Here is a 57,671-nt window from a genome sequence, read left to right on the forward strand (position 1 = left end):
TCGCGCGGGTGGAGCTCGGCAGCCAGGACTATTCCGTTTCCGCCTATCTGGACAATGCGGTGGCGACGGCGATCCCGATCTACCAGCGGCCGGGCTCCAACGCGCTGGCCACCGCCGAGGCGGTGCGCCACACCATGGAGGAGCTGTCGCATTCCTTCCCGCCCGGCATCACCTATGGCGTGGTCTATGACACCACGCGCTTCATCGAGCAGTCGATGGAGGCGGTGGTGCATACCTTCGGCGAGGCGGTGCTGCTGGTCGTGGTCGTGGTGGTGCTGTTCCTGCAGTCCTGGCGGGCGGCACTGATCCCGCTCCTGGCCATCCCCGTCTCGATCATCGGCACCTTCGCCGCCATGGCGGCGCTGGGCCTGTCGCTGAACACGCTCTCCATGTTCGGGCTGATCCTGGCCATCGGCATCGTGGTGGATGACGCCATCGTGGTGGTGGAGAACGTGGAGCGGCATCTGGCGCAGGGCGCCACGCCGCGCGACGCCGCCCGCCGCACCATGGACGAGGTGGGCATGGCGCTGGTCGCCATCGCCCTGGTGCTCTGCGCCGTCTTCGTGCCGACCGCCTTCATCTCGGGCATCGCCGGCGCCTTCTACGGCCAGTTCGCGGTGACCATCGCGGTGGCGACGCTGCTCTCGGCGCTGGTCTCGCTGACCCTCTCCCCCGCCCTGGCGGCACTGCTGCTGCGCCCGCACACGCATGAGGCACCGCGTGGACGGTTGTCCTGGATCGGGGCACCCTTCCGCTGGTTCTTCCAGGGGTTCAACCGGGTCTTCGACGCGCTGTCGATGGGCTATGGCGGGCTGACGCGGCGGCTGGTGCGGCTGCCGGTGATCCTGCTGCTGCTCTATGCCGGGCTGCTGCTGGCGACGGGGCAGATGGTGCGGACGACGCCGACCGGGCTGATCCCGCCGCTCGACCGCGGCTACCTGATCGCCGCCTTCCAGCTTCCGCCCGGCGCGGCGCTGGCACGCACCGACGCGGTGATCCGCCGCGCCTCGGAGACGGTGCTGTCCGTGCCGGGGGTGGAGCATGCCATCGCCTTCACCGGCTTCGACGGCGCCACCTTCACCAACGCGCCGAACACGGGCGTGATCTTCGTCGGGCTGAAGTCCTTCGAGGAGCGGGCAAAGGAGGGCGTCTCCTACGGCGCCCTCATCGGCCAGATCCAGGCGAAGCTGGCGCAGGACCGGGAGGCGCTGGCGCTGGTGATCCCGCCGCCCTCGGTGCCCGGCATCGGCACCGGCGGCGGGTTCAAGCTCTATGTGCAGGACCGGGCCGGGCGCGGGCCGAGGGCGCTGGAACAGGCGACCCAGGCGGTGCTGGCGGCAGCGCGGAAGCATGGCGAGGTCGGCTTCGCCTTCTCGCTCTTCAAAACCGCCACGCCCACCCTGCGCGCCGAGGTGGACCGCACCAAGGCGGAGATGCTGGGCGTGCCGCTGGACAAGGTGTCGGAGACGCTGTCGGTCTATCTCGGCTCGGCCTTCGTGAACGACTTCAACATCCTGGGCCGCACCTACCGCGTCACCGCCCAGGCCGAGGAGGCGCAGCGCCGCACGCCGCGCGACGTGGCGCTGCTGCGCACCCGCAACGCCGACGGGCAGATGGTGCCGATCGGCGCGCTGGCGAGCTTCCGGGACGACAGCGCGGCCTATCGCGTGCCGCGCTACAACCTCTATCCGGCGGCGGAGATCCAGGGCACGCCCGCGCCCGGCGCCTCCACCGGCCAGGCCATCGCCGCGATGCAGGCGGCGCTGGAGGAAGCCCTGCCGGACGGATTCTCCTACGAATGGACGGAGCTGGCCCTGCAGGAGACGACGCAGGGCAACACCGCGCCGCTCGCCTTCGGGCTGGCCGTGGTCTTCGTCTTCCTGCTGCTGGCCGCCCTCTACGAAAGCTGGCTGCTGCCGCTGGCGGTGGTGCTGATCGCGCCGATGTCGGTGCTGGCGGCGCTGCTCGGCGTGGTCTGGCGCGGGCTGGACAACAACGTGCTGGTGCAGGTCGGGCTGGTGGTGCTGGTCGGTCTGGCGGCCAAGAACGCCATCCTGATCGTGGAATTCGCCCGGGCCGCCGAACGCGACGGCATGAGCCGCTGGCAGGCCGCGGAGGCGGCGGCGCGCACGCGGCTGCGGCCGATCCTGATGACATCGCTGGCCTTCATACTGGGCGTGCTGCCGCTGGCGGTGGCGACCGGCGCGGGTGCGGAGATCCGCCAGAGCCTGGGCACCGCGGTCTTCGCCGGCATGTTGGGGGTGACGCTGTTCGGCCTGCTCTTCACCCCGGTCTTCTATGTCGTCGCCAGCGCCATGGCGCGGCGCCAGGAGCGACGGGCGGCCGGCGCCGTGGCTCCGGCGGAATGACCCGCTTCCGGCAGGCCCCTCCCCAGGAGCCTGCCGGAAATCGTGATCGCCCTCCCCCCCGGCGACCGTCTGGCGCAACACCGCCCCGCATGGGCAATGTCACGGAACGTGGCTGGAGCGTGACGATGCTGAGACGGATTCTGGCGGTCCTCCCCGTCCTGTTCCTCTGCTCCGGCCCGATGCGGGCGGAGGCGGCGGTGCTGGACGGGGTGACCTTTCCCGACACCCAGACGGTGGCCGGGCGCAGGCTGGTGCTGAACGGCACCGCGCTCCGCACCTATTCCATCCTGCGCGTGCATATCTACGTGGCTGCCCTCTATCTGGAGCGGCCTTCCTCCAACGCCTCGCAGATCCTGGGATCGGACCAGATGAAGATGGTCCAGTTCGTCTTCTCCCGGAACATCGACGCCCCCGATGCCCGCAAATCCTGGGAGGAAGGGCTGGCCGCCAACTGCCGCGCCCCCTGCCGGTTGCAGCCGCAGGATGTGACCCGCTTCCTCGACGCTGTCCCGGCCGTGCACCAGGGGGAAAGCGGTTCCCTGCTCTTCACCCCGGACGGGCTGGACGTCTTCACGGATGGCCGCTTCATCGGCCGGATCACCGACCCGACCTTCTCGCGCGTCGTGCTGTCCACCTTCATCGGGCCGCAGAGCCTGTTGCCGGACGTCCGCAGCGGGCTGCTCGGGCAGCACTGACCTGCGCCGGTCCTGCCGGGAGGTTTCAGCCGGCCACCGGAATGTCATCCGATCGTCATCCGAGTATCACGGGCGCGTCGTGCAGGGCGATTAAGCCGCCCGCCGAACACGTTCGGATCGGCTCATGGCGTCTCAGCGTAACGTCCTTCTCATCGTGGTGGACCAGTGGCGGGCGGATTTCATGCCCGTGCTGGGCGCGGATTTCCTGCGCACGCCGAATCTCGACCGGCTGTGCCGTGAGGGTGTCACCTTCCGCAACCATGTGACCACTGCCGTGCCCTGCGGCCCGGCCCGCGCCAGCCTGCTGACCGGCCTGTACCTGATGAACCACCGGGCAGTGCAGAACACCGTGCCGCTCGACGCGCGCCACATGAACCTGGGCAAGGCGCTGCGCGGTGTGGGCTACGACCCGGCGCTGATCGGCTACACCACCACCACGCCGGACCCGCGCGGCACCAGCCGCAACGACCCGCGCTTCTCCCTGCTGGGCGACCTGATGGAAGGCTTCCGCAGCGTCGGTGCCTTCGAGCCCTCGATGGACGGGTATTTCGGCTGGCTGGCGCAGAAGGGCTATGACCTGCCGCCGAACCGCGAGGATATCTGGCTGCCGGAAGGTATGGACGACGTGCCGGGGGCCACCGACCGTCCCAGCCGCATCCCGACCGAGCTCTCCGACACCGCCTATTTCACCGAGCGCGCCCTGACCTACATCAAGGGCCGCGGCGAGAAGCCCTGGTTCCTGCATCTCGGCTACTGGCGTCCGCACCCACCCTTCATCGCGCCGGAACCCTACAACCGCATGTACACGGCCGCGCAGATGCCGGCCCCGGTGCGCATGCCGCACTGGCGGGAGGAAGCGGCGCAGCACCCGCTGCTCGACTTCTATCTGCGCGGCGTGCAGCGGGGGTCCTTCTTCCACGGCGCCGGCGGCGCGGCGAACGAGATGGCCGAGGCGGAGATCCGCCAGATGCGCGCCACCTATGCCGGGCTGATCTCCGAGGTCGATGCCGCGCTGGGCGAGGTCTTCGCCCATCTCGACGCCACGGACCAGTGGAAGGACACGCTGATCATCTTCACCTCCGACCATGGCGAGCAGCTCGGCGACCACTACCTGCTCGGCAAGATCGGCTTCCATGACGAGAGCTTCCGCATTCCCCTGGTGGTGGTAGACCCGGATGCGCCGGAACAGGCCGGCCGGATCGAGAGCGCCTTCACCGAAAGCGTGGACGTGCTGCCCAGCATCATCGACTGGCTGGGCGGCGAGGTGCCGCGCGCCTGCGACGGGCGCTCGCTCCTGCCTCTGCTGCGCGGCCGCCGGCCGGCCGACTGGCGCGAGCACCTCTTCTACGAATACGACTTCCGCGACGTGTACTACTCGCACCCCGAGGCGCCGCTGGGCCTCGGCATGGACGACTGCTCGCTCTGCGTCGTCCAGGACGAGCAGTGGAAATACGTGCATTTCGCGGCGCTCCCGCCCCTCCTCTTCAACCTGGAGGAGGATCCGAACCAGTTCGTGAACCTGGCCGACGACCCGGCCCATGCCGGCATCGTGGCGGACTACGCGCAGCGCGCCCTGTCGCACCGCATGCGCCATGCCGAGCGCACCCTGACGCATTACCGATCCACGCCCCAGGGCCTGGAGGAGAGAAGCCGATGATCCTGTCCCGCCGTTCCACGCTCCTCGGCGCCGCCGGCTTTGGCGCGGCCAGCCTGCCGCGCTTCGCGATCGCCCAATCCACCAGCACGGGCGACACGCGGCGCAGCATCGACATCGCCGTGCAGAAGATCAGCAACTCCAACACGCTGGAGGTGCTGCGCGAGCAGTCCAATGTCGGCGAGCGGATCTTCTTCTCCTCGATCTGGGAAGGGCTGATCGGCCGCGACTGGCTGGGCGAGCTGCGCGCCGTGCCGTTGCTGGCCACCGAATGGAAGCGGCTGAGTGACAGCGCGGTGGAGCTGAAGCTGCGCCCCGGCGTGCGCTTCCACAACGGCGACGAGATGACGGCCGAGGACGTCGCCTTCTCCTTCGGTCCCGAGCGCATGTTCGGCGACACGCCGGCCACGGCGCAGGGCCGCACCATCGCGGTGAAGGGCGAGGGCATCCCGACCCGCGCCGGCCGCGAGCTGCCGCCCGAGGTGCCCGCCGTCGCGCGCCGCGCCTGGCCGGCGCTGGAGCGTGTCGAGGTGGTGGACCGGTACACGGTCCGCTTCCACAACGCCTCGCCGGACGTGACGCTGGAGGGCCGCCTCGCCCGCTACGGCAGCGAGATCATCTCCCGCCGCGCCTATGTCGAGGCGCCGAGCTGGTTCGACTGGGCGCGCAAGCCCGTCACCACCGGCCCCTACATGGTGGCCGACTTCAAGCCGGACCAGTCGCTGACGCTGGTGGCGCATGACGCCTACTGGGGCGGCCGCCCGCCGCTGAAGCAGATCCGCTTCCTGGAGGTGCCGGAAGTCTCCGCCCGCATCAACGCGCTGCGCTCCGGCGAGGTGCAGTTCGCCTGCGACATCCCGCCCGACCAGATCCCGGGCATCGAGAGCAACGCGGCCTATGAGGTGCAGGGCGGCACCATCCTGAACCACCGCCTGACCGTCTTCGACAAGAACTTCCCGGCGCTCCAGGATGCCCGCGTCCGCCGCGCCTTCACCCATGCGATCGACCGTCAGGCGATCGTGGACAGCCTCTGGAGCGGCCGCACCGTGGTGCCGCGCGGGCTGCAGTGGGACTATTACGGCGACATGTTCATCGCCGACTGGTCGGTGCCGAAATACGACCCGGCCGAGGCGAAGCGCCTGCTGAAGGAGGCGGGCTACAAGGGCGAGCCGATCCCCTACCGCCTGCTGAACAACTACTACACCAACCAGACCCCGACGGCGCAGGTGCTGGTGGAGATGTGGAACCAGGTCGGCCTGAACGTCCAGATCGAGATGAAGGAGAACTGGACCCAGATCTTGGAGCGCAGCCCGTCCCGCGCCGTGCGCGACTGGTCCAATTCCGCGCCCTTCAACGACCCGGTCTCCTCGCTGGTCGCGCAGCATGGGCCGAACGGGCAGCAGCAGCAGGTGGGCGAGTACAGCAACGAGGAGCTGAACCGGCTCTGCGTGGAGCTGGAGACCAGCACCGACCGTCCCCGCCGCAAGCAGGTCTTCCGCCGCCTGCTGGAGATCGCCGAGCGCGAGGACCCGGCCTATACGGTGCTGCACCAGAACGCGACCTTCACCGCCAAGCGGAAGGACATCCGGTGGAAGGCCGCGCCGGCCTTCGCCATGGAGTTCCGCGCCAACAACTGGTCGGCCTGAGGGAACCATGTCCGGCCTGACCCGTCGCGCTGCGCTGGCCTCGGCCGGCGCGGCGCTCTGCTTGCCGCGCCTCGCCATCGCCCAGGGCGCGCGCCCCGCCATCACCGTGGCGGTGCAGAAGATCAGCAACAGCAACTCGCTGGAGATGCTGCGCGAGCAGTCGAATGTGGGCGGCCGGATCTTCTACTCCTATGCCGAGCCGCTGATCGACACGGACTGGACCGGCGACCTGTCGCTGCGCCCGGGGCTCGCCACCTCCTGGCGCCGCCTGGACGCGCAGCGGCTGGAGCTCACGCTGCGCGAGGGCGTGCGCTTCCACGACGGGCGCCCGATGACGGCGGAGGATGTCGTCCATTCCTTGGGCCCGCGCATGTGGGGCGCCGAGGGCAGCCCGCGCAACCCGCCGCCCGAGGCGGTGGCCGTGGCACGTCGCTCCTTTCCCGGCTTCGAGCGGGTGGAGATCGTCGATGCCCGCACGGTGCGCTTCGTCAACCGCACCCCCGACGTGACGCTGGAGGGCAAGCTCAGCCGCTCACTGGCCACCATCCATTCCGCCGCCGCCTATGAGGCGGTCGCGGACTGGCCGCAATGGTCGCGCCGGCCCGTGGGCACCGGTCCCTACCGCGTCGTGGAGTTCCGCCCGGACCACCATCTGATTCTGGAAGCCTTCGACGACTACTGGGGCGGCCGCCCGCCGCTTTCGCGCATCCGCTTCCTGGAGGTTCCGGAGGTCGCCGCCCGCATCGCCATGCTGCAATCCGGCGAGGCGGATTTCGCCTGCGACATCCCGCCCGACCAGATCGCCGAGGTCGAGCGCAGCCCGCGCCACGAGGTGGTGGGTGGGTTGATCGGCAACCACCGCATGCTGGTCTTCGACAAGCACCATGCCGCGCTCGCCGATCCGCTGGTCCGGCGCGCCCTGACGCATGCGATCGACCGCGAGGCCATCGTGCAGGCGCTGTGGTCCGGCCGCACCCGCGTGCCGCCCGGCCTGCAGTTCGAGTTCTTCGGCGACATGCTGGTGCGCGACTGGACCGTGCCGAAATACGATCTGGCCGAGGCCCGGCGCCTGCTGAAGCAGTCCGGCTATCGGGGCGAGCCGATCCCCTATCGCGTGCTGAACAACTACTACACCGCGCAGACCTCGACGGCACAGATCCTGGTCGAGGGCTGGCGCGAGGCCGGGGTGAACGTGCGCATCGAGATGCGGGAGAACTGGTCCCAGATCACCGAGCCAGGGCCGGACCGCGCCATTCGCGACTGGTCCAACGGCGCCTCCTTCGGCGATCCGGTGTCGCAGACCCCGCCGAATTTCGGCCGGCAGGGTTCGGCCTGGGTCGGCGGCGAATGGCGCAACGAGGAGTTCGGCGATCTCGCCGCAGTGCTGGAGAACGCCACCGACGCAGCGCAGCGCCGGCGCGCCTGGGCCCGCATGCTGGAGATCGCCGAGCGTGAGGATCCGGCCTGGACGGTGCTGCACCAGACCGCGAACTTCACCGGCAAGCGCCGCGACATCCGCTGGAAGCCGGCCCAGGCCTTCGTGATGGATTTCCGCGCGGGGAACTGGGGCGCCTGATGCAGATGACCGAAGCACCATCCCATCGCACGCCGCTCGTCGAGATCCGCAACCTCGCCGTCAGCTTCGACGGCACGCCTGCCCTGCGCGGCGTGGACCTCACCATCGGACGTGGCGAATCCCTGGCCCTGGTGGGCGAATCCGGCTGCGGCAAGTCCGTCACCTGGCTGGCCGCCCTGGGCCTGCTGCCGCCCAAGGCGCGCGTCACCGGCAGCGTGCGTCTCGATGGCCAGGAGCTCCTGGGCGCCGCGCCAGAGGTGCTGGACCGCGTGCGCGGCGGCCGCGTCGCCATGATCTTCCAGGACCCGGCGAGCAGCCTGAACCCGGTCCACCGGATCGGCCGGCAGATCACCGAGGCTCTGTCGCTGCATCGTGGCATGACGGGCGCGGCGGCGCGGGCCGAGGCGAAGCGGCTGCTCGACCAGGTCGGCATGCCCGATGCGCGGCGGCGCCTGGATGCCTATCCGCACGAACTGTCGGGCGGGCAGAACCAGCGCGTGATGATCGCCATGGCGCTCGCCGGCCAGCCGGAGCTGCTGGTGGCGGACGAGCCGACCACGGCACTCGACGTCACCATCCAGGCGCAGATCCTGGAGCTTCTCACCGAGATCCGCCGCGACACCGGCATGGCGCTGGTGCTGATCAGCCACGACCTCGGCGTGGTGGGGGAGACCTGCGAGCGGGTTTGCGTCCTCTATGCGGGGCGGGTGATCGAGGAGGCCGCCACGGAGCGCCTGCTCAAGGCCCCGCTGCATCCCTATGCGGACGGGCTGCTCGCCGCCCTGCCGCCGATCAGCGGGCCGCGCCGCCCGCTCGCCGCCATTCCCGGCGCCGTGCCGGAGCCCTGGGCCATGCCCCCCGGCTGTCCCTTCGGGCCGCGCTGCCCCCGCCATGTGGCCGCCTGCGACGCTGCCCTGCCGCGCCTGACCACCGTGGAGCCCGGCCATCGCGCCGCCTGCTTCCGCCCGGTGCCGCCGCGCGGCATCCCGCCGCTGCCCATCCCCCGGCAGCAGGAGATGCACTCGGCATGAGCCTACTCCTGCAGGCGCAGGGCCTCGTGCGCCGCTACGCCATGCGACGCGGCCTGCTGGGCCGGGTCACCGAGGTCCGTGCCGTGGACGGCGTGTCGCTGGAGCTGCGGCCGGGCGAGACGCTCGGGCTGGTGGGCGAATCCGGCTGCGGCAAGTCCACCACCGGCCGCCTCGTGCTGGGGCTGGAAAGCCCGGACGAGGGCGTGGTCCGCTTTGAGGGCGCGCCGATGCCGGTGCCGGGCAGCCCGGCCTGGCGCCGCCAGCGGGCCCGGATGCAGATGGTGTTCCAGGACCCGCTGGGCGCGCTCGACCGCCGGCTGACGGTCGCCGCGCAGATCGCCGAGCCGCTGGAGATCCACGGCCTCGGCGGCGCCTCCGAGCGGGCGGCGAAGGCCGAGGCGCTGCTGCGCGCCGTGGGGCTGCGCCCCGACCAGGGCGCGCGCTATCCGCACGAGCTCTCCGGCGGGCAGCGGCAGCGCGCCGTGCTGGCCCGCGCCCTGGCCACTGACCCCGCCCTGCTGGTCTGCGACGAGCCGATCAGCGCGCTGGACGTCTCGATCCAGGCGCAGGTGATGAACCTGCTCTGCGAGGTGCAGGAGCGCACCGGGATCGCCATGCTCTTCGTCAGCCACGACCTGCGGGCGGTGCGCCAGGTCAGCCGCCGGGTGGCGGTGATGTATCTCGGCCGCATCGTGGAGGAAGGCGATCCCGACGCGGTGCTGCACGACCCCGTCCATCCCTATGCGCGCGCCCTGGTTTCCGCCATCCCGCAACCCGGGCGGCGCGGTGACCGCATCGTGCTGCGCGGCGATCCGCCCAATCCCGCGGCGCGGCCCACCGGCTGCGCCTTCCACCCCCGCTGCCCCGTGGCGGGCCCGCTCTGCCGGCGGGAGGCGCCGGCGCTGAAGCTGCGTGGCGACGGCCGCCTCGTCGCCTGCCACGTGGCACAGGGCGACATGCCCGCCGGCACCGGCCTGTCGGACACACCCGTGCTGGAAGCCGCCTGAATGCTCCGTTTCCTCGGCATCCGCCTGTTCCGCGCGCTGCTGACCCTGCTGCTCGTGGTCAGCTTCGCCTTCATCGTGCTGCGCCTGTCCGGCGACCCGGCGCTGCTGATCATGAGCGCCGATGCGCCGCCCGAGGCCATCGCCGCCTTCCGCCGCGCCTGGGGCCTCGATGACCCGCTCTGGGTGCAGTACCTGCGCTATTTCGGCGCCATCCTGCACGGCGATCTCGGCCAGTCGATGCGCGACGGCCGTTCCGCCATCGAGCTGGTGGCGGAACGTGTGCCGGCCACGCTGGCCCTCACCATTCCCGCGCTGCTGATCAAGCTCTGCCTCGGCATTCCGGCCGGCGTCTATGCCGCCCTGCACCGCAACTCCTGGATCGATCGCGGCGTGATGTTCCTGGCTGTCGCCGGCTTCACCGTACCCTCCTTCGTGCTGGGCCTGGTGCTGGTGCTGGTCTTCGCGGTGCAACTCGGCTGGCTGCCCTCCGGCGGGCAGGATAGCTGGCGCCATGCCGTCCTGCCGGTGATCACCCTGGGCCTGGGCGGGGCCGCCGTGCTGGCGCGCTTCACCCGCTCCGCCATGCTGGAGGTGCTGGGCCAGCCCTATATGCGCACCGCCCTCGCCAAGGGGGTACCCTGGCATGTCGCCGTGCGCCGCCATGCGTTGCCCAACGCCGCCATCCCCACCGTGACCATCGTGGGCTTCATGGTGGGCAGCCTGCTGGCAGGCGCGGTGGTGGTGGAAAGCGTCTTCTCCTGGCCCGGCGTCGGCCGCCTGCTGGTGGTGGCGGTGGCGAACCGGGATCTCGCGGTGGTGCAGTGCATCCTGCTGCTGGTGGCCGCCACCATGGTGGCCGCGAACCTCGCCGTGGACCTGCTCTACGGCACGCTCGACCCGCGTCTGCGGGCCGGCACCGCCAGCGCGCATTGAGGCCCCGCCGCATGTCCGACCTCGCCCTCCCCGCCGCCACCCCTGCCACCCCAGCCCCGCCCGCACCCAGGCGTGTCCCCGTCCCGCTGCCCGTGCTGCTCGGCCTGGGCTGGGTGGCGCTGATGCTGGCGGTGGCCCTCGCGGCGGACTGGATCAGCCCCTTCCCCATCACCGCGCTCGACCTGCGCGCCCGTCTTGCCCCGCCGGTCGGGCTGGGCGGCACCTGGCTGCACCCACTGGGCACGGACGAGCTGGGCCGTGACGTGCTGAGCCGGCTCATCGCCTCGATCCGCATGAGCCTGCTGATCGCCTTCGGCGCCACCGCCATCTCGGCGGTGCTGGGCACGCTGCTGGGCTTCCTGGCGGCGCATTTCCGCGGGCTGGTGGAACAGGCGGTGATGGCGCTGGTGGATTTCCAGGCGGCCATGCCCTTCCTGATCCTGGCCCTCGCGGTGCTGGCCTTTTTCGGCAACAGCCTGCCGCTCTTCATCTGCCTGCTCGGCCTCAACGGCTGGGAACGCTATGCCCGCATCGCCCGCGGCCTCGCCATCAGCGCTGGCTCACAGGGCTATGCGGCGGCGGTGCGGCAGCTCGGCGCCTCGCCCTGGCGCATCTATGGCCGGCACGTGCTGCCCAACATCGCCTCCACCCTGATCGTGTCGATGACGCTGGCCTTCCCGGAGATCATCCTGCTGGAAAGCGGGCTCTCCTTCCTTGGCCTGGGCGTGCAGCCGCCGATGACCTCGCTCGGCAACATGGTGGGCTATGGGCGCGAGTACCTGACCCGCGCGCCGTGGATCCTGCTCGCCCCCTCCGCCGTGATCGTGCTGACCACCCTCTCGGTCAGCCTGGCGGGCGACTGGCTGCGCGACCGGCTGGACCCGACGCTGCGGTAGCCATCGGGCATCCCAAGGAGACATCCCAGGGGGCTGACCGGGGCACCGTCCCTGGGTCTCTCCCTGGGTCTCCCCCTGGGATGACCTCGCTTGCCCCGCCTCGAACGGCGGCAGATCCGCCCGGCCCACTCCAATTTTCGCTTGCGAACATTTTTTCTTCGCTTATCTTCCTTTTGCGGGTGTTAAGCCCCGTAATGCCGCCCGGCCTTCGCGAAGGCGGCAGGAAGAGGAGCGAGGAACTTGGCCAGCCAGGCGGATTACGATCTTCTCGTCGTTGGTGGCGGCATCAATGGTGCCGGCATCGCTCGCGACGCCGCCGGGCGGGGGCTGAAGGTCCTGCTGGTCGAGCAGGACGACTTCGCCCGCCACACCTCCTCCGCCAGCACCAAGCTGATTCATGGCGGGCTGCGCTATCTCGAATACTACGAGTTCCGCCTGGTGCGGGAGGCGCTGATCGAGCGCGAGCGCCTGCTGGCCGCGGCGCCGCACATCATCTGGCCCCTGCGCTTCGTGCTGCCGCACCGGAACGATGTCCGCCCAGCCTGGATGGTCCGGCTCGGCCTGTTCCTTTACGACCATCTGGGCGGCCGCAAGCGCCTGCCGGGCTCGGAAGGTGTTCGTTTCCGAACCTCGCCGCTCGGTTCCGCGCTCAAGCCCGGGGTGGAACGCGGCTTCGTCTATTCCGACTGCTGGGTGCAGGACAGCCGCCTCGTCGTGCTGAACGCCCGCGACGCGGCGGAGAAGGGGGCGGAACTGCACACCCGCACCCGCTTCCTCGGCGCGCAGCGCGAGGGTGGCATCTGGCATGCGGAGATCGAGGACCTGCGCGGTGGCGGACGGCGTCCGGTCACGGCTCGCATCCTGGTCAACGCTGCCGGCCCCTGGGTGAGCGAGTTGCTGACCCGTCGCCTCAAGATCAACGACGCGGACAAGGTCCGGCTGGTCAAGGGCAGCCACATCGTGGTGCCGCGCCTCTACGAGGGCGACCACTGCTACATCCTGCAGAATCCCGATCGCCGCATCGTCTTCGCCATCCCCTACGAGGGCGACTTCACGCTGGTCGGCACCACGGACGTGCCCTGGAACGAGGCACCCGGCCCCGTCTCGATCAGCGCGGAGGAAACGCGGTATCTCTGCGACACGGTCAACCGCTACTTCAAGCGGGAGGTCGCCCCGGAGAACGTGGTCTGGAGCTATGCCGGCGTGCGGCCGCTCTATGACGACGCCGCGAAGAACGCCTCGGCGGTCACGCGCGACTATGTGCTGAAGGTGGACGCACCGGAGGGAGAGGCGCCGCTGCTCTCCGTCTTCGGCGGCAAGATCACCACCTATCGCAAGCTGGCGGAACATGCGCTGGAGAAGCTGGAGCCGCACCTGCCGGGGCTGAAGCCCGCCTGGACGGCGGTCGCGCCCTTGCCCGGCGGCGACATGCCGGATGCGGATTTCGACCGCTTCCTGGCCGGGCTACGGCAACGCTTTCCCTTCCTGCCGGAAGCCCTGGCCTATCGCCTTGCCCGTGCCTATGGCACGCGCGCCGACCGGCTGCTGGGCAAGGCGCGCAGCATGGAGGATCTGGGCGAGGATTTCGGCGCCGGCCTGACACAGGCCGAGGTCGATTACCTGATCCATGAGGAATGGGCGGTGACGGCGGAGGACATTCTCTGGCGCCGCTCCAAGCTCGGCCTGCACGTGCCAGCCGGCACGGCCGAGCGGCTGGAAGCCTATCTCGCGCGGCAGAAGCAGTCGCAGGAGATCGCCGCCGGCTAAGCGTGCAATGCGTCCAGCAAGACGTGGAGAGAAACATCCATGAACGAGAAGCGGCAGTTTCTCGGGGAACTTGTCTCCGAAGCCGTGGCCGTCGCCATCATCATCACCTTCGGTTGCTCCGTGGCGGCCATGTACGTGCTCTACGACCCCAGCCCCTATAAACTCGCCTATTGGGGCGTCTGCATCACCTGGGGCCTTGGCGTGACCGTGGCCATCTATGTGACCGGCGCGGTCTCCGGCACCCATGCCAACCCGGCCGTGACCCTCGCCCTGGCCCTCTACCGGGGTTTCCCCTGGCGCAAGGTCCTGCCCTTCTGGGTGGCGCAGGTGCTGGGCGGCATGGTGGGTGCCGCGATCGTGCTGAGCCTCTACGGCCCGGTCATCGACCACTTCAACGCCGCACAGGGCCTGACCCGCGAGGCGGGCGGCGCGGCCGGCGTCTTCTTCACCGCGCCCGGCCTGGCGGTGACGCCGATGCACGCGCTCTGGAACGAGATCGTCCTGACCGCGCTGCTGCTCTTCGGCATCTTCGCCATCACCGAGGAATTCAACACCATGGCGCCGCAGGCCAATTTCGGCGCGCTGGTCATCGGCCTCCTCGTCGCGATCATCGGTGCCTCGGCCGGCTATCTGGAGGCCTGGGCGCTGAACCCGGCCCGCGACTTCGGACCGCGCCTCTTCGCCTATTTCGCGGGGTGGGGGCCGGCTGCCCTGCCGGCGGCGCAGAACTACTGGTGGGTGCCGATCGTGGGGCCGCTGATCGGCGGTGTCGTGGGCGGCGGAGCCTACCAGTGCCTGATCCGGCCCTTCCTGCCCTCGCGCCGCCAGCAGCCCCAGGCCCAGCAGCCCCAAGCCGCGCAACTGCGGGAAGCACCCGACCTGTCGATCCGCCAGATCGGTGCCGACTGAGCCCCTCCCGACCAACGAACGCTACAGAACGTCCCAAGGAACATCCATGAGCCAAGCCCGCTACGTCCTGTCCATCGACCAGGGCACGACCTCGACCCGCTGCATCGTCTTCGACGACAAGGCCCAGCAGATCTCCCTGGCGCGGCGGGAATTCGCCCAGCACTACCCGGATGACGGCTGGGTCGAGCACGACCCGGAGGATATCTGGCGCGACGTGGTGGACACGGTGCGCGAGGCGCTCGGCGAGGCCGGGCTCACGGACGGGGCCGGGGTGGCCGCGATCGGCATCACCAACCAGCGCGAAACGGTGGTGCTGTGGGAGCGGGAGACCGGCAGGCCCGTGTACCGCGCCATCGTCTGGCAGGACCGCCGCACCGCCGCCCTCTGCGCGAAGCTGAAGCAGGAAGGGGCGGAAGACCTGGTGCGCACCCGCACCGGCCTGCTGCTGGACCCCTATTTCTCCGCCACCAAGCTGGCCTGGCTGCTGGACAACCTCCCGGGCGTGCGGGAGCGGGCGGAGCGCGGCGAACTCGCCTTCGGCACGATCGACAGCTTCCTCCTCTGGCGCCTGACCGGCGGCAAGGTGCATGCGACGGATGCCACCAATGCCTCGCGCACCCTGCTGTTCGACATCCACCGGCAGGTCTGGGACGAGGACCTGCTGAAGCTGTTCCGCATTCCCGCCGCTGTCCTGCCGGAGGTGCGGGACAACAGCACCGTCTTCGGCGAAAGCGATCCTGCGCTCTTCGGCCGCGCCATTCCCATCGCCGGCATGGCGGGGGACCAGCAGGCGGCGGTGATCGGCCAGGCCTGCTTCGCGCCGGGCATGGCCAAGTCCACCTACGGCACCGGCTGCTTCATGCTGCTGAACACCGGCGAGAAGCCGGTCTCCTCGGACAACCGCATGCTGACCACCGTGGCCTATCGCCTCGGCGGCAGGACGGTCTATGCCGAGGAAGGGGCGATCTTCGTCGCCGGCGCCGCGATCAAATGGCTGCGCGACGGCGTGGGGGTGATCACCCATGCCTCGCAGACCGACGACATGGCCACCCGGGTTCCGGACAGCCACGGCGTCTACATGGTGCCGGCCTTCGTGGGCCTCGGCGCGCCGCACTGGGATCCGGAGGCACGCGCCCTGATCTGCGGCCTGACCTTCAGCGCGACGGCGGCGCATCTGGCGCGGGCGGCGCTGGAATCCGTGGCCTTCCAGACGCTCGACCTCGCCGAGGCGATGCAGCGGGATGGCGCCGGACAACTGAAGACCATCCGGATCGATGGCGGCATGTCGGCGAATGACTGGTTCTGCCAGTTCCTGGCCGACATGCTGCAGGCCGAGGTGGAGCGTCCCGCCTGCCTGGAGACCACCTCCATGGGGGCCGCCTTCCTGGCCGGCCTCGCGGTCGGTGTCTGGAAGGACCTGGACGAGGTCGCCGCCACTTGGAAGCGGGGGGCTGTCTTCAAGCCCCGCATGGATGGGGAGCAGCGGACCCGCATGATCGCGGGGTGGAAGGATGCCCTGAAGCGCACCCTTCCGGCAAAATAACCTCTCGCCTCCTCACCCGGGGGAGAAGTTTGTGGATAACGGGGATATTGACTGTGGAGTCCCACGCACAGGCTGCGTGATCCCTGCCACAGGACTCACGACCCCGTCCCGGGAACGGCCGCCTCAGCCGGAGCTGCCGTTCCCGCCCTTGTCGTCCTGCTGCTTCTGGTCCTGCTTCTCGGCTTCGTGGCGGCGATGCACGCCCACGGCACAGCCTGCCGCGGCGCCTGCCACGGCGTGGCCCTTGCCGACGAAATGACCCGCCACCGCGCCCACGGCCCCATCCTTGACGCAGCCGCCCTCCTTGGCCGAGGCCGGGGCGCTCAGTGGCAGTGCGGCCAGCAGGCCGAGCCCCAGCAGCGGGGCCGCGAGGGCGGAGAGGGTGATACGACGACGCATGCAGCGGTCCTCCGAAGCTCTTTGCCTGGAAGCAACGCCGCACCGGGCGGGCGGGGTGGTTGCCGCAGGATGAAGCCTGCGACATCCGCCGCCGGAGGGGCCTCCCTCCGGCGGCTGCAGCGGGGCGGTCAGGCCCAGCGGATATCGTAGAACTGCGGCAGCCCGCTGCGCATGCCCGTCAGCTTCGCGCTGAACACGGTCTGCGGGTAATAGGCGCCAAGCGGCAGGTAGGTCGGCTCCCGCATGAAATCGGCCTGGATCTCCTGGCAGATGCGCTTCTGCTCGGCCTCGTTCGGCGCGTCGAACCACTGCTGGCGCAGTTCCTCCAGCTTCGGCGCGTTGGGCCAGCCGAACCAGGCCTTGTCGCCGTTGCCGCGCAGGCCGAGATGGCTTGCCGGGTCGAAGTTGTTGGTGCCGGTCAGGTTGGTGATGAAGGCGTTCCAGCCGCCCTGGGCGGGCGGGTCCTTCTTCGCGCGGCGCTGCACCACCGTGCCCCAGTCCGTCGTCTGGAGGTCCAGCTTCATGCCCGCGCGGCGCAGCATGTCGGCGACCACGAGGCCCGCCGCGTTCTGGTCCGGATAGTCGGTCGCCACCAGCAGCGCCACGGCCTCCCCCTTGTAGCCGGCGGCGGCGAGGTCGCGCTTCACCTTGTCCATGTCGCGCGGGCTGGTGAGCGCCTCCATCCCCGCATCGTTGGCGAAGGGCGTGCCGGGGCTGAAGACGCCGACATTGTCCTTCCACATGCTGCGGTCCTCGCCGGCGATGGACATCATCACGTCGGTCTGGCTCACCCCGCCCAGCAGGGCGCGGCGGATCGCGGGATTGTCGAAAGGCGGGTGCAGCGTATTGAAGCGCATGATGGCCATGTTGCCGGAGGGGTCCAGCATCGAGCTCTTCAGGCTGCGGTTGCCCTTCAGCAGCGGCATCAGATCCGCCGTCGGCGACTGCCACCAGTCGGCCTCGCCGTTCAGCATGGCATTGGCGGCGGTGGAGGCGTCGGGGATGACCCGCCACTCGATCCGGTCGAAATGCGCCTGCTTCGGCCCGGCGGTGAAGCTCGCCGTACCGCCCTTGCGCGGCACATAGCCATCGAAGCGCTCATAGACCGCGAGCGAGCCCGCGACATGCTCGCTGGCCTTGTAGCGGAAGGGGCCGCTGCCGACCATTTCGTCCACGCGGGTGAAGGGGTCGGTCTTCGCCAGCCGCTCTGGCATGATCGCGGGCATCGAGGTGCCGGTCTTGCCCAGCGCGTTGGGCAGCAGCGGGAAGGGCTTCTTCAGCCGGAAGCGGAAGCGCCGGTCGTCCACCACGGACAGTTCCTCCGTCGCGGCCATCAGAGCGGCGGCGAAGGCATCGCGCGCGGCGATGCGGCGGATGCTGGTGACGGCGTCGATGGCGCGCACCGGCTCCCCGTCATGGAACCTCAACCCCTCGCGCAGCGTCAGGGTCCAGAGCCGGCCGTCATTCTCGACGACATGCCCCTCCACCATCTGCGGCTGCATCGCATAGCTCTCGTCCTGGCCATAGAGCGTGTCGAAGACGAGATAGCCGTGGTTGCGGGTGACGGTGGCGGTGGTCCACATCGGGTCCAGCACCGTCGCGTCGCTCTCGGGGATGAAGCGCAGCAGCTTGTTCTCGGCGCCCAGGCCCAGGCGTGGCGCGGACAGCGCCCCGAAGGCGCCCATCGCGGCGGTGGCGGAAAGGAACTGGCGTCGCTGCATGGCAAGGGAACTCCCGTTTTCCCGGAGCGCCCGTTCGGGGAAGGGCATTCCCCATCCGGGCGCGACGGCGCCATGCTTCCTCTCCTGCCACGCCGGCCGCAAGGGGGCTTTGGCAGGGGTGGCTAGGGAGTGGCCGGCCGCTGCTTGGAGAGGACGTAGCGGATCTTGCGGGCCAGGGCCTCCCGCGTATAGGGCTTGGACAACAGCTCGACCCCCGGGTCCAGCCGGCCGCCATGGACGATGCCGTTCTCGGTATAGCCGGAGGTGAAGAGCACGGCGATGCCGGGCAGCCTTTCCCGCGCCTTGCGGGCCAGTTCCGGGCTGCGCAGTGTCCCGGGCATGACGACGTCGGTGAAGAGCAGGTCCACGGCGATCCCGCTCTCGATCACGGTCAGGGCGCTGGCGGCGTCGCGCGCCATCAGGACCTGGTAGCCCAGCTCGTTCAGCATCTCCACCACCGTGGCCCTGACGCTGTCGTCGTCCTCGACCACCAGCACGATCTCGCGGCCCCCGGCGATGGGGGTGCTTTCCAGCGAGACGGGCTGGTCCTCGCCCTGGTGCGCGCGGGGCAGATAGAGCCGGATGACAGTGCCCTGGCCCGGCTCGCTGTAGATCTTCACATGACCGCCCGACTGCTTGACGAAGCCGTGCACCATGGAAAGGCCGAGCCCGCTCCCCTTGCCGTCGGGCTTGGTGGAGAAGAAGGGCTCGAAGGCCTGGCGCACCACCTCCGGGGGCATGCCGCTGCCCGTGTCGCTCACGGCCAGGAGCACGTACTGCCCGGGCACGACATCGGCGTGCAGCCGGGCATAGTCGGCATCCAGCATCGCGTTGCCGGCCTCGATGGTGATGCGGCCGCAGCCTGCCATCGCGTCGCGCGCGTTGATGGCGAGGTTGAGCAGTGCGTTCTCCAGCTGCGTCGGGTCGATCAGGGTGTTCCACAGCCCGCCGGACACGACCGTCTCGATCTCGATCGCATCGCCCAGGCTGCGGCGCAGCATGTCTTCCATGCCGGCGATCAGCCGTCCGGCATTGACCACCTTCGGCTCCAGCGGCTGGCGCCGCCCGAAGGCAAGGAGCTGGGCGGCCAGCTTGGCGCCGCGCTGCACCCCGGCCATGGCATTGGCGAGGCGGCGTTCCGCCTTCTCCCGCCCCGCGACATCCGTCGCCAGGAGCTGCAGGTTGCCCGAGACCACCTGGAGGAGGTTGTTGAAGTCGTGCGCCACCCCGCCGGTGAGCTTGCCGATCGCCTCCATCTTCTGCGCCTGCTGCAGGGCGAGCTCGGCCTGCCGGCGCTCGGCGATCTCGGTGGCGACGCGGGCTTCCAGCGTCTCGTTGAGCTGCCGCAGGCGCTCCTCGGCCTCGCGCCGCTGCGCGATCTCGCGCTCCGCGGCTTGCAGGAGGCGGGCATTGTCGATCGCCACCGCCGCCTGCCCGGCCAGGCTCACCAGGCTGCTTTCGCTGCCGTCGTCGAAGCGGCCCGGCTCGCGATGACCGAAGAGCAGGGCGCCGATCGGGGCGCCGGTGCGGGAGCGGACCGGCACGGCAAGGTAGCTGCGCACCGGCAGATGGCCCGGCGGCATGCCGGCATGTGGTGCGTTGCGGCCATAGCGCGGGTCCCGGGTCACGTCGTCGGAGCGGACCACCGTCCGGCCCTCGAAGCTCGGCGCGAAGAGGAGCGTGGAACGCGGCAGCGGGAAATGGGCGAAGGCGGCGGGATCGGCCCCCGACAGGGCGTAAAGGCGGTAGCCCTGCCCCGTCTCATCCTCGGCATTGTAGAAGAAGGCACCGAATTCCGCGCCGGTCAGCGAGATGCCCGCATCGACCGCGAGCTGGGTGAGGCGGCCGACATCGAGCTCGCTCGTGATGGAGATGCCGGCGCGGTTCACCGTCGCCAGGGTCTCGGTCCGCTGCCGCAGCGCCTGCAGCGCCGCCTGTTCGCGCTGTCGGGCAAGGACCTGTTCGGTCACCTCCATGGCCGCGCAGACCAGGCCGGCGATCCGGCCGCTCTCGTCACGCAGCGGGGTGTAGGAGAAGGTGAACCAGGTTTCCTCACGTCGGCCCTGGCGCAGCATCGGGATCGGCAGCTCGCGGTAGTACTGGGCCTCTCCCGAGAGGGTGCGGTCCACGATGGGACCGAACTGCGGCCAGATATCGGCCCAGACCTCGGAGAAGGGCCGGCCGAGCGCCCAGGGATGCCGCTCGGCGAAGATCGGCATATAGGCGTCGTTGTAGAGGAAGGCGAGGTCCGGTCCCCAGGCGACGAACTTGGCCTGGCGGGAGTTGAACACCATCTCGGCGATGGTGCGCAGGGAGGCCGGCCATTCGGCGACCGGCCCCAGCCCGCTGGCCTCGAAGCCCGGCTCCCGCACCCGCGTGCCGATATCGCCGCCCCCGAACGGCCACGGCCCCTGGACTGCCTCTGTGGTGTTCCTGGTCAGCATTGCTACTCGGTTCTGCGGTGGCCGGCCCCGATCCAGCACCGGGAGGGCTGGGGGACAGGGCTCCTTCCGGTACGAAAAGGAGGTCGGAAGGCCCCATGATGCCATTCCGGCAGGGCCTTCGCCAGACAGGGTGTCGGAGCGGGATGGATGGTGGGATATTGCGGGCCGGAGACAGGGGCCGGCCATGCAGCTTTCACCCGTCTTGCCGGTTCCTCCGCCGTGATGGGGCGCGTGGGTTCAAGCCCGGCCGCCTCCCGCCCACTTGCCAGAGGAGTGCTGTCATGAAGGCCGTCGGCTATCGCAGGAGCCTGCCTATCGCCCATGATGAATCCCTGATCGACCTGGAGCTCCCCGTGCCGGAGCCCGGGCCACACGACCTGCGCGTCGCGGTGAAGGCGGTCTCGGTCAATCCGGTGGACACCAAGCAGCGTGCCCGCGCGACGCCGCCCGAGGGCGGGGTCCAGGTGCTGGGCTACGACGCCGCCGGGGTGGTGGAAGCGGTCGGCGCCGGGGTCACGCTGTTCCGGCCTGGCGACGAGGTCTTCTATGCCGGCAGCATCGACCGCCCCGGCACGAACAGCGAGTTCCACCTGGTGGATGAGCGAATCGCCGGCCGCAAGCCGGCCAGCCTGTCCTTCACCGCGGCCGCCGCCCTGCCGCTGACCGCGATCACCGCCTGGGAGCTGCTCTTCGATCGCCTGGGCGTGCCCTATGGCGCCCTGACCGGCGGGCCGATGACAGGGGGCGGGACGTTGCTGGTCATCAACGGCGCCGGGGGTGTGGGCTCCATCCTGACGCAGCTTGCCCGCCGCCTGACGGGGCTGACCGTGGTGGCCACCGCCTCCCGCCCCGCGACCATCGAATGGTGCCGGAAGATGGGCGCGCATCACGTGATCGACCATCACCGCCCGCTGGACGAGGCGCTGCGCGAGGCGGGAATCGAACAGGCGGAGTATGTCGCCAGCCTTTCCGCCTCCGACCGGCACCAGGCCGCCGTGGCGACGCTGATCGCCCCCCAGGGCAAGGTGGCCCTGATCGACGACCCGAAGAGCTACGACATCATGCCGTTCAAGCGGAAATGCGTCTCGGTCCACTGGGAGTTCATGTTCGCGCGCCCGGTCTTCCGGACGGCGGACATGATCGCCCAGCACCGGCTGCTGAACGCGGTCTCGGCGCTGGTGGACGAAGGCTTCCTGCGCAGCACGCTGCATGAGGAGGCAGGCGCGATCAACGCCGCCAACCTGCGCCGCGTCCATGCCACGCTGGAAAGCGGACGGGCCATCGGCAAGACGGTGCTGACGGGGTTCTGAGGCCGGTCCGGCGTTGCGCTGTCCCCGGGGGAAAGGCTCTGCCTTGTCCCCCGGACCCCCTATCCGCCAGGACGCTGCGCGCCCTGGACCCCATTCGTTGGCGCCTGCTGACGCCGGATCGCGCCGGAGAGCCGTGCTCTCCGGCGGACTGCCGGTGACACCACCGCGGACGAGGTGTTTTCCTTTTCCTGGGAGCCCCACCTTTCCGCCTGCTCCCAGGGATCAGGCCGCAGACTGACGGCCACCACGCGGAGCCAGCGAAAGCCTGGGGTCCGGGGACCGGCTTCGGTCCCCGGCGGAGGGGGACCGGGGGAGGCAGCGCCTCCACCGGGACCAGCCACGAAGCGCAAGGGCCGGGACGGAGCGGCAGCGCCCCGCGACGATCCGCCCTATGCCTGCCGGGAAGCGCCGCCCTGCGCGCCCATGAGCCGAGAGAGTTCCGCCGCCGCATCCTTCACCCGCCGTTCCACCTCCACCCGGAACGAGGCCGAGCCGAACTGCGCGGTGGGCCCGGCGAGGCTAAGCGCGGCGATGGGCTGGTTGTCCTGGCCCAGCACCGGCGCGGCGCAGGAATCCACGCCGGGCTCATAAGCAGAGAAGCTCCAGGCACAGCCGCGCGCCGCGTCCTCGGCCAGCACGGTGTCCAGGGCCGCATGCGTGGCCGGGGAATGCGGCGTGGCGGTGGGCAGCGGGCCGGGGCCGAGGCGCGCCCGCCTTTCCGCGGGCGGCAGCGGCGCGAGCAGCATGCGGCCCGGCGTGGTCAGGTGCGCCGGCACGCGGCTGCCGATGCGGATATGGCTGACCAGCGGCGTGTCCGGCATCTCGCGGGCGAGGTAGAGCGCCTCCCCGCCGCTGAGCACGACAAGATAGGAGGACAGGCCGGTTTCCGCCGCCAGCCGTGCCAGCACCGGCCGCGCCAGGGACACCAGGTCGCGCGAGGCCAGGGCGGAGGCGGCAAGGCCCAGGAAGCGCAGGCCCAGACGGAATTCGCCACCCTGGACGCGCTCCAGCACGCCCTCGTATTCCAGCGTGTCCAGCAGCCGGGCCAGCGTGGCGCGGTTGATGCCGGTGCGCCGCGCCGCCTCGCTGAGATTCGCGGTCGGACCGCCCTCCGCGATGTATTCCATCAGCCGGACGGCCCGCTGCACCGGAGAGATCAGATGCTCCGGCGCGGCCTCCGGTGCGCCGGCCGGCATCAGGCCGCCGCCGCGGGCGCCGAGTCGAGCGGCACGCTCCAGGCGTCATAGCCATAGACCCAATCGGCATTGCCACCGGCGCGCAGCCAGGCATTGCCGCGGGATGCCACCTGGATCTCGGCGGTGCGCGCCATGCGGGCCTGCTCGTAGCGGCGCAGGGCGGCGGGGATGTCAGCGACGCCTTCGATCAGGCACCGCGCCAGCACCACGGCATCCTCCACCGCCATGCCGGCGCCCTGCGCCATGAAGGGCATCATCGGGTGGCAGGCATCGCCGAGCAGGGTGACGCGGCCGCGCGACCAGGAAGGGAGCGGATCGCGTTCATAGAGCGCGGTCTTGAGCACACTGTCGCAGGCCGCCAACAGCGCCCGCGCCTCGGGGTGGTAGCCGGCATATTCGGCGCGCAGCTCCTCGACGCTGCCGGGCGTGGTCCAGGATTCCTCGCGCCAGCTTTCCTGCGGCGTGGTGGCGAAGATGAAGGTCTCTCGCCCCGCGCTGATCGGGAAGGTGACGATCTGGCTCGCGGCATTCGGCCCCCACCACTTGGTGAAGCGGTCGAGGCCCGGCAGGTCCAGCCTGTCCCGCGGGATCACGGCGCGATAGGCGACGACGCCGGTGAAGCGAGGCTGTTCCTCGCCGAACAGGGCGGAGCGCACCACGGAATGGATGCCATCCGCGCCGACCAGCGCCGAGACACTGGCCTGCGTGCCATCGGCGAAGGCGAGATTCACGCCCGTCTCGTCCTGCGTGATCCCGGTGGCGCGTTTGCCGAGGTGGATGCGTTCGGCGGGCAGCGCCGCCTCCAGCGCCTGAAGCAAGTCGGCGCGGTGCAGGGTGAGCTGCGGGGCGCCGTATTTCACCTCGGCCTCGCCGGACATGGCCAGCACGGAGGTTTCCTCGCCCGTGTCCCAGTTGCGGCTGACGCGGTGGGTGGGACGGGCGCCATGTTCGCGCAGCGCCGCGCCGATGCCGAGGCCGTCCAGAGCGCGCACGGCATTGGGGGTCAGGTTGATGTCGGCGCCGACGCGGGAGAACTGGCGCGCCTGCTCGAAGACCAGGACCTCATGCCCGGCGCGGTGCAGTGCGATGGCGGCGGCGAGGCCGCCGATACCGCCGCCGATGATGCCGATGGGGGAACCGGGCATGTCCGCTCCTGTACGAATATGACGGCCCATCGGGGTCGCCATTGATCATATTTGAATAATCTGTTCAAATATGTTCGGTACAGCCAACCTCGAAGTCAAGCTGTTTTCGCTTTGTGCAACTGCTAACGACATTGGCGGCTTGAATGGAAAATGAGCGGAAAGCTTCCGGCCCATGCTCAGATTGGGCGGAATTTCAGCGTGCGGCCGGATTGACAGGCCTGTGACACCACGCCCAAGCTCCATCCCAATGACGCCGGCCGGGATTCCTTGTCTGAGGGATCGCGGGAAAAAGGCGGCCAAGCTTTCGGGAGCCTGACCAGTCGCCGGCGAAGCAACGGATGGGGATCCGTCATGTCTCGCTCGCGCGAAAACAGCCTCGGCCTGCCGCGCCGCCTCCTTCTCGGGGCGGGTGCCGCACTGCCTTTCGCCCTGACCGGCGCGCGGGCGCAGAACGTCCCGCCGCCGCCCTCCGCACCGCGCGGGCAGGTGGTGGTTGGCCTGTCGCAGGAACCCACCGTCTTCAACCCGCTGATGCCGTCCATCGAGGTGGACCAGGGTGTCTGGTGGAACCTCTTCGATCCGCTCTGGGGCGTCGATTCCGACGGCAACCTGACGCCGGCCCTGGCGAAGGAAGTCCCCTCCGTCGAGAATGGCGGCATCTCCAAGGACGGCCTGTCCTGGACCATCAAGCTGAAGGAGGGCGTCACCTGGCATGACGGCACGCCCTTCACCGCCGAGGACGTGAAGTTCACCATCGACCTGCTGAACAACCCGTCCTTCCGGGCGCGGACGCGGCTCGGCGCCAATCTGGTCCGCGACATCACGATCAAGGGGCCGCACGAGATCTCCTGGCGCATGGAGAAGGCCTATTCGCCCTATCTCTCCCTGCTGGCCTGGACCTTCATCGTGCCGAAGCACCTGCTCGCCTCGGCCTCCGATCCCAACACGGCGCCCTTCAACAATGCCCCCGTGGGCACCGGCCCCTTCCGCTGGGGCGAGCGCGTGCCGGGCGACCACCTGACCCTGCTCGCCAACACCAAGTACCACGGCACGGGCCCGTATCTGGAGCGGGTGGTCTTCAAGTACATCCCGGACCTGACGGTGCTCTACACCCAGTTCCGCACCGGCCAGATCGACCATGCTAGCATCCAGGGCATCCTCGCGAACTTCTACGAGGAGGCGAAGAAGCTGAAGGGCCTCGTGCTCTCGGTGAATCCCAGTCAGCAGGTCGAGGCGATCGCGCCCAACCTCGAATTCCCCGCGCTCGCCGACAAGGCGGTGCGGCAGGCGCTGTATCACGGCATCAACAAGCAGGCGATCACCGACATCGTCTATTACGGCCTGCCGAAGCCCACGGAATCCTTCTATCCGCGCCAGTCCTGGGCCTACAACGCGGACCTGCCGGCGCATCGATACGACCCGGCGGCGGCCAACAAGATCCTGGACGAGGCGGGCTGGAAGCGCGGCGCGCGCGGCATCCGCGAGAAGAACGGCGTGCGGCTGGAGTTCAACTCCTCGACCACCGCCGGCAACCCGCTGCGCGAGCAGGTGCAGCAGCTCCTGGCGCAGGACTGGCAGAATATCGGCGCCTCGATGAAGATCGCCAACATGCCGGCGGCGGTGATCTGGGGCGAGTTCTTCACCATGTCGAAATTCCAGTCGGTGCTGGTCTCCGCCACCTACCAGACGGGCAACGACCCGGACTGCGCCTATCGCTTCAGCAGCAAGGCGACGCCGGCCAAGGGCGGCGCGGGCTCCAACACGATGCAGTATTCGAACCCGGAGGTGGACCGGCTGCTGGAGGAAGCCACGGCCACCTTCGACCGCGAGGAACGGCGCACCGCCTACCAGAAGGTACAGGCCCTGGTGCGCGACGACCTGGCGATCCTGCCGATCTACCAGCCCGCGCCGGTCGAAGGGCTCAAGGAGGGGTTGATCGGCTACAAGCCGAACATCAACGTGCAGTCCAACTGCTGGAACATGGCCACCTGGTACTGGGCCCGCTGAGCGGTGGGGGCTGAGACGGGGGGCGGCGCCCGATGAGGCGCTACCTCACCCTGCGTCTGCTGCAGTCGCTGGTCCTGCTGCTGCTGGTCTCGATGATCGGCTTCGCCATCCTGCATCTGGCACCGGGCGGGCCGATGTCCCAGTTCATGGCGGGCGGCGAGATGTCGCCGGAGGACATCGCCCGCGTCGAGCGCCAGCTCGGCCTCGACCGGCCCCTGCCGGTGCAGTACCTGGAATGGCTGGGGCGGATGCTGGTGGGCGACTGGGGCCGTTCCTACCGCGACCAGCAGCCGGTGCTCGCCGTGATCGGATCGCATCTGGGCGCGACGCTGGAGCTGATGGTCACCTCCACGCTGATCGCCATGCTGCTGGGCTGCTGGCTCGGTGTGCTCAGCGCGATCCGGCGCTACTCCTTCTTCGACATGCTGGTGACGGTGGGCTCCATGGTGGCGCTTTCCATCCCGACCTTCTGGTTCGGGCTGGTGGTCATCTTCATCTTCTCGGTGCATCTCGACATCCTGCCGGCAGGCAACCGCTACACGATGGGCGACGGCTCCCTCCTCGACCAGTTGCACCACCTGATCGCGCCCTCCCTGGTGCTGGCCATGGTCTCCACCGCGATCTGGAGCCGCTACATGCGCTCCTCCATGATCGACGTGCTGCACCAGGATTTCGTACGCACCGCCCGGGCCAAGGGCATCCCGGAACGGCGCATCCTGCTGCACCACACGGTGCGCAACGCGCTGCTGCCGATGATCACCGTGGCCGGGCTGCAACTGCCGAACCTGCTGGGCGGCGCGCTGGTGACGGAGACGGTCTTCACCTGGCCCGGCATGGGACGGCTCTTCCTCGATTCCATCAGCTACCGCGACTATCCGGTGGTGATGGGCATCCTGATGTTCACCGCGGTGCTGGTGCTGCTGGGCAGCCTGATGGCGGACCTGCTCTATGGCGTGGCCGATCCGCGCCTGCGGCTGAAATAGGGGGCGCGCGCCATGCCCAGCGATGCCACGGCCGGCGTGCTCGCCACCCCGGCCCGCAGCACCCGCAACCCGGCGCTGCGCCGCTTCCTGCGGCACCGGCTGGCGCTGTTCGGCGCCGTCACCATCCTGCTCCTGGTGCTGCTCTGCGTCCTCGGGCCGCATCTGCTGCCCTATGACGACCTCTATATCGACCTGCGCGCCCGCTTCGCGCCGCCCTTCGCCGGGCCGCATGTCCTGGGCACCGACCAGCTCGGCCGCGACACGCTGGCGCGGCTGCTGATGGCGGGGCGGATCTCGCTGGCCGTGGGCTTCGCCGCCATGGCGCTGTCGATGCTGATCGGCATCAGCGTCGGGCTCATCGCCGGCTTCTATGGCGGGGTGGTAGGCGCGGTGCTGATGCGCTTCGTCGATGCGATGCTCTGCTTCCCCAGCATCTTCCTGCTGCTGGCCCTGGCGGCCTTCGTGCAGCCGGACGTGGTGAGCATCATCATCCTGATCGCGCTGACCGCCTGGATGGAGGTCGCGCGCATCGTGGAGGCGCAGATCCGCGCGCTGCGCGAGCGCGACTTCGCCGTGGCGGCGGAGGCGAGCGGCGCGGGCGATGCGCGGATCATGCTGCGCGAGCTGCTGCCCAACGCGCTGGCGCCGATCGTGGTCTCGGCCACGCTGAACGTGGCGCATGCGATCCTGGCGGAATCCTATATCAGCTTTCTGGGCTATGGCATCCAGCCGCCGACGCCGAGCTGGGGCAACATGCTCGACAACGCGCAGACCTATCTCGGCAGCGCCCCGTGGCTGGCCATCATCCCTGGTGCGGTGATCGCGCTGACGGTAACCTGCTTCAACTTCCTGGGCGACGGGCTGCGCGATGCGCTGGACCCGCGGGCGGCAGGGCGATGAGCCGTTCCGCGATCCTCTCCGCGCCGGAGGCCGGTGCTGCGCCGGGTGCGGCACCGGGCACGGCCGCGGAGAACGTGCTGGAAGTGCGCGGGCTGAATGTCCGCTTCGGCGCCCTGCCGGCGGTGCAGGACGTCTCCTTCGCGGTGCGGCGTGGCGAGACCCTGGCGCTGGTCGGCGAGTCCGGCTCGGGCAAGAGCGTCACCAGCCTCGCCCTGCTGCGCCTGACCCCGCCCGCCCCTGCCTGCCGGGTGGAGGGGCAGGTCCTGCTGCACCGGAAGGACGGCGGCACGGTGGACCTGCTGGCCCTGCCGGAGGCGGAAATGCGCGCGATGCGCACCGCCAAAGTGGCCATGGTCTTCCAGGAGCCGATGACCTCCTTCAACCCCGTCCACACGATCGGCGCGCAGATCGCGGAGGCGATCCGCTTCCATGAGGGGCTCGGCCGGCGCGCCGCCGAGGGCCGGGCGGCGGAACTCCTGGACCTCGTCGGCATCCCCGATCCGAAGCGCCGCCTGTCCGCCTATCCGCACCAGCTTTCCGGCGGCATGCGGCAGCGGGCGATGATCGCCATGGCGCTGTCCTGCGGGCCGGAGCTGCTGATCGCCGACGAGCCGACCACGGCGCTGGACGTCACCATCCAGGCGCAGATCCTGGAACTCCTCGCCCGGCTTCAGAAGCAGACGGGCATGGCGATGATCTTCATCACCCACAATCTCGGCGTGGTGGCGGAGATCGCGGACCGGGTGATGGTGATGTACGGGGGGCGGGTGGTGGAACAGGCCGACCTGCTGCCGCTCTTCCAGAGCCCGCGCATGCCCTATACCGCCGGGCTGATGCGCTCCGTGCCGCGCCTCGACCTCGCGGGACAGCGCCACGAGCCGCTTTTCGCCATCCCCGGACAGGTGCCCGACCCGCGCCAGCCGCCGCCGGGCTGTGCCTTCGCCCCGCGCTGCGCGCATCACCGGACCGATCCCTGCGACAACGCGGTGCCGCCACTGGAGGAAACCGGCGGCGGGCATCTCAGCCGCTGCTTCCTTTGGCGCGAACTGGCCGATGCCCTCGCGGCGCAGGGGGTGCCGTGAGCGCCGTGACGATGCCACCCGCACCGCTTCTGGAGGTGCGGGACCTCCGCAAGCACTTCCCGGTCGGGGGTGGGCTCTTCGGGCGGGGGCGGCAGCAGCTCCGCGCCATCGACGGGCTTTCCTTCTCCATCCGGCCGGGGGAAATCCTGAGCCTCGTCGGAGAATCCGGCTCGGGCAAGAGCACGGTGGGCCGCACCGCGCTGCGCCTGCTGGAGCCGACCGAGGGCAGCATCCGCTTCAAGGGCGAGGACATCACCACCCTGTCGCGCGCCCGGCTGCGCCCGCTGCGGCGGCAGATGCAGCTGGTCTTCCAGGACCCCTATGCCTCGCTGAACCCGCGTATGACGGTGGAGCGGATCGTCGCCTCGCCGCTGGAGATCCACGGCATCGGCGACACGCAGGCGGAGCGGATGGAGAAGGTGGAGGAGGCACTGCGCCTCGTCGGCCTGCTGCCGCAGCACGCGCAGCGCTACCCGCATGAATTCTCCGGCGGGCAGCGCCAGCGCATCGGCCTGGCGCGCGCCCTGGTGACGCGGCCGGACTTCATCGTGGCGGACGAGCCGGTGAGCGCGCTCGACGTCTCTATCCAGGCGCAGGTGGTGAACCTGATGCTGGAGCTGCGCGACCGGCTGGGCCTGACCATGCTGGTCATCGCGCACGACCTCGCCGTGGTGGGGCACATGTCCGACCGCGTGGCGGTGATGTATCTGGGCCGGCTGGTGGAGATCACGGAAACCCGCTCGCTCTTCACCGCGCCACGCCATCCCTATACCGAGGCGTTGCTTTCCGCCGCGCCCGACCCCGACCCGACGCGCCGCCGCAAGCGTATCGTGCTGACGGGCGACGTGCCGAGCCCGCTCAACCCGCCTTCCGGCTGTTCCTTCCGCACGCGCTGCCCCTACGCCCTTCCGGCCTGCGCGACGGAGCGGCCGCCGCTGCGCCAGGTCGCGCCCGGCCACCTCACCGCCTGCATCCGCGACGACCTCAGCCTGCAACCCGCGGGATAGCGGTCGCCGCCCTTCTCTCCTGACCCAGGACAACGCCTCACATGTCGCCGCCCGTCGATCAAGTTCAGAGTGACCCGAAGCTGCCGGAAGCCGCCGATGTGGTGGTGATCGGCGGCGGCATCGCCGGCGTCTCGGCGGCCTGGCACCTCGCCGGGAAAGGGCATTCGGTCGCGCTGATCGAGAAGGGCGTGATCGCGGGCGAGCAGTCCAGCCGCAACTGGGGCTGGTGCCGGCAGCAGAACCGCGATGAGCGGGAACTGCCGCTGATCAAGTACAGCCTGGATCTCTGGGGCCGGCTGAGCGAGGAGATCGGCGCCGATGTCAGTTTCCGCCGCACCGGGCTGATCTACACCACGGACCAGCAATCCGACCTGGACGAATGGGAGGAGTGGTCGAACCTCGCCCGCGAGTATCAGGTGCACAGCCGGATGCTCACCGCCGAGGAAGCGAACGCGCTGACGCCGGGCTGCACGAAGAAGTGGATCGGCGGCGTGCATTCGCCGACCGACGGCCGTGCCGAACCCTCCAAGGCCGCTCCCGCTCTGGCCGAGGCGGCGCGGCGGCGCGGCGTCACCATCCACCAGGGCTGTGCCGCGCGCGGGCTGGAAACCAAGGGTGGGCGCGTTTCCGCCGTGGTGACCGAGAAGGGCACGATCCGCACCCAGGCCGTGCTTCTCGCCGGCGGCGCCTGGTCCTCGATGTTCTGCCGCAGCTTGGGCATCGATCTGCCGCAGGCCGGCGCGCGCTCCACCGCCTTCTCCACCACCGAGGCGCCGGAGGTGACCGCGGGCGGGCTCTCCACCCCGGGCTTCGTCATCCGGCGGCGGCTGGATGGTGGCTATACCGTCTCCATCCGGGGGCGCGGGCTGGTGGAGCTGACGCCGCAGGGGCTGCGCTATGCCCGCAAGTTCTGGCCGGCTTTCCAGAAGCGGCGCGCGGGCGGGGTGAAGATCAGCATCGGCCGCTCCTTCCTGGAAGGGCCGGAGGCGCTCGGCCGCTGGAGCGCGGACAAGCCCACCCCCTTCGAGCGTATCCGCGTCTTCGACCCCGCGCCCGATACCGGCACGGTGGACGAGGCACTGAAGCAGCTCGTGGAGGCCTATCCGGCTCTGGCAGGGATCAAGATGAAGAATGCCTGGGGCGGCTGGATCGACTTCATGCCCGATGCGGTGCCGGTGATCTCCCCGGTGGAGAAGCTGCCGGGGCTGACGCTTTCCACCGGCTTCAGCGGCCATGGCTTCGGCATCGGCCCGGGGGCCGGCAGGCTGGCGGCGGATCTGGTGGCGGGAGACGCGCCGATCGTCGATCCGACGCCCTTCCGCTACAAGCGCCTGATCGACGGCTCGCCCCTGCCGCCGGGGCCGATGTAGGCGCAACGGGGCGGCCTTCCCGCCCGTTCCGGAAGGCCATGCTCTCGGCGGCTTGCCGGTGTCTCAGCCCTCCGGCGCCGGCTTCGCATCCGCACGGGGGCGGCCCGCCACGTGACAGGCCACCCCATGCTCGCGCAGCAGCGCCTGGATGGCGCGCGGCGGCGGCTGGTCGGTGAAGAGCGCCGAGACCTCGGTGATGGAGCCGAGCCGCACCATGGGGCGGCGGGCGAACTTGGTGTGGTCGGCCAGCAGGAAGCTCTGCCGCGAATGGCGCAGGATGGCGCGGGCGGCGCGGATCTCGTCCGGGTCGAAATCCAGCAGCGTCCCGTCCTCGTCGATGCCGCTGATGCCGAGGATGCCGAAATCCACCCGGAACTCGGCGATCATGTCGCTCACCGTCTGGCCGACGATGCCGCCGTCGCGGTTGCGCACCGTGCCGCCCGTGACCACGACGGAAAAATCCGTGCGGTTGGACAGCAGCGCCGCCACGTTGAGGTTGTTGGTGATGACGCGCAGCTCCCGGTGCCCCAGCAGGGCGTGGGCCAGGGCCTCGGTGGTGGTGCCGATATTGATGAAGAGGGAGGAACGGTCGGGGATCTCCGCCGCCGCCTGCCGGGCGATGGCCTCCTTGGCCTGCGGGTTCAGCACCTGCCGCTCGGCATAGGCGATGTTCTCGGTGGAGGAGGCCAGCCCCGCGCCGCCATGGTGGCGGGCGACCCGGCCTTCCTCCGCCAGCGCGTTCACGTCGCGCCGCACCGTCTGCACGGTGACGTCGAATTCCCGCGCCAGCTCCTCGTTGGACACGTAGCCACGCTGTCCGATCAAAGCGAGAATCCGCTGGTGGCGCGACGCCGCCTTGCTGCCTGCCAATGCCATCTCCCGAAATTCTTCCCCGCCCCCTCGCCCCGGCGGGTCAGCCCGGCTCTTCCTCGCGGGCCGCGCCACCCTGGCTGAGGGCGACCGATTTCACCAGGGCCCAGAGCGGCTGCCCCGGGCGCAGGTCCAGGCGGCGCGCCGCCTCGGCGGTGATACGCGACAGGAGCACGCCGCCGGAACCCAGGCGGAGGCGCAACAGCACCTCCTCCCCCGCATCCGGCCCGATCTCCTCCAGCCGCACGGGCAGCACGTTGCGCACCGAGATCCCGCGCGGCGCCTCGATGGCGACCGACACGTCCCGCGCCCGCACCCGGACGCGCAGCCGCGTGCCCGGCGCATCCGGCAGCGATGGCAGCAGGAGCTCGCCGCCCTCGAAGCCCAGCCGGGCCAGCCCTTCCCCCGCCGCCCGCTCCCGCACCGTGCAGGCGAGCAGCACGCCCGCATCCCGCCGCCCGGCGAGCAAGGGCAGATCGGTGCGGGCGGAGAGTTCCTCGACACTGCCCTCGGCGAGCACGCGCCCCGCCTCCATCAGCACCAGCCGGTCCGCCAGCCGGTCCACCTCCTCCATCGCATGGGTGACGTAGAGCACGGGGATGCTGAGCCGGTCGCGCAGCCGCGTCAGGAAGGGCAGGACCTCCGCCTTGCGCGCGGCGTCCAGCGCGGCCAGGGGCTCGTCCATCAGCAGCAGGCGGGGGCGCGACAGCAGGGCACGCCCCAGGGCGACACGCTGTCTCTCGCCCCCGGACAGGGCGGCGGGGCGGCGGCGCAGCAGGTGGCCGATGCCGAGCAGCGCCACCACCTCCTCGAAGCCCGGTCCCTCCGCGCCACGCGGTGCCCGGCGCAGTCCGTAGCGCAGGTTGGTGTCCACCGAGAGATGCGGGAAGAGCCGCGAATCCTGGAAGACCACGCCGCAGCGCCGCTGTTCGGGCGGCAGCATGCGCCGTGCCGCGCTGTCGAACAGCACCATGCCATCCAGCGCGATCCGCCCCTCCTGCGGGCGCAGCAGTCCGGCCACCGCAGCGAGCAGGGTGGACTTGCCACAGCCCGAAGGGCCGAAGACCGCCGTGACGCCCGGCGTCGGGGAAGCGAAGGACGCGTCGATGGCAAAGCCCGGCACGTCTGGGGCGGGCGCGCGAAAGCGGTGGCGCAGGCGGACTTCCAGCATCAGCCGTGCCGCCGCGCCGCGCCGGATGGGTGTGGCATCAGCGCGGCGCCCGGCCGAGCATGACCTGCATCCGCCGCCCGGCGAATTCCGCCAGCAGCAGGCCCAGCACGGCCAGGACGAAGGAGACCGCCGCCAGCTTGGCCGCCGTCGCCTCGCCGCCCGGGGTCTGGGTGGCGGCATAGATCGCCAGCGGCAGGGTCTGGGTCCGGCCCGGGATGTTGGAGGCGAAGGTGATCACCGCGCCGAACTCGCCCAGCCCGGCGGCGAAGGCGGTGATGGCGCCGGACAGGATGCCGGGCGAGATCAGCGGCAGGGTCAGCGTCACGAAGCGGTCCAGCGGCCCGGCGCCGAGCGTGCGCGCCGCTGCCTCCAGCCCCGGATCGACGGAATCCAGACTGAGGCGCACCGCGCGCACGATCAGCGGGAAGGACATGGTCGCGGTGGCGAGCGAGGCGCCGGCGGTGGTGAAGACCAGCCGGATGCCGAACCAGTCGTTCAGCAGCGACCCGACCGGGCCGCGGATGCCGAAGTTGACCAGCAGCAGCCAGCCCACCACCACGGGCGGCATCACCAGCGGCAGGTGGACGAAGGCGTCGAGCAGGGCACGCCCCGGAAAGCGGTGCCGGGCCAGCAGCCAGGCCACCAGCACCGCCGGGGGCAGGCCGAACACCACCGAGCGCAGCGCCACCTCCAGGCTGAGGCGCACGGCCTGCCATTCCTCGGGCGTCAGCCAGCCTGCCGGATTGTCGGGCCAGGTCATGCGGGGCGCGGGCCGGGGATCAGGCCGCCGGGCGGGATCGGACGGTCAAGGGGCGGTCAGGGTCCAATGGGCCAATGGATCATGCCCTATGGGTGGCGCAGGGCGAAGCCGAAGCGCTGATAGACCGGCGCCGATTCGGGGCCCGTGATGAAGGCCAGGAAGTCCCGTGCCGGAGCATTCCCCTCGGCCTGCTTCGCCAGGGCGAAAGGATAGGTGATCGGCGGGTGGCTCTCCGCCGGGAAGGTGGCCACGACCCGCACGCCCTTCGAGATCGCGGCATCGGTGGAATAGACGATGCCGAGCGGCGCTTCCCCCCGTTCCACCAGCAGCAGGGCGGAACGCACGTTGTCCGCCCGCGCCAGGCGCGGCGAGAGCTTATCCCACTGCCCCATCCAGCCCAGCGCCGCCTGGGCGTACTTGCCCACCGGCACGTTGGAGGGGTCGCCGGTCGCAATCCGCCCATCGGCGCCGAGCAGCGCCGAGAGATCCGTATCCCGGGTCAGCGTCACCTTCGGCGCTGGCTTGTCGGCGGGGGCGATCAGCACCAGGGCATTGGCCAGCGGGCTGACCCGCGTGCCATCCACGATCAGCCCGCGCTGCTGGACGTAATCCATCCAGGGCTCGTCGGCGGAGGCGAAGATGTCGGCGGGCGCGCCCTGTTCCATCTGGCGCGCCAGGGCGGACGAGGCGGCGAAGGAGAAGCGTGGCGCCGGATGGCCCTTGGCCTTCCAGGCCTCACCCAGGGCGCGCATGGCGTCCGTCAGGCTGGCGGCGGCGAAGACCGTGGGACCCTCGACCTCCTGCGCCCGCGCGCCGGACAGGCCCGCCAGAGGCGCCGCCAGGCAGAGGGCGAGGGCCGAGGCGAAAAGCCGACGACGCATGGGGAGTCTCCGCTTCGCTATTCCTTGTCGGATATATCGGTGCCTTTCCCGGGCCGCAACCACCCCTTCGGGGGCAGGCAGCTCGCGGCACGGCCCCCGAAGGAGTGGTTGCAGCGTGTTGTGGGGGCCATGCGGACTGGAGTCTCTCTCTATATATGGCGGGTGCATCCAGCGGGCCTTTCCGGTCGGGTCCGGCCCCACCACGCGGAACCCGGACCATGAGCCGTCTCCGGAAAGAGGTGCCGCCTTCCTCCGAATGCCGGGCCGGAAGGCACCCCAGTGGAATCCTCTTGCTTCCCCTGTCTCACGGCACTACATCCCTGCGGAGACAATCCGCCGTTTTCAGGGGGGTGGCCTTCACGGGCCGCCTTTTTTTATTGCCGAAGCCCGACCACGACGACCGCGAGAGTGACGACGCCGCCAGCGACACCGCCCCGGGCACGCCCGATCTGACCGGTGGCCTGGAGGCGAGGCTGGCGCGCGCGGTGGAGCCCACGCTGACCGGCATGGGCTACGAACTGGTGCGCGTGCAGGTCAGCGGGACACGGACCCCCACGGTGCAGATCATGGCCGACCGCGCCGATGGCGCGATGATCGGCGTGGAGGATTGCGAGGCGATCAGCCACGCCGTCGGCGCCGTGCTGGATGTCGAGGACCCGTTCAGCGGCGAATGGAACCTCGAAGTGTCCTCCGCCGGCATCGACCGGCCGCTGACGCGCACCAAGGACTGGCTCCGCTTCGCCGGGCATGTCGCCACGGTGGAGCTTCTGGTGCCGCAGGACGGGCGCCGGCGCTGGAAGGGCCGCATCCTGGCGGCGGACGAGAATGAGGTAAGGCTCCGGCTGGACGAAGGCGGCGAGGCGGTGATCCCCTGCGACACCATCCGCCGCGCCAAGCTGGTGCTGACCGACGAGTTGATCGCCGCCACGGCGGCGGAAACGGCGGGCGAGGCCGGAGACGCCGAAGAGGCGGACGAGCAGCCGCGCCGCAAGCCGCACGCGAAGAGGAACTGACGCCAATGGCTCTGGACGCCTCCGTCCTTCGCCCCGAACTGCTGCAGGTGGCCGACGCCGTCGCGCGCGAGAAGATGATCGAGCGCGACGAGGTGCTGGAGGCCATGGAGCAGGCCATCCAGAAAGCCGGCCGCGCCAAGTACGGCGCCGAGAAGGACATCCGCGCCACCATCGACCGGCGCTCCGGCGAGGTGAAGCTCTCCCGCTGGACCGAGGTGGTGGACGCCGACACGGTCGAGAACGAGGAGACGCAGATCCCGCTGCGGATCGCGCTCAAGTTCCAGCCGGAGATCGAGGCGGGGCAGTTCATCGTCGATCCCCTGCCGCCGATCGATTTCGGCCGCATCGCCGCCCAGACCGCCAAGCAGGTGATCGTGCAGCGGGTGCGCGAGGTCGAGCGCAAGAAGCAGTTCGACGAGTACAAGGACCGCGTCGGCGAGATCATCAACGGCGTGGTCAAGCGCACCGAGTACGGCAACCTGATGGTCGATCTCGGCCGGGCCGAGGCGCTGCTGCGCCGCGACGAGACCATCCCGCGCGAGGCCTTCCGCAACGGCGACCGGGTGCGCGCCTATATCTATGACGTGCGCGAGGAGACGCGGGGCCCGCAGATCTTCCTCTCCCGCACCCATCCGGGCTTCCTGGCCAAGCTGTTTGCTCAGGAGGTGCCGGAGATCTACGACGGCATCATCGAGATCAAGGCCGTGGCCCGCGACCCGGGTTCCCGCGCCAAGATGGCGGTGATCTCGCGCGACAGCTCCATCGACCCGGTCGGCGCCTGCGTCGGCATGCGCGGATCGCGCGTGCAGGCCGTGGTGGCGGAACTGCAGGGCGAGCGCATCGACATCATCCCCTGGTCCGGCGACCCGGCGACCTTCCTGGTGAACGCCCTGGCCCCGGCCGAGGTGACCAAGGTGGTGCTGGACGATGAGGGGCGCCGGGTTGAAGTCGTGGTGCCCGATGACCAGCTTTCGCTGGCCATCGGGCGCCGTGGCCAGAACGTGCGCCTCGCCTCCCAGCTGACCCGCTTCGACATCGACATCCAGACGGAGACCGAGGAGAGCGAGCGGCGCCAGGAGGATTTCCGCAAGCGCACCAGCCTCTTCGTCGATGGGCTGGACGTGGACGACGTGATCGCAGGCCTGCTGGTCACCGAGGGCTTCACCACGATCGAGGAGGTCGTGGACGCCCCGGACGAGGAACTGGCCGAGATCGAGGGCTTCGACGAGACCGTGGCCCAGGAGCTGAAGCGCCGCGGCCATTCCTGGCTGGAAAGCCGGGACCAGGAGCTGGACGACAAGCGCCGCGCCCTGGGCGTGGACGACGCCGTGGCCGAGGTCGGCGGCTTCAGCCCGGCGACGCTCGTGACTCTCGGCGAGAAGGGCATCAAGACGCTCGACGACCTGGGCGACCTGGCTTCCGACGAGCTGGTCGAGATCCTGGGCGAGGACAGCATCGACGAGGAGACGGCGAACGCCATCATCATGGCGGCGCGCCAGCACTGGTTCGAGGGCGAGGAAGGGGCCGCCGAGGCGGCCGGCCACGCCGATGCCGGAAATTCCGGTGAGGAGACAGACAACGCCACCCGTACCGAACCATGATGACACACGCGATGTCATAACGGGCCGGCCCGACGCCGAGGGAGCCATGCAGGCGCCCTCCGGCGATCCGTCCGGCATGCCGGCGGAGATGGGGCAACCCGATCCCGAGGAGAAGGGACCGCTGCGCCGCTGTGTGGTGACGCGCGAGAGCTTCCCGAAGGAGAGCATGATCCGGTTTGTCATCGGTCCAGGTCGGGAACTCGTTCCTGACCTGGCCGAACGGCTGCCTGGGCGGGGAATGTGGTTGAGCGCGCGGGCCGATGTGCTAGAAGCCGCGCTCAAGCGCGCGGCCTTTGCCAGGGCGGCCCGTGGGCCGGTCAACCTTCCTCCCGACCTGAATGCACGGATCGAGGCTGGCCTGAGGCAGCGCCTGCGGGACCTTCTGGGTTTCGCGCGGCGTGCGGGACAGGCCGTGTGCGGCTTCCAGCAGGCGCGTGAATGGCTGCAGGCCGGCCGGGCCGGCCTGGTGGCGCAGGCTTCCGATGGCAGCGCGGCGGAACGCTCGCGGCTGGTCGGGGCCAGGGACATCCCGGTCTTCGCCGCCCTGACGGCGGCGGAGCTGGGGGGAATTTTCGGACGCGACCACGCGGTGCACGTGGCGGTCGCAAAGGGCCGTTTGGCCCAGGAGATCGCGCGAGAGGCGGCCCGTCTGGGCGGCTTCATCAGCGCCGTGGAGAGTGTGCGTGGCTGAAAAGAATACGACGGGTACAGATAGCGGGCCGATGAGCGACGGGAACGAGCAGGACGCGGCCAAGGGTCGGCTGAGCCTGAGGCCCGGCGGAAGGTTGGAGCTCGGCAAGACGGAAGCGGCAGGCAGCGTGCGCCAGTCCTTCAGCCATGGCCGCTCCAAGACCGTGCAGGTCGAGGTTGTGAAGAAGCGTACCCCGGCCCCCGCGCCGGTCGCCGCGACGGGCCCGGCCCGGCCCGGCGCCGCGTCGGGCGGCCGCCCCGGTGGTGCCGCACGTTCCGGTTCGGGTTCGCGCGGCGGCGGCGGTGCGCCGCAGGCAGGCCGGCCGCTGACCCAGGGCGAGCAGGCCAACCGCCTGCGCGTGCTGGAGGAGCAGCGCCGGCTGGAGGCCCAGCGGCAGCGCGAGGAGCGTGAGCGCCAGGCCCTGGCGATCCGCTCGGCCGCCGAGGAAGCCCAGCGCCGTGTCGTCGAGGAGGAGGCGCAGCGCCGCGCCGCCGAGGAAGCGAAGCAGGCCGCCGAGGAAGCCTCCCGCCGCGCTGCCGAGGAAGAATCCCGTCGCCGTGCCGCGGCGGCCGCCGCGCCTGCACAGCCCGAGCAGCCGGCGCCTGCCGCGCCCGCTCCCGTGGCTCCGGCCCCGGTCCAGGCCCGCGTGCCGGTCCGCGAGGAACGGCCGCGCGACGACCGGCCCGTGCGCGACGAACGTCCGGTTCGCGATGATCGTCCGGCCCGTGATTTCGGCCGCGACCGCGATAGCGCCGGTGGCGGCTATGGCGCCCGTTCGGGTGGTCCTGGCGGTGCCGGTGGCGGCTATGGCGCCCGTTCGGGTGGTCCCGGCGGTGCCGGCGGTGGCTATGGCGCCCGTTCGGGTGGTCCTGGCGGTGCCGGCGGTGGCTATGGCGCCCGTTCGGGTGGTCCCGGCGGTGCTGGTGGCGGCGGCTATGGCGCCCGTTCGGGTGGTCCCGGCGGTGCTGGTGGCGGCGGCTATGGCGCCCGTTCGGGTGGTCCCGGCGGTGCCGGTGGCGGCGGCTATGGCGCCCGTTCGGGTGGTCCCGGCGGTGCTGGTGGCGGCGGCTATGGCGCCCGTTCGGGTGGTCCCGGCGGTGCCGGTGGCGGCGGCTATGGCGCCCGTTCGGGTGGCCCCGGCGGTGCCGGTGGCGGTGGCTACGGTGCACGCGGCCCTGGTGGCGGTGCGGGTGCCGGTGCGCCCCGTCTGCCGATCGCCAGCGGCGCCCCCGCCATCGAGGAAACCGATCGCCGCACTCCGTCGCGCCGTGCCGGACCTTCCACCGCTCCGGCGGCCCGCCGCCCGGCGGCGCCCCCGGCGCGCAAACCCCCCGTGGGGGCCGACCGGCGCCGCGAGGGCCGGATCGACGTCCAGGCCGCGATCGAGGGCGAGGACGACCGTTCCCGCTCGCTCGCCTCCGTCCGCCGTGCCCGCGAGCGCGAGCGGCGTCAGGCGGAACTGGCGCGCCTGCGTTCGGATGGGGTGAAGGTCGTCCGCGACGTCACCATCCCCGACGTCATCACCGTGCAGGAGTTGGCGAACCGCATGGCCGCCCGTGGCGGCGAGGTGGTGAAGGCGTTGTTCCGCATGGGCGTGATGGCGACCCTGACCCAGTCCATCGACGCCGACACGGCGGAGCTGGTGGTGACCGAGTTCGGCCACCGTCCGCGTCGCGTCTCGGAAAGCGATGTGGAGCTGGGCCTGGGGGGCGCGGTCGATCAGGACGACGAGCTGCTGCCGCGTCCGCCGGTCGTGACCATCATGGGCCATGTCGATCACGGCAAGACCAGCCTGCTGGACGCGCTGCGCAAGACCGACGTGGCGGCGCGCGAGGCCGGCGGCATCACGCAGCATATCGGCGCCTACCAGATCACGGTGCCGGACGGCTCCAAGGTCACCTTCATCGACACCCCGGGCCACGAGGCCTTCACGGCCATGCGCGCCCGCGGCGCCTCGGTGACGGACATGGTGGTGCTGGTGGTGGCGGCCGATGACGGCGTGATGCCCCAGACGGTCGAGGCGATCCGCCACGCCAAGGCAGCGAACGTCCCGCTGATCGTGGCGGTGAACAAGATCGACAAGCCGGGGGTGAATCCCGACCGCGTGCGGCAGGAGCTGCTGCAGCACGAGATCGTGGTGGAGTCCCTGGGCGGCGACACGCAGGAGATCGAGGTCTCCGCGCTCAAGGGCACCAACCTCGACAAGCTGCTGGAGGCGATCTCCCTGCAGGCCGAGGTGCTGGACCTGCGCGCCAACCCGGACCGCGCCGGCGAGGGTACGGTGATCGAGTCCAAGCTGGACAAGGGCCGTGGCCCGGTGGCCACCGTGCTGGTCCAGAAGGGCACGCTGCGCCAGGGCGACATCGTGGTGGCCGGCACCGAATGGGGCCGCGTCCGTGCGCTGATCGACGACAAGGCGCGCAACGTGAAGGAGGCCCTGCCCTCCGTGCCGGTGGAGATCCTGGGCCTCTCGGGCGTCCCCTCGGCCGGCGAGAACTTCGTCGCCGTCGAGGACGAGGGCCGGGCGAAGGAGATCTCCGAGTTCCGCCAGCGCCAGGCCCGCGAGAAGGTGGCCGCCGCGCTGAGCGCCAGCCGGGGCACGCTGAACGACATGCTGGCCCGCATCCAGGCGGGCGAGCAGAAGGAGGTGGCGGTCGTCGTCAAGGCGGACGTGCAGGGCTCGGCCGAGGCGCTCGGCGTAACGCTCGGCAAGCTCAGCCGCGACGAGGTGAAGGTGCGCGTGCTGCACAGCGGCGTGGGCCAGATCACCGAGAGCGACATCCAGCTCGCCAAGGCGTCCGATGCCGTGGTGGTGGCCTTCAACGTCCGCGCCACGACCCAGGCGCGGGAGCTCGCCCAGCGCGAAGGCGTGGAGATCCGCTACTACTCGATCATCTACGAGGTGGCCGACGACATCGAGAAGCTGGTCAAGGGCAAGCTCGCCCCGATCCAGCGCGAGAAGTTCCTGGGCTACGCACAGATCCTGCAGGTCTTCGAGGTCAAGCGCCTCGGCAACATCGCCGGCTGCCGCGTGACCGAGGGCGTGGTGAAGCGCGGCGCGGGCGTCCGCCTGCTGCGCGACGGCGTGGTGATCCACCAGGGCACCCTGTCCACGCTGCGCCGCTTCAAGGACGACGTGAAGGAAGTGGCGAACGGCTACGAGTGCGGCATGTCCTTCGCGAACTACAACGACATCCGCGTCGACGACCAGATCGAGTGCTACGAGACGGAGACCGTGGCGGCCGACTGATACCGGGCTGCGAAACGCGGCCGGGTATCGCGCGCGGGGTTGGTGGGGCGGCCGCGCGCCGGAGAAGGCTTGCCGCCCCGGCCCCTGCCCGGGGCCGTCCGGACGAAACGGGGCCTCCGCGGGATACTGCGGGGGCCTCATTCTTTTTGAGATTGCGAGAACGAGAGATGAGCAAGCGAGCCGAGAGAAAGGGGGCGGAGGCCGCCCCCTCCCAGCGCCAGCTCCGCGTGGCCGAGGAAATCCGCCATGCCCTGGCGGCCGTGCTGGCGCGCGGCGACGTGCGCGACCCGGAACTGGCCGTCGCGCGCGTGACGGTGACAGAGGTCCGTGCCTCCCCCGACCTGAAGCACATGACGGTCTTCGTCTCCCGACTCGGGCAGACAGCGGACAAGGAACTGCTGGACGCGCTGCGTCGTTCCCAGCCCTATCTGCGGACCCAGGTGGCCAAGGCGGTGCGGCTGCGCGCGGCGCCGGAATTGCATTTCCAGGCCGATACGGCGTTGGATCACGCCATGCGCATCGACGCCCTGATGCGCCGGCCCGAGGTGGCCCGCGACCTGCACCCGGCGGACGATGCCGAGGGCGAGGAGAAGGAAGAGCCGTGAAGAACCCACTGCCGCCCGAGTCCGCCCCGCTCATCCGCACCATCGCCATGCCGGCGGACACGAACCCGTCGGGCGACATCTTCGGTGGCTGGCTGATGGCACAGATGGATCTCGCGGCCGGCAACGCCGCCTCCCGCCGCGCCCGCGGCCGCTGCGCCACCGTGGCGGTGGAGGCGATCAGCTTCCACTCGCCCGTGAAGGTGGGCGACGAGGTGAGCCTCTATGCACAGATCCTCTCGGTGGGCCGCACCTCGCTCCGCATCCGCGTGGAGGCCTGGCGGCGGGAGCGGCACAGCGAGGACCGCAACCGGGTGACCGAGGCGGTCTTCACCTTCGTGGCACTGGACGAGGAGGGCCGCCCGCGCCCGGTCCCCGCCGAAGGCAGCGACGCCGCTGGCTGAGACGGGCGACGGCTTTCCCCGACCGCGTGGCGTCCGACGGCCACCCCACCGGGTGAGCCCCCGGGGGTCAGCACGGCGTCAGGGAGAGGTGCCGCACCCGCCTGCCGCGCGGCCGGGTTGCGGCTTCCGGGTCGCACTCGCTCCCGTGAAGCATCCGGCCGACCGGAAATCCCTGGCCGGGCTTGCGCATCGGCGGGCACTCCGCGAAACGGAAAGACATGCCGATGCAACAGAACAGGAAAAGAAACCGGGCGCCCTGACGCCGCTTTCCTGTCCGCGATCCCTCCTGGGTCCGGGCTGAGGCGGGACGCGACCCGGCACGCCATGGGCGGACCGGGGCATTCGAGGTCGATCTCCGGACACCGAAATGGTTCCAGTTTCCATGCCCGCCGAGCCTGTGCCCCGCACCATCTGGGTCGATGTCGAAGACCTCTTCCAGTATGCCCTCGCCAATCCGCGCCCCAGCGGCATCCAGCGCCTGGTCTTCGAGATCCTGCGCGTGCTGCCGGATCGGGCGGCGCGGCAACCGGACAAGCCACGGGTCGCCTTCGTCCGCCACGATGAGGGGCCGGACCTGCTGCGCGAGGTTCCCTTCGCCGAGATCGCCGCGCTGTTCGAAAGCCTGTCCGAGGGTCATGGCGGGAATCCGGCGGCGGCCGTGCCGCCCCGCCGCCAGTTCGCGCTGCGCGTCCGCCGGGACAGGCCCTTCCTGCAACGCCTGCGCTTCGGGCTGATCTACCGCCTGCAGAAGCTGCCGCCGCGAACATCGGAAGCCCTGCTGCAAACCGCCGTGTTGCAGATGAACGTGCTGCGGACCGGCCGCCGTGGCCTTGCCCTGTGGCGGGGCCGGCGACAGATCGGCGCCCTTCCCTCCGGGGTCCCGCCCGTTGCCCCGCCCATTCCTCCATCCTCCGGGGAGCAGGCCGGGGCGGCTGCCATGCCCGCCACAGCGCCTTCCCTGCCGGCGCGTCCGGGCGATGTCTTCCTGGTCCTGGGCGCCCCCTGGGTGCATGCGGATTATGCCGGGTTGCTGCGGCGCCTGCGACAGCGCCACGGACTACGGCCTGCCCTGCTGCTTTATGACCTGATCCCGCTGCGGCGGCCCGAATGGTGCGCCCGCGACCTGGTGCGGAGCTTCCGTCACTGGGTGGAGACGGTGCTGCCGGAATGCCCCCGGCTGATGGCCATCAGCCATGCCACCGCCCGTGACGTGGAAGCCTATGCCGCCGAGACCGGCCTCGCGCTGGAGGCGCCGGTGCGGCCGATCCCCATCGGCACCGGCTTCGGCCTCGCGGGGCAGGCCGACCGGCTGGCCTCGGCGCGGCCGCGCGGCCTGCCTCGCCCGGGCAGCTATGTGCTGTTCGTCTCGACGCTGGAGGCACGCAAGAACCACGCCCTGCTGTTCCGCGTCTGGCGCCGCCTGTTGGGCGAGATGCCGCGCGAGCAGGTGCCCACCCTGGTCTTCGCCGGCCGCGTCGGCTGGCTGGTCGCCGACCTGATGCAGCAGCTCGAGAACGCCGATTGGCTCGGCGGCAAGATCCGCCTGATCCGCGACCCTTCCGACGAGGAGCTTCTCGCCCTCTACCGCGGCTGCCGCTTCACCCTGTTCCCCTCGCTGTTCGAGGGCTGGGGCCTGCCGGTGAGCGAGAGCCTGGCGCTGGGGCGTCCCTGCATCGCCTCGGACCGGACCTCGTTGCCCGAGGCGGGCGGAGCGCTGGCGCGCTACTTCGACCCGGACGACCTGGACGATGCCTGCGCCAAGATCCGCGCCGTGATCGAGGACCCGACGGGGCTGGAGGCCTGGCGCGAGCGCGTCGCCCGCGAGTTCCGCCACGTCCCCTGGTCCGACAGCGCCGACGCCATCCGTGACGCCATGGACCGTCTGGAAGCCGAGGAGGAAGGCCCTTGAGCGCCGCCCCCATGACGGCATCGCCGGTCCGCACCGCGCCCCGCCCCGCCTGGCTGGACCTGGCCTTGCCGCTGCTGGGCGCCCTGCTGCTCGCGGCCCTGTATCTCTGGCGCTACGCCGCCGACCCCGCCGTGCCGGGGGGTTCGACGCAGTTCCCCGAAGGATGGTGGGGCTGGTGGGACCAGGGCCACTACCTGCGCAGTGCCACCGCCCTCGCGCAGGGAAGTTTCGCCCCGGCGCAGCACTGGTATCCGTTGGGCTACGCCGTGGTGGCGGCGCCCTTCGTGTGGCTGAGCCGGGACCACGCCTTCCTCGCCGTGGACCTGCTCTCGCTGCTCGGCTGCTACGCCGGCTTCCTGGCCTTCGCCCGGCGCTTGGCCATCTCCCTCCCCTGGGGCAGCCTGATCTTCGTCGTCAGCGTGGCCAGCAGTCGGCTACTCTTCGCCCAATGGGTGCTGCCCTGGAACACCAGCCCGGTGGCCGCGCTGCTCTGGCTCCTGCTGGCCACGATCGCCGCCCATTTCGGCTGCGGCGGCCCGGCACGGCGGCGCCCGCTCCTGATCGGCTTCCTGGCTGCCGCCATTCCCCTGTTCCGCCCGACCGAGGCGTTGCTTTCCATCCTCTGCCTGCTGGCAGTGGTGCTGCACGACCTCCTCGCCTCCAGCCGCCCCTCCGGCAGCCCCTCCGGCAGCCCCTCCTGGGCGGAACGCGGCCGCGGCCTGCTGCGGCTGGTGCTGGGTGGGTTGCTGGCAGTGGTGCCCTATGCGCTGCTACATCTCCGCATCTATGGCCTCGCGCCCAGCGACTACATGCTGCACTCGCAAGGGCTGGGCTTCACCGTCCAGGGCCTGGGCTGGAAGGCCTATACCCTGCTGGTCGATCCACGCCCCTGGTTCGGCGAGGGTGAGGGGCTGATGCGGCAGGCACCCTACATGGCCCTGGCCCTGGGCGGCCTCGTCGTCGCCTGGATACATGGTGCCGCCACCCGTCTGCTCGGCCTGCTGCTGGTGGCGCATTCGCTGCTCTACCTGTCCTATGTGGATCTGCTGCCGGTCGGGCTCTGGCGCTTCAACAACGTGCATTACTGGAAATGGGCCATGCCGGGCTTCGGCCTGATGGCCTTCCTGCTGCTGCGGGACCTGCTGCGCTGGCGGCGCGCCCCGGCCTTCCCGCTGGCGCCGCTGGCCCTGCTGGCCTCGGTGCCGGTGCTCTGCCTGCAGCTCGTGCCTGCCGAGACCGCCTCCGCCACAACGCCCGCCCGGATGCTGTCCTACGAAGGCCCCGCCCCAGGCTTCGACGAGAGCTTCTTCGGCCAGGCCACGCTGCTGGATGACGGCCGGACACTGCGGAACGTGCGCGACATCCGGCTGATCCCCTATCCGGGTGGACTCCGTGTCTTCTCGCTGCGGCAGCCTTTCCTGGGCACGCCGGCCTGGGAGGTTCCGCCCCCCGGCATCACGGCCCCGCCCCGCCGCTATGCCGCCGCCTGGCGCCTCGGCCAGCCGTGCTGGATGCCGCGTGTCTTCTGCAGTCGCGAGAACAACAACCTGCTGCCGCCCGTACCCCGGCGCTGATACCGCCCCCTGCCCCATCCACCGGACGACATGATGACAGGTGGCGGTTCCTTCCGACCACCGTTGCCAGGGCATCGCTTTTGCTGTCGCGCCGTCCCGGGGGGAAAGGCTCCGCCTTGTCCCCCGGACCCCCTATCCGCCAGGAGCCGGTGGCTCCTGGACCTGCCGATAGCTGGCACTCGCTGACACCGGATCGCGCCGGAGAGCCTCGCTCTCCGGCGGACTGCCGGTGCCACCAGCGCGGACAGGATGTTTGCTTTTCTGGGAGCCTCGCCGATCCACCTGCTCCCGGGGATCAGGTGCCGGACTGCCGGCCACCACAGGCACCAGCGAAAGCCCCGGGGTCCGGGGACCGGCTTCGGTCCCCGGCGGAGGGGGCCGGGGGAGGCGGCGCCTCCACCGGGGCCAGCCACGAAGCGCAACGCCCGGGCTCGCCAGGATGGGTGGGGGGCCCGGCTTCCGGCACATGCCACCTTCCCGGTCACGGCCTCTCTTCCCCGGGGCCCGAAGCGTGCTAGACGCCGCGCTTCGCCCGGCTGGACCCCATGGTTTCCAGTGGGCACCGGAACTCCACTCATCGCCGTGTGAGCCGCCGCGATTTCCGTTCCGCCGGAAACGGGAACCGCTGTAGCCATGCGTCGAGGCACCAAGAGGACAGCAGGGCATGGCAGGCGAGCATCAGGAGCCGCAGCGCGAGACTCATGGCGAGCGGCCCCATGATCGCCAGGCGGACCGCCGCGGGCAGAAGGGGGGCCGCCCCGGAGGGCGGCACGGCCACCGCAAGCCCAAGGGCCGGCCGCTGGATGGCTGGCTGATCATCGACAAGCCCTCGGGCATCGGCAGCACCGAGGTGGTGAATCGCGTCAAGCGCGCCTTCAACGCGCAGAAGGCCGGGCATGGCGGAACGCTGGACCCGCTGGCGACCGGGCTGCTGCCGGTGGCCTTCGGCTCGGCCACCAAGACCGTCCCCTACGTGATGGACGGCACCAAGGCCTATCACTTCACGCTGCGCTTCGGCGAGGCGCGCGACACGGACGATGCCGACGGGCAGGTGACCGCGACCAGCGACCTCCGCCCGACGGACGAGGAGATCCGGGCCGCCCTGCCGCAGTTCCGCGGCGAGATCATGCAGGTCCCGCCCGCCTATTCCGCCATCAAGGTGGACGGGCAGCGCGCCTATGACCTGGCGCGCGAGGGCGCGCCGCCGGTGCTGATGCCGCGCCCGGCCCGGGTGGACAAGTTCGAGCTGATCGCCCGCCCCGATGCCGACACCGCGATCTTCGCGGTGGAAAGCGGCAAGGGCGTCTACATGCGTTCGCTCGCCCGCGACCTCGCCCGCGCGGTGGGCACGGTCGGGCATATCGCCACGCTGCGCCGCCTGCGCGTGGGGCCCTTCCTGGAGTCGCATGCGGTTTCGCTTGACAGCCTGACCGTTACGGGCGATGCCCCGCCCCCTTCCCCGGATCTTCTTCTTCCCGTCATGACCGCGCTGGCCGACATCCCGGCTCTGGCCGTGACCGAAGCGGAGGCCGCCCGCCTTTCCTTCGGCCAGGACATCTCCCTGGTCGAGTTCATGGGCCGGGTTCCCGACGGCGCCAACCTCGAAGGGGGTCTGGTGCGCGTGGTGACGGGGGGGCGCCTGGTGGGGCTGGCAATGCTCAAGGACGGTCTCGTCCGTCCCGAGCGCTGGCTGATCCGGAGCGAACCCGTCCACGACCAGACAGAAGGTTGAACCGATGTCGATCACTGCCGAGCGCCGCACCGCGCTGATTTCCGAGTACGCCACGAAGCCCGGCGACACGGGCTCCCCCGAGGTCCAGGTTGCGATCCTGTCGGAGCGCATCTCCAACCTCACGGAGCACCTGAAGACCCACGCCAAGGACTTCCACAGCCGCCGTGGCCTGCTGGTCCTCGTTGGCCAGCGCCGTGGCCTGCTGGACTATGTGAAGCGCAAGGACCAGACCCGTTACGAGAGCCTGATCGGCCGTCTCGGCCTGCGCCGCTGAGGAATTCCCGCGGGGGGCCGCTCCGGCGGCCTTCCGCGGGCTCCTCTCGCTCTCCGGGCCCGCCGGGGCCCGTCCCTTGGCCGCCTCAGGCTTCCCGCACGGAAAGCTCGCGCCGCCCCGGCCGGCCTTCAAGCCCGGTATAGGGCGCCGGAACGCCCGGCAGCCAGACCCTGAAACTGGCCCCCTCCCCCAACACGCTCTCGATCGCCAGCCGCCCCCGATGGCGGTTGACCACGTGCTTGACGATGGCGAGGCCCAGCCCGGTGCCGCCGACATGGCGGGAACGGCCCTTGTCCACCCGGTAGAAGCGCTCGGTCAGTCGCGGGATGTGCTCGCGCGCGATCCCCGGCCCGTCATCGCTCACCCGCAGGAACACACCTCCCTCCGCCGCGCCGGTCGCGACGCACACCTCGCCGCCCTCCCGGCCATAGCGCACGGCGTTCTCGACGAGGTTGCGCAGCACCTGGGCCATCTGGTCCTGGTCGGCGGGCCGGGCCAGGGCGGGCTCCAGCTCCAGCCGCAGCCTTGTCTTGCGCAGCGCCAGGATCGGCGCCAGCGCCTCCGTCTCGGCCCGCGCCAGCACCACCAGATCCACCTGGCCCGCCGGCGGCTGATGCTCGGAGATCTCGATCCGCGTCAGGCCCAGCAGGTCGTCGATCAGGCGCCGCATGCGCTCCGCCTGTTCCGCCATGATTCCCAGGAAGTGGCGCCGCGCCTCGGCATCGTCCTCGGCGGGGCCGCGCAGCGTCTCGATGAAGCCGATCAGGCTGGCCAGCGGCGTGCGCAGCTCGTGGCTGGCATTGGCGACGAAATCCGCCCGCATCCGTTCCACCGCCCGGTCCCGCGTGCGGTCGGAAAGCAGGATCAGCAGCCGCCCGCCATCGGAGAGCGGCGGGTCGAGCGGGATCACCTGCGCCACCAGGTCCCGGAAGACCGGCGCCGGCAGGGTCAGGTCGCTGGCCTGCGGCGCCCCTTCCATCAGGGCACGGTCCACCGCCCCGGCCAGCATCGGGTGGCGCAGCAGGGCCCAGAGGTCGCCGGGCAGATGGTCGCCCGTGCTGCTACCGAAGAGCCTGCGGGCGGCGGCATTGGCCCGTAGCGGCTGACGGTCCGCGCCCAGGACCAGGAGCGGGTCCGGCAGCGCCTCCACGATCACCGCATCCGCCGCGCGCAGCCGCCCCACCAGCGCGCCGCTCTCGGCCAGGTCGCGCGTCAGGCGGTCGAGCGCCTCGGCGACCTCCCGCAACAGGCGCATCGGCGGCAGGGAAAGGGCCGTGCCGGACGCGGCGCCGCGCAGCGCCTCGGCCAGCCGGTCGAGCATCCAGAGCGCGGCCCCGGCCAGGATGGCGGAGGCCCCGGCGGTGAGCAGCAGGGACCAGACGACCGGCGTCCAGCCCGCCGCGCCGGACAGGCCCATGGCCAACAGGCACAGCGCGGGCACGCCGCCGATCGCGCAAGTCAGGAGGAACTGCCTGGTCATCGGTCCGGATCTGCTTCCGTCGCACATGGCCTGAACGGGTTTCGCCGCGCCCGCTCCGGCCATCCCGCCAGAGTGGGGCTTCCGCGGGACATGGCCCAGGTCCCATTTTTGAAAATCCGGCGAAATCTGCGGACCGGCCCGCGACTCCTGTGATGCCACCGGCGCATGGCGCGCAACAACCCCATGCCGGTCGCCCCGGCAACCCGGACCTTACAGCCAGCCTCGCCTCGACGACGGTTTTCGATCACTGTGGGCGGCGGGAGGCCGGGGCCTCCGGCAGCAGACGGACGGGTCAGGCGACCGGCCCGGGCGGCCCTATGGGGCGTCCCATGGGGGCAATCCCCTGAGGCAACCCCTTGGGCTGGACCCGGCCCATGATGATCGGGAGTGGTAGAATGCAGATCACGAGGCGCCTGTTGTGGGGCGCGAGCGCCGCGGCCCTCACCCTGGCCCGGCCCGGCCTGATCCGGGCCCAGGGGACGGCGCCTATCCGGATCGGCGAGATCAACAGCTACACCACCCAGCCCGCCTTCACCCTGCCCTATCGCGACGCGATGCATCTCGCGGTGGAGGAGATCAACGGCAAGGGCGGTGTCCTCGGACGACCGCTGGAGCTGATCACGCGCGACGATGCGGGCAAGCCGCAGGATGCCGTGCGGCTGGCGGGCGAGCTGATGAACGAGGCGAAGGCGGATGTGCTGGCCGGGGCCTATCTGTCCAATGTCGGGCTGGCGCTGGGCGAGTACGCCGCGCAGAACCGCCGCCTCTACGTGGCGGGCGAGCCGCTGACCGATGCCATGGTCTGGGAGAAGGGCAACCGCTTCACCTTCCGCCTGCGCCCCTCGACCTACATGCAGGCCTCCATCCTGGCGGAGGAGGCGGCGAAGCTGCCGGCGAAGCGCTGGGTGACGGTGGCGCCGAACTACGAATACGGCCAGTCGGCGGTGAAGTGGTTCCGCCAGATCCTCTCGGCCAAGCGGCCGGACGTGCAGTTCGTGGGCGAGCAGTGGCCGGCGCTGGGACGCATCGATGCCGGCGCCACGGTGCAGGCGCTGGAGGGAATGAAGCCCGAGGGCATCTTCAACGTCCTGTTCGGGCCGGACCTGACGAATTTCGTGCGCCAGGGCAACACGCGCGGGCTGTTCGAGGGGCGCGGCGTCGCCTCCATGCTGACGGGGGAGCCGGAATACCTCGACCCGCTGGGCGACGAGGCGCCGGAGGGCTGGATCGTCACCGGCTATCCCGGCGAGGCGATCGACACCCCGGCGCACCGCGCCTTCGCCGAGGCATACCGGGCGAAGTACAAGGCCAAGCCGATGTGCGGCTCGCTGGTCGGCTTCTCCCTGATCCATTCCATCGCCGCCGGCATCGCCCGGGCCGGGGCGCTCGATCCCGACAAGCTGGTGGAGGGCTTCCGCGGCGTGGATTTCGCCACGCCCGCCGGCCAGGTGGGCTATCGCGCCATCGACCACCAGAGCACGCTGGGCGTCTTCGTCGGGCGGACGGCGCTGAAGGGCAATGCCGGCGTCATGACCGACTGGCGCTATGTCGATGGGCGCGACCTGTTGCCGGGCGACGAGGTGGTGCGGAAGCTGCGGCCCGCGGAAAGCTGATCCGCCTGCCGCCGGGGCGGGGTGCTTCGCCCTACCCTGCCCCGGCGCTGCAGGCCTCCATCGCCTGTTCGATCTCGGCGGTGGACAGGGCGCCGATCTCCGCGATGAAGACGATCCGCGCGCGGGGCAGGTCCGGCGGCGGCGGGCCAGCCGGAGCCAGGGTCGCGCGGCCGCCTGCGAGCTGGAACAGGAACTGGCGGCCCGGCTGCTCCACGGTCTCGAACAGCCCCTTGGCACGGGCGAGGCGGGGTGCGAGCCGGGCGATGGCCTGTTGCAGCCGGGGCAGCGAGAGCGGCCGGCCGGAGGTCCAGCTCAGCGTCTCGAAACGGTCGGCGGTGGGGCGGCGGCGGCCCGGGTCGCGCGGTGCCGGAACATGCGCGGGGTCCTCCGGGAAGAGGAGTTCCAGGGGCACCCGGCCCTGCGGCGCATCGACGACCAGCGCCGCCGGGCGCAGCGCCTTCACGGCGGCGCGGACCCTGTCCCGGTCGGCATCGTCGGCGAGATCCGCCTTGCTCAGCGCCACCACGTCGGCGGCGCGGAGCTGGGTGCGGAAGAGCGGGTCCTCCAGCGCCTGAGCCGTGGCCGTCGCATCCACCACGCAGAGCACGGTTTCCAGCGGCGCCTCGCGCCAGATCACCGGGTCCATGAGGTTGCGGACGATGTCCGAGGGTTCGGCCACGCCGCTGGTCTCGATCACGATGGCCTCCGGGCGCGGGTCGCGCCGCAGGAGGTTGGCCAGCGTGCGCAGCAGGTCGCCTTCCAGCGAGCAGCAGATGCAGCCGTTGGACAGGCTGACGACCCCGTCGCTGGCGCCGGCGATCAGCTCCGCGTCGATGTTGATCGCGCCGAAGTCGTTCACCACGGCGGCGATGCGCCGCCCCCCGGCATGGGCCAGGAGGTGGTTCACCACCGTGGTCTTGCCCGCCCCCAGGAAGCCGGCGACCAGCAGGACGGGGACGGGCATGCCGCTCAAGGGGCCCGGTTCAGTGGGCGATGGAGGGACGGCGCACCGGCCGGCCGGGCCGGGCCGCCACGTCCATCACGCCATCGGCGATCACCGGCTCGCCGCTGACGATCAGGTGGCGCACGCCTTCCGAGGGGCGGTTCATCGCGCTGAACTCCGCCTTGTCGCTGAGCGTGTCGTAGTCGAAGACCACGACATCGGCATCGGCGCCCACGGTCAGGCGGCCCTTGCCAGCCATGGCGGGCGTGCTGGCCTCCAGGATCTGCGCCGGGATCAGCGAGACCTTGCGGATGCCTTCCAGCAGCGACACCGCCTGGCGCTCCCGCACCCAATGGCGGATGAAGCGGGTGAAGCAGCCGGCGGAACGCGGGTGGGAGGTGGCTTCCTCCGGCAGCGGCCAGGCATCGCCCGTGTAGGTGCTGCCATCCGGCATCGACCAGGGCATCGCGTCCGAGGCGATGGCGCCGTCCGGATAAAGCACCGCCATGTCGAGAAGCTCGCGGTGGCGCTCGTTGTGCTCGGTGTCGAGGACGTGCCACAGCACGAGCTGCGACGGGTCCTCGGCCTGCGCCGCCAGCAGCTCGTCGCGATCGCGGAAGCGGTGGCCGTCCGTCACGCGCTGCACGGAATCGTAGCCGAGGCCGTTGCGGGATTCGAAATGCGGATCGCTGAAGAAGGCCGCCGCCAGAACGGTCGAGCCGGTGCCGTAGGGATAGGCCTCGACGGTGATGTTCAGCCCCTTGAGCTGCGCGTTGCGCACCAGCTCGTAGCAGCGGGCGATGTCCGTCTTGCTGGAACTGTTGAAGTGGCAGATGTGCATGTGCGCGCCGGTCGCCGCGGCATAGCCGATGAGGCGGATATAGGCCTCGGCCGCGCTCTGCGGATCGATGCGCGCCATGTAGGCGACATGCGTGAAGGTCGGCACGTTCCTGGCGGCGGCGAGGCGGCAGACCTCGACCAGTTCCTGCACGCCGGCGCCGGGCGCATAGGCGTTGAGGATGCCGATGCCGATGCCGCCTTCGTCGAGGCCCTGGGACAGGCGCTCCAGGATGCCCTTCACCTCGGCCTCGGTCGCGATGTTGTCCATCCAGCGGCGGTCGCGCATGGCGCGGCCGAAGGCCTCCAGCGAGGATTCCTCGTTGGTGCCGATCATGGCGCCGATGCGGGCGAAGGCCCAGTTGGTGGCGGCACCGTAGTTCAGGATGCGCCCTTCCGCCGCCTGGCGCCGGTACCAGGAGGCGACGGGCATCACGCCGGCTTCCAGGTCCAGCGTCGTGGTCACGCCGTCGAAGGCCTGCATGCGGTCAGCGGGGATGGACTGGCCATGCGCGTGCAGGTCGATGAAGCCCGGCGCGACCACGAGCCCCGTCGCGTCGATCACACGCTCGGCGCCGCCCAGCCCGGTGCCCAGGGCGGCGACCTTGCCGTCGATCAGGGCGACGTCGCCCACGGCGTCCATCCCGCTCGCCGGATCCACCACCCGGCCGCCGCTGATCACCAAGCCACCCATTCCGTCACCTCGCGCCCCAGACATCCGCCCGCACCGGGCCGGCGGCGACGCGTGCGGCCGGCCCGGTGCGGGCGCGGCACTAGAAACAGATTTTCCGGGGCTGGCAATCGCAGGGGCCGGTTCCATGCGCGGGCCAGGGCATGCCGCCGGCCGTGCCATTTTAGCGCTTTAGCACTTTAGGATTTTAGGCCTTTATCCGCCTGGGCAGATGAAGGGCCTCGCCATGCGCGGCGGACGGGGGCTGCTTGAAGTCTCGACGGAGGGGCAGACGAAGCCGCGATTGGCGTGCTGCCAAGCAAGCCGGGGATGGCATTATGGAATTTGATTATATTCCTATATCCCGGGGTGGGTATGGAAGGCAAGGTGTTTACGGGGGCTATGACCCGATCCGTGCGGCGGCGGGACGCTTGGCCCGGGGGAAAGGCTCTGCCTTCCCCCCGATACCCCCCATCCGCCAGGACGCTGCGCGCCCTGGACCCCGTTTGCTGGCCCTTGCTGCGGCCGGATCGCGCCGGAGAGCATGGCTCTCTGGCGGACTGCCGGCGCCGCACGGACGGACAAGATATTTTTCGTCTTTTTCGGCGTCGCCGTATCCGCCCGTGCCTTGGGACCGGACCTTCGGGCTGACGGCCGCGGGAAGTGCCAACCCCTCGGGTCCAGGGCGCGCAGCGTCCTGGCGGTGAGGGGGGCCGGGGCGAGAGGCGGGGCCTCTCCCCCGGGGCTGGCCACAAGGCGCGACGCCGAACCTTTGCAGGCCCGCGGGCCGGTGCGTTCCGCCACCCGCATCAGGCAAGCGCCGGCGCGGCCGCGCAACGGAAATGCTCCCGCAGGAACCCGGCGAAGCGTTCGACGGCCAGGGAGACCGGGCGGCGGGTGGGGGTGAGGAGCGTCAGGTCCTCCGCGAGGCGCGGCGCGAAGGGGCGGATGAGGATGCCGCGGTGGCGGTTGTCCTCGGCGGTCAGGCGGTCCACCAGGGCGATGCCCATGCCCTCCATCACCAGGGCGCAGGCCGCCGAGGCCAGCGGCGCATCCACCCGGATGCGGGGCACGATGTCCCGCGCCGCCAGCTCGGCCTCCAGCCGCTGGCGGTAGCGGTCCGCCGCGGCCAGCGCCACCAGGGGTTCGTCGCGCAGGTCCACTGGGCCGAGAACCGGGCGGGACGCGAGGCGGTGGCCGGGGGGCAGGACGCAGACCGCCTCCACCGGCAGGAGGCATTCGCGCCGCACGCCCGGGGCCGGCACCTCGAACTGCACGAGGCCGAGGTCGAGATGCCCCGCCGCCAGGGATTGGGCGACCGAGAGCGAGTTCATGGTGCGGAGCGACAGGGACAGGCCCGGATGCTGCCGCAGGAATCCCGCCACCACGCCGGGCAGCCAGCCCGCCGCCGCCGCATAGGGCGCGCCCAGGACGAGATGCCCCTGCCTGAGCCCCTTCAGGTCGCGCGCGAAGCGGGTCAGGTGCTCGAGGCCGAGGAAGGCGCGCTCCACTTCCTTGAAAAGCGCCTGCGCCTCGGGCGTGGGGACGAGGCGGCGGCGTTCGCGCAGGAAGAGCGGGAAGCCGAGATCGCGCTCGATCTGCGCCAGCATCTTGCTCACGGCCGGCTGGGTGATGCCGAGGCGATCGGCGGCCTCGGTGATGGAGGAGGCGGTCATGACGGCGCGGAAGATCTCGCACTGGCGCAGGTTCATGCCGGGCCGCCTTCATAACCTTTTGGAATGGAAACAGGCATCATTAGTACTTTGACGGCAAGAGGCGGCTGCCCCTAGGCTTTGCCCAGGGACAGGACAACACCGGCGCAGCGCGGCTCCACCAGGATTTCGGGACACTGGCCAGTGGGACATGCCGGGAAAGGCGCGGGTGCTTGTCCGCCATGCTTCGGCGACCTCCGGTTCCGGCCCCCGTGCCGGGCGCGGAAGCCGGCACGCCTCCCTGACCAGGACCTTCGGAGAATGACGGCATGAGCGGCCATCGTCGCGACATGAAGCTCGGCTTGAACATCGTGGCCAATGGCGCGCATTCGGCGGGCTGGCGGATGCCCGATGCGCAGGAGACCGCGGCCATGGACTTCGCGCTCTGGAAGCGCCTGGCCCAGGCGGCGGAGCGGGCGCGCTTCCACTTCATGTTCTGGGCCGACGGCATCGCGGTGCGCCATTCCGCCAAGAGCGACGACGAGCTGAGCTATCTCGCCCGCATCGATGTCTTCGAGCCGCTGACGCTGATCGGCGCCCTGGCGGCGGTGACGGAGCGGCTGGGCTTCGTGGCCAGCGCCTCGACCACCTACAACGAGCCCTACCACATCGCGCGCAAGTTCGCCTCGCTCGACCATATCAGCGGCGGCCGGGTGGGCTGGAACGTCGTGACCTCCTGGAGCGAGCAGGAGGCGCACAACTTCGGCAGCGACCGGCTTCTGGCGCACGAGAACCGCTATCGCCGGGCCGAGGAGTTCGTCGATGTCGTCTTCGGCCTCTGGGACAGCTGGGAGGACGACGCCTTCATCCGCGACAAGGCCTCCGGCCGCTATTTCGATCCGGCGAAGCTGCACAACCTGCGCCACGAGGGCGAGCATTTCCGTGTGGCCGGGCCGCTGAACGTCGCGCGGCCGATCCAGGGCTATCCGGTGATCGCGCAGGCGGGCTCCTCGGGGCCCGGGCAGGTGCTGGGCTCGCGCATCGCCGACATCATCTACACGGCGCAGAAGTCGCGCGAGGATGCCGTCGCCTTCTACAGCAGCGTCAAGTCGCATGCCGCGGGCACGGGGCGCGACCCGGAGAGCATGCTGGTGATGCCGGGCATCATGCCGATCCTGGGCCGCACGCGGGCGGAGGCCGAGGGCAAGTTCGCGCAGCTCCAGGACCTGATCCACGAATGCCTGGGCCTGCCGATGCTGGCGTCGTCCTTCGGCGACCTGTCCGGCCTGCCGCTGGACGGGCCGCTGCCCGCGCCGCTGGAGAACAGCAACGCGGTCAAGAGCGGGCATGAGAAGCTGGTGCGGATGGCCCGGCAGGAGGGCATGACGATCCGCAAGCTCTATCAGATCGTCGCCGGTGCCTCGGGGCACAACCTCGTGGTGGGCACGGCGGCCGATGTGGCTGACCTGATGGAGGACTGGTTCACCGCGCGCGGCTGCGACGGGTTCAACATCATGGCCTCCCATCTTCCGGCGCCGGCCTACGAGGCCTTCGACTGGCTGGTGCCGGAGTTGCAGCGGCGCGGCCTGTTCCAGACCGAGTATGGCGGCGACGGCACCTTCCGCGGCAGCCTCGGCCTGGCGCGGCCGGCGCACGACTCCCACCGCAAGCGGGCCTGAGCCCGCCTTTCCCCGAACGATGCGACCCGCTGTTCCCGAGGAGAACCACAGCATGCCCAGCCGCACCGTCCGCCGCCTCCTGCGGCCCCTGCTCCCGGCTGTCCTGCTCCCAGTCACCCTGGCCGCTGGCCTGATGGCCATGCCGGCGGGCGGCACCTGGCTGGGCATCCGCCCGGCGGCGGCGCAGGCCCCGGCAGCGGCCACGGCGGCGATCACGGCATCGCCGCAGCCGGAGATCATCGCGCGGCTGCCCGCGCGCCTCGCCGAGAAGAAGGAGATCACGGTGGCGGTCGCCCTGGGCTCGCCGCCCGACGACTTCCGTGACGAGAAGGGCAACATCGCCGGCTGGGAGATCGACATCCTGCATGCGGCGGCCGATGTCCTGGGCCTGAAGCTGGAGTTGCGGCCCACCACCTTCGACACGCTGATCCCCGGCCTCCAGGCCAAGCGCTTCGATGCGGCGGTCGGGCAGATG

44 protein-coding genes and 2 pseudogenes (2 of these 46 cut by a window edge) are annotated in these 57,671 nt (G+C 70.7%); 33 read left to right on the forward strand and 13 right to left on the reverse strand.

Annotation, left to right across the window (positions count from 1 at the left end; all coding sequences use genetic code 11):
* From RGI145_RS17370 to glpK, 12 genes are all read left to right on the forward strand, one after another.
* Positions 1–2,369: the 3' portion of an efflux RND transporter permease subunit gene (locus RGI145_RS17370; RefSeq protein ID WP_075799355.1), read on the forward strand. The gene continues 805 nt to the left of window position 1, outside the view; 2,369 of the gene's 3,174 nt are visible here — the last part of the coding sequence; the start codon falls outside the window, past its left edge; it ends in the stop codon at positions 2,367–2,369.
* A gap of 125 nt (positions 2,370–2,494) precedes the next feature.
* Positions 2,495–3,064, forward strand: a complete 570-nt coding sequence (locus RGI145_RS17375; RefSeq protein ID WP_167668309.1) for a chalcone isomerase family protein — start codon at positions 2,495–2,497, stop codon at positions 3,062–3,064.
* 124 nt (positions 3,065–3,188) lie between these two features.
* The gene (gene pehA / locus RGI145_RS17380) at positions 3,189–4,721 is read left to right on the forward strand and encodes a phosphoric/sulfuric ester hydrolase PehA (protein WP_075799357.1); all 1,533 of its coding nucleotides are present in this window, start codon (positions 3,189–3,191) and stop codon (positions 4,719–4,721) included.
* A complete protein-coding gene (locus tag RGI145_RS17385) occupies positions 4,718–6,364 on the forward strand; it encodes an ABC transporter substrate-binding protein (RefSeq protein ID WP_075799358.1) in 1,647 nt (548 codons plus the stop codon). The genes pehA and RGI145_RS17385 overlap by 4 nt, the downstream gene beginning before the upstream one ends.
* A gap of 7 nt (positions 6,365–6,371) precedes the next feature.
* Entirely contained in the window at positions 6,372–7,940 is a 1,569-nt protein-coding gene (locus tag RGI145_RS17390) for an ABC transporter substrate-binding protein (RefSeq protein WP_075799359.1), read from the forward strand.
* Positions 7,940–8,971, forward strand: coding sequence for an ABC transporter ATP-binding protein (locus RGI145_RS17395; protein ID WP_418314484.1), 1,032 nt, complete (start codon positions 7,940–7,942; stop codon positions 8,969–8,971). The genes RGI145_RS17390 and RGI145_RS17395 overlap by 1 nt, the downstream gene beginning before the upstream one ends.
* The gene (locus tag RGI145_RS17400; RefSeq protein WP_075799360.1) at positions 8,968–9,978 is read left to right on the forward strand and encodes an ABC transporter ATP-binding protein; all 1,011 of its coding nucleotides are present in this window, start codon (positions 8,968–8,970) and stop codon (positions 9,976–9,978) included. Before RGI145_RS17395 ends, RGI145_RS17400 begins: the two co-directional genes overlap by 4 nt.
* On the forward strand, positions 9,979–10,911 hold the full coding sequence (locus RGI145_RS17405) for an ABC transporter permease (RefSeq protein ID WP_075799361.1): 933 nt from the start codon (positions 9,979–9,981) through the stop codon (positions 10,909–10,911). It begins immediately after the preceding gene.
* 11 nt (positions 10,912–10,922) lie between these two features.
* Positions 10,923–11,807 carry an ABC transporter permease gene (locus RGI145_RS26220; RefSeq protein WP_075799362.1) on the forward strand — a complete coding sequence of 295 codons (885 nt, stop codon included), beginning with the start codon at positions 10,923–10,925 and terminating at the stop codon, positions 11,805–11,807.
* A 240-nt stretch (positions 11,808–12,047) separates the two neighbouring features.
* Positions 12,048–13,574: a glycerol-3-phosphate dehydrogenase gene (gene glpD, locus RGI145_RS17415; RefSeq protein ID WP_075799363.1), complete on the forward strand. Its 1,527-nt coding sequence runs from the start codon at positions 12,048–12,050 to the stop codon at positions 13,572–13,574.
* A gap of 39 nt (positions 13,575–13,613) precedes the next feature.
* Entirely contained in the window at positions 13,614–14,483 is an 870-nt protein-coding gene (locus tag RGI145_RS17420) for an MIP/aquaporin family protein (RefSeq protein ID WP_075799364.1), read from the forward strand.
* A 46-nt stretch (positions 14,484–14,529) separates the two neighbouring features.
* A complete protein-coding gene (gene glpK, locus RGI145_RS17425) occupies positions 14,530–16,026 on the forward strand; it encodes a glycerol kinase GlpK (protein WP_075799365.1) in 1,497 nt (498 codons plus the stop codon).
* 123 nt (positions 16,027–16,149) lie between these two features.
* Here the strand turns inward: glpK and RGI145_RS17430 are convergent, their stop codons facing one another.
* The 3 genes from RGI145_RS17430 to RGI145_RS17440 all read right to left on the reverse strand — a co-directional run bounded on the left by RGI145_RS17430 (position 16,150) and on the right by RGI145_RS17440 (position 20,590).
* Entirely contained in the window at positions 16,150–16,425 is a 276-nt protein-coding gene (locus tag RGI145_RS17430) for a hypothetical protein (RefSeq protein WP_075799366.1), read from the reverse strand.
* Positions 16,426–16,553: 128 nt separating this feature from the next.
* A complete protein-coding gene (locus RGI145_RS17435) occupies positions 16,554–18,146 on the reverse strand; it encodes an ABC transporter substrate-binding protein (RefSeq protein WP_075799367.1) in 1,593 nt (530 codons plus the stop codon).
* 122 nt (positions 18,147–18,268) lie between these two features.
* Positions 18,269–20,590 carry an ATP-binding protein gene (locus RGI145_RS17440; RefSeq protein ID WP_075799368.1) on the reverse strand — a complete coding sequence of 774 codons (2,322 nt, stop codon included), beginning with the start codon at positions 20,588–20,590 and terminating at the stop codon, positions 18,269–18,271.
* A gap of 281 nt (positions 20,591–20,871) precedes the next feature.
* Here RGI145_RS17440 and RGI145_RS17445 point away from each other — a divergent pair, with 281 nt between their 5' ends.
* The gene (locus RGI145_RS17445) at positions 20,872–21,900 is read left to right on the forward strand and encodes a zinc-binding alcohol dehydrogenase family protein (RefSeq protein WP_075799369.1); all 1,029 of its coding nucleotides are present in this window, start codon (positions 20,872–20,874) and stop codon (positions 21,898–21,900) included.
* A gap of 389 nt (positions 21,901–22,289) precedes the next feature.
* Here RGI145_RS17445 and RGI145_RS17450 read toward each other — a convergent pair whose 3' ends face one another.
* Both RGI145_RS17450 and RGI145_RS17455 read right to left on the reverse strand, forming a co-directional pair.
* A complete protein-coding gene (locus RGI145_RS17450) occupies positions 22,290–23,096 on the reverse strand; it encodes an IclR family transcriptional regulator (protein ID WP_075799370.1) in 807 nt (268 codons plus the stop codon).
* Positions 23,096–24,241, reverse strand: a complete 1,146-nt coding sequence (locus tag RGI145_RS17455; RefSeq protein WP_075799371.1) for an FAD-dependent monooxygenase — start codon at positions 24,239–24,241, stop codon at positions 23,096–23,098. The genes RGI145_RS17450 and RGI145_RS17455 overlap by 1 nt, the downstream gene beginning before the upstream one ends.
* 351 nt (positions 24,242–24,592) lie before the next feature.
* Between RGI145_RS17455 and RGI145_RS17460 the strand changes: the two genes are divergently transcribed.
* From RGI145_RS17460 to RGI145_RS17485, 6 genes are read left to right on the forward strand one after another with little or no spacing between them, the layout of a single operon-like run.
* Positions 24,593–26,248, forward strand: a complete 1,656-nt coding sequence (locus RGI145_RS17460) for a peptide ABC transporter substrate-binding protein (RefSeq protein ID WP_075799372.1) — start codon at positions 24,593–24,595, stop codon at positions 26,246–26,248.
* A gap of 32 nt (positions 26,249–26,280) precedes the next feature.
* A complete protein-coding gene (locus RGI145_RS17465; protein ID WP_075799373.1) occupies positions 26,281–27,231 on the forward strand; it encodes an ABC transporter permease in 951 nt (316 codons plus the stop codon).
* Positions 27,232–27,243: 12 nt separating this feature from the next.
* The gene (locus tag RGI145_RS17470) at positions 27,244–28,131 is read left to right on the forward strand and encodes an ABC transporter permease (protein ID WP_075799374.1); all 888 of its coding nucleotides are present in this window, start codon (positions 27,244–27,246) and stop codon (positions 28,129–28,131) included.
* Positions 28,128–29,213, forward strand: a complete 1,086-nt coding sequence (locus tag RGI145_RS17475) for an ABC transporter ATP-binding protein (RefSeq protein ID WP_237183121.1) — start codon at positions 28,128–28,130, stop codon at positions 29,211–29,213. The genes RGI145_RS17470 and RGI145_RS17475 overlap by 4 nt, the downstream gene beginning before the upstream one ends.
* Before the next feature lie 11 nt (positions 29,214–29,224).
* Positions 29,225–30,220: an ABC transporter ATP-binding protein gene (locus RGI145_RS17480; protein ID WP_075799375.1), complete on the forward strand. Its 996-nt coding sequence runs from the start codon at positions 29,225–29,227 to the stop codon at positions 30,218–30,220.
* 41 nt (positions 30,221–30,261) lie between these two features.
* Positions 30,262–31,590 carry an NAD(P)/FAD-dependent oxidoreductase gene (locus RGI145_RS17485; RefSeq protein ID WP_075799376.1) on the forward strand — a complete coding sequence of 443 codons (1,329 nt, stop codon included), beginning with the start codon at positions 30,262–30,264 and terminating at the stop codon, positions 31,588–31,590.
* A 63-nt stretch (positions 31,591–31,653) separates the two neighbouring features.
* On the opposite strand, the gene RGI145_RS17490 is transcribed toward RGI145_RS17485, so the two are convergent.
* The 4 genes from RGI145_RS17490 to modA form a co-directional block, all read right to left on the reverse strand.
* The gene (locus RGI145_RS17490) at positions 31,654–32,460 is read right to left on the reverse strand and encodes a DeoR/GlpR family DNA-binding transcription regulator (protein WP_237183122.1); all 807 of its coding nucleotides are present in this window, start codon (positions 32,458–32,460) and stop codon (positions 31,654–31,656) included.
* Positions 32,461–32,503: 43 nt separating this feature from the next.
* Positions 32,504–33,631 (reverse strand): molybdenum ABC transporter ATP-binding protein, encoded by a 1,128-nt coding sequence (gene modC / locus RGI145_RS17495; RefSeq protein ID WP_075799378.1) that lies wholly within the window; start codon positions 33,629–33,631, stop codon positions 32,504–32,506.
* Positions 33,632–33,668: 37 nt separating this feature from the next.
* A complete protein-coding gene (modB, locus tag RGI145_RS17500) occupies positions 33,669–34,391 on the reverse strand; it encodes a molybdate ABC transporter permease subunit (RefSeq protein ID WP_075799379.1) in 723 nt (240 codons plus the stop codon).
* Between the two features lie 86 nt (positions 34,392–34,477).
* Positions 34,478–35,272, reverse strand: a complete 795-nt coding sequence (gene modA / locus RGI145_RS17505) for a molybdate ABC transporter substrate-binding protein (protein ID WP_075799380.1) — start codon at positions 35,270–35,272, stop codon at positions 34,478–34,480.
* Positions 35,273–35,649: 377 nt separating this feature from the next.
* Between modA and rimP the strand changes: the two genes are divergently transcribed.
* The 11 genes and pseudogenes from rimP (at position 35,650) to rpsO (ending at position 48,322) form a co-directional block, all read left to right on the forward strand.
* Positions 35,650–36,285 carry a ribosome maturation factor RimP gene (gene rimP, locus RGI145_RS17510; protein WP_156878587.1) on the forward strand — a complete coding sequence of 212 codons (636 nt, stop codon included), beginning with the start codon at positions 35,650–35,652 and terminating at the stop codon, positions 36,283–36,285.
* Between the two features lie 5 nt (positions 36,286–36,290).
* The gene (nusA, locus tag RGI145_RS17515; protein ID WP_075799381.1) at positions 36,291–37,886 is read left to right on the forward strand and encodes a transcription termination factor NusA; all 1,596 of its coding nucleotides are present in this window, start codon (positions 36,291–36,293) and stop codon (positions 37,884–37,886) included.
* 76 nt (positions 37,887–37,962) lie between these two features.
* The gene (locus tag RGI145_RS17520) at positions 37,963–38,577 is read left to right on the forward strand and encodes an RNA-binding protein (protein WP_075800166.1); all 615 of its coding nucleotides are present in this window, start codon (positions 37,963–37,965) and stop codon (positions 38,575–38,577) included.
* Positions 38,578–38,608: 31 nt separating this feature from the next.
* Positions 38,609–38,725, forward strand: a pseudogene (locus RGI145_RS26225) (hypothetical protein); the annotation flags it as partial.
* Between the two features lie 847 nt (positions 38,726–39,572).
* Positions 39,573–41,827, forward strand: a pseudogene (gene infB / locus RGI145_RS26160) (translation initiation factor IF-2); the annotation flags it as partial.
* A 167-nt stretch (positions 41,828–41,994) separates the two neighbouring features.
* The gene (gene rbfA / locus RGI145_RS17535; protein WP_075799382.1) at positions 41,995–42,432 is read left to right on the forward strand and encodes a 30S ribosome-binding factor RbfA; all 438 of its coding nucleotides are present in this window, start codon (positions 41,995–41,997) and stop codon (positions 42,430–42,432) included.
* A 47-nt stretch (positions 42,433–42,479) separates the two neighbouring features.
* The gene (locus tag RGI145_RS17540; RefSeq protein ID WP_237183302.1) at positions 42,480–42,833 is read left to right on the forward strand and encodes an acyl-CoA thioesterase; all 354 of its coding nucleotides are present in this window, start codon (positions 42,480–42,482) and stop codon (positions 42,831–42,833) included.
* A 382-nt stretch (positions 42,834–43,215) separates the two neighbouring features.
* The gene (locus tag RGI145_RS17545) at positions 43,216–44,742 is read left to right on the forward strand and encodes a glycosyltransferase family 4 protein (RefSeq protein WP_075799384.1); all 1,527 of its coding nucleotides are present in this window, start codon (positions 43,216–43,218) and stop codon (positions 44,740–44,742) included.
* Complete coding sequence (locus RGI145_RS17550) at positions 44,739–46,316, forward strand: hypothetical protein (RefSeq protein WP_156878588.1); 1,578 nt, start codon at positions 44,739–44,741, stop codon at positions 46,314–46,316. Before RGI145_RS17545 ends, RGI145_RS17550 begins: the two co-directional genes overlap by 4 nt.
* Before the next feature lie 664 nt (positions 46,317–46,980).
* Positions 46,981–48,048: a tRNA pseudouridine(55) synthase TruB gene (truB, locus tag RGI145_RS17555; RefSeq protein ID WP_075799386.1), complete on the forward strand. Its 1,068-nt coding sequence runs from the start codon at positions 46,981–46,983 to the stop codon at positions 48,046–48,048.
* A 4-nt stretch (positions 48,049–48,052) separates the two neighbouring features.
* Positions 48,053–48,322, forward strand: a complete 270-nt coding sequence (gene rpsO, locus RGI145_RS17560; protein WP_075799387.1) for a 30S ribosomal protein S15 — start codon at positions 48,053–48,055, stop codon at positions 48,320–48,322.
* Positions 48,323–48,407: 85 nt separating this feature from the next.
* On the opposite strand, the gene RGI145_RS17565 is transcribed toward rpsO, so the two are convergent.
* Positions 48,408–49,802 (reverse strand): ATP-binding protein, encoded by a 1,395-nt coding sequence (locus RGI145_RS17565; RefSeq protein WP_075799388.1) that lies wholly within the window; start codon positions 49,800–49,802, stop codon positions 48,408–48,410.
* Positions 49,803–50,197: 395 nt separating this feature from the next.
* Here RGI145_RS17565 and RGI145_RS17570 point away from each other — a divergent pair, with 395 nt between their 5' ends.
* Positions 50,198–51,415 carry an ABC transporter substrate-binding protein gene (locus RGI145_RS17570; RefSeq protein WP_075799389.1) on the forward strand — a complete coding sequence of 406 codons (1,218 nt, stop codon included), beginning with the start codon at positions 50,198–50,200 and terminating at the stop codon, positions 51,413–51,415.
* A 31-nt stretch (positions 51,416–51,446) separates the two neighbouring features.
* On the opposite strand, the gene RGI145_RS17575 is transcribed toward RGI145_RS17570, so the two are convergent.
* From RGI145_RS17575 to RGI145_RS17585, 3 genes are all read right to left on the reverse strand, one after another.
* Positions 51,447–52,379 carry a CobW family GTP-binding protein gene (locus tag RGI145_RS17575; RefSeq protein ID WP_075800168.1) on the reverse strand — a complete coding sequence of 311 codons (933 nt, stop codon included), beginning with the start codon at positions 52,377–52,379 and terminating at the stop codon, positions 51,447–51,449.
* Between the two features lie 19 nt (positions 52,380–52,398).
* Positions 52,399–53,889 carry an amidohydrolase family protein gene (locus RGI145_RS17580; protein ID WP_075799390.1) on the reverse strand — a complete coding sequence of 497 codons (1,491 nt, stop codon included), beginning with the start codon at positions 53,887–53,889 and terminating at the stop codon, positions 52,399–52,401.
* 785 nt (positions 53,890–54,674) lie between these two features.
* Positions 54,675–55,577, reverse strand: a complete 903-nt coding sequence (locus RGI145_RS17585; protein WP_075799391.1) for a LysR substrate-binding domain-containing protein — start codon at positions 55,575–55,577, stop codon at positions 54,675–54,677.
* Between the two features lie 269 nt (positions 55,578–55,846).
* Here RGI145_RS17585 and RGI145_RS17590 point away from each other — a divergent pair, with 269 nt between their 5' ends.
* Positions 55,847–57,196: an LLM class flavin-dependent oxidoreductase gene (locus RGI145_RS17590; protein WP_075799392.1), complete on the forward strand. Its 1,350-nt coding sequence runs from the start codon at positions 55,847–55,849 to the stop codon at positions 57,194–57,196.
* Positions 57,197–57,248: 52 nt separating this feature from the next.
* Positions 57,249–57,671, forward strand: partial view of an ABC transporter substrate-binding protein gene (locus RGI145_RS17595; protein WP_075799393.1) — the beginning only. Its footprint extends 531 nt past the window's final position; the window shows 423 of its 954 coding nt (coding positions 1–423); it begins with the start codon at positions 57,249–57,251; its stop codon lies beyond the right edge, outside the window.

It is taken from the genome of Roseomonas gilardii (genome assembly GCF_001941945.1).
In the GTDB taxonomy this organism is placed as follows: Bacteria; Pseudomonadota; Alphaproteobacteria; order Acetobacterales; family Acetobacteraceae; genus Roseomonas.

Excerpts from the sequence above, each read along its gene's own strand:
- RGI145_RS17375 (WP_167668309.1), top strand. The coding sequence starts at position 2,495 with ATGCTGAGACGGATTCTGGCGGTCCTCCCCGTCCTGTTCCTCTGCTCC.
- pehA (WP_075799357.1), top strand. The coding sequence starts at position 3,189 with ATGGCGTCTCAGCGTAACGTCCTTCTCATCGTGGTGGACCAGTGGCGG.
- RGI145_RS17385 (WP_075799358.1), top strand. The coding sequence starts at position 4,718 with ATGATCCTGTCCCGCCGTTCCACGCTCCTCGGCGCCGCCGGCTTTGGC.
- RGI145_RS17390 (WP_075799359.1), top strand. The coding sequence starts at position 6,372 with ATGTCCGGCCTGACCCGTCGCGCTGCGCTGGCCTCGGCCGGCGCGGCG.
- RGI145_RS17395 (WP_418314484.1), top strand. The coding sequence starts at position 7,940 with ATGCAGATGACCGAAGCACCATCCCATCGCACGCCGCTCGTCGAGATC.
- RGI145_RS17400 (WP_075799360.1), top strand. The coding sequence starts at position 8,968 with ATGAGCCTACTCCTGCAGGCGCAGGGCCTCGTGCGCCGCTACGCCATG.
- RGI145_RS17405 (WP_075799361.1), top strand. The coding sequence starts at position 9,979 with ATGCTCCGTTTCCTCGGCATCCGCCTGTTCCGCGCGCTGCTGACCCTG.
- RGI145_RS26220 (WP_075799362.1), top strand. The coding sequence starts at position 10,923 with ATGTCCGACCTCGCCCTCCCCGCCGCCACCCCTGCCACCCCAGCCCCG.
- RGI145_RS17420 (WP_075799364.1), top strand. The coding sequence starts at position 13,614 with ATGAACGAGAAGCGGCAGTTTCTCGGGGAACTTGTCTCCGAAGCCGTG.
- glpK (WP_075799365.1), top strand. The coding sequence starts at position 14,530 with ATGAGCCAAGCCCGCTACGTCCTGTCCATCGACCAGGGCACGACCTCG.
- RGI145_RS17430 (WP_075799366.1), bottom strand. The coding sequence starts at position 16,425 with ATGCGTCGTCGTATCACCCTCTCCGCCCTCGCGGCCCCGCTGCTGGGG.
- RGI145_RS17435 (WP_075799367.1), bottom strand. The coding sequence starts at position 18,146 with ATGCAGCGACGCCAGTTCCTTTCCGCCACCGCCGCGATGGGCGCCTTC.
- RGI145_RS17440 (WP_075799368.1), bottom strand. The coding sequence starts at position 20,590 with ATGCTGACCAGGAACACCACAGAGGCAGTCCAGGGGCCGTGGCCGTTC.
- RGI145_RS17445 (WP_075799369.1), top strand. The coding sequence starts at position 20,872 with ATGAAGGCCGTCGGCTATCGCAGGAGCCTGCCTATCGCCCATGATGAA.
- RGI145_RS17450 (WP_075799370.1), bottom strand. The coding sequence starts at position 23,096 with ATGCCGGCCGGCGCACCGGAGGCCGCGCCGGAGCATCTGATCTCTCCG.
- RGI145_RS17455 (WP_075799371.1), bottom strand. The coding sequence starts at position 24,241 with ATGCCCGGTTCCCCCATCGGCATCATCGGCGGCGGTATCGGCGGCCTC.
- RGI145_RS17460 (WP_075799372.1), top strand. The coding sequence starts at position 24,593 with ATGTCTCGCTCGCGCGAAAACAGCCTCGGCCTGCCGCGCCGCCTCCTT.
- RGI145_RS17465 (WP_075799373.1), top strand. The coding sequence starts at position 26,281 with ATGAGGCGCTACCTCACCCTGCGTCTGCTGCAGTCGCTGGTCCTGCTG.
- RGI145_RS17470 (WP_075799374.1), top strand. The coding sequence starts at position 27,244 with ATGCCCAGCGATGCCACGGCCGGCGTGCTCGCCACCCCGGCCCGCAGC.
- RGI145_RS17475 (WP_237183121.1), top strand. The coding sequence starts at position 28,128 with ATGAGCCGTTCCGCGATCCTCTCCGCGCCGGAGGCCGGTGCTGCGCCG.
- RGI145_RS17480 (WP_075799375.1), top strand. The coding sequence starts at position 29,225 with ATGCCACCCGCACCGCTTCTGGAGGTGCGGGACCTCCGCAAGCACTTC.
- RGI145_RS17485 (WP_075799376.1), top strand. The coding sequence starts at position 30,262 with ATGTCGCCGCCCGTCGATCAAGTTCAGAGTGACCCGAAGCTGCCGGAA.
- modC (WP_075799378.1), bottom strand. The coding sequence starts at position 33,631 with ATGCTGGAAGTCCGCCTGCGCCACCGCTTTCGCGCGCCCGCCCCAGAC.
- modB (WP_075799379.1), bottom strand. The coding sequence starts at position 34,391 with ATGACCTGGCCCGACAATCCGGCAGGCTGGCTGACGCCCGAGGAATGG.
- modA (WP_075799380.1), bottom strand. The coding sequence starts at position 35,272 with ATGCGTCGTCGGCTTTTCGCCTCGGCCCTCGCCCTCTGCCTGGCGGCG.
- nusA (WP_075799381.1), top strand. The coding sequence starts at position 36,291 with ATGGCTCTGGACGCCTCCGTCCTTCGCCCCGAACTGCTGCAGGTGGCC.
- RGI145_RS17520 (WP_075800166.1), top strand. The coding sequence starts at position 37,963 with ATGCCGGCGGAGATGGGGCAACCCGATCCCGAGGAGAAGGGACCGCTG.
- rbfA (WP_075799382.1), top strand. The coding sequence starts at position 41,995 with ATGAGCAAGCGAGCCGAGAGAAAGGGGGCGGAGGCCGCCCCCTCCCAG.
- RGI145_RS17540 (WP_237183302.1), top strand. The coding sequence starts at position 42,480 with ATGCCGGCGGACACGAACCCGTCGGGCGACATCTTCGGTGGCTGGCTG.
- RGI145_RS17545 (WP_075799384.1), top strand. The coding sequence starts at position 43,216 with ATGCCCGCCGAGCCTGTGCCCCGCACCATCTGGGTCGATGTCGAAGAC.
- truB (WP_075799386.1), top strand. The coding sequence starts at position 46,981 with ATGGCAGGCGAGCATCAGGAGCCGCAGCGCGAGACTCATGGCGAGCGG.
- rpsO (WP_075799387.1), top strand. The coding sequence starts at position 48,053 with ATGTCGATCACTGCCGAGCGCCGCACCGCGCTGATTTCCGAGTACGCC.
- RGI145_RS17565 (WP_075799388.1), bottom strand. The coding sequence starts at position 49,802 with ATGACCAGGCAGTTCCTCCTGACTTGCGCGATCGGCGGCGTGCCCGCG.
- RGI145_RS17570 (WP_075799389.1), top strand. The coding sequence starts at position 50,198 with ATGCAGATCACGAGGCGCCTGTTGTGGGGCGCGAGCGCCGCGGCCCTC.
- RGI145_RS17575 (WP_075800168.1), bottom strand. The coding sequence starts at position 52,379 with ATGCCCGTCCCCGTCCTGCTGGTCGCCGGCTTCCTGGGGGCGGGCAAG.
- RGI145_RS17580 (WP_075799390.1), bottom strand. The coding sequence starts at position 53,889 with ATGGGTGGCTTGGTGATCAGCGGCGGCCGGGTGGTGGATCCGGCGAGC.
- RGI145_RS17585 (WP_075799391.1), bottom strand. The coding sequence starts at position 55,577 with ATGAACCTGCGCCAGTGCGAGATCTTCCGCGCCGTCATGACCGCCTCC.
- RGI145_RS17590 (WP_075799392.1), top strand. The coding sequence starts at position 55,847 with ATGAGCGGCCATCGTCGCGACATGAAGCTCGGCTTGAACATCGTGGCC.